At 70.7% G+C, this 53883-nt stretch carries 60 protein-coding genes, 8 pseudogenes and 1 other annotated feature (2 of these 69 only partly in view); of the genes and pseudogenes, 36 read left to right on the plus strand and 32 right to left on the minus strand.

Annotated elements, in window-relative coordinates:
* From modA to FU792_RS12805, 6 genes are all read left to right on the plus strand, one after another.
* On the plus strand, positions 1–725 hold the 3' portion of the coding sequence (gene modA / locus FU792_RS12785) for a molybdate ABC transporter substrate-binding protein (RefSeq protein WP_022925144.1). It extends 124 nt beyond the left edge of the window; 725 of the gene's 849 nt are visible here — the last part of the coding sequence; its start codon lies beyond the left edge, outside the window; its stop codon occupies positions 723–725.
* Positions 726–754: 29 nt separating this feature from the next.
* Positions 755–1549 carry an ABC transporter permease gene (locus FU792_RS12790; protein WP_022925143.1) on the plus strand — a complete coding sequence of 265 codons (795 nt, stop codon included), beginning with the start codon at positions 755–757 and terminating at the stop codon, positions 1547–1549.
* Positions 1546–1851 (plus strand): hypothetical protein, encoded by a 306-nt coding sequence (locus tag FU792_RS18060; RefSeq protein ID WP_238705988.1) that lies wholly within the window; start codon positions 1546–1548, stop codon positions 1849–1851. Before FU792_RS12790 ends, FU792_RS18060 begins: the two co-directional genes overlap by 4 nt.
* Positions 1746–2741 (plus strand): ATP-binding cassette domain-containing protein, encoded by a 996-nt coding sequence (locus FU792_RS12795; RefSeq protein WP_238705989.1) that lies wholly within the window; start codon positions 1746–1748, stop codon positions 2739–2741. The genes FU792_RS18060 and FU792_RS12795 overlap by 106 nt, the downstream gene beginning before the upstream one ends.
* Before the next feature lie 82 nt (positions 2742–2823).
* Positions 2824–4014 (plus strand): acyl-CoA dehydrogenase family protein, encoded by a 1191-nt coding sequence (locus FU792_RS12800; RefSeq protein WP_022925141.1) that lies wholly within the window; start codon positions 2824–2826, stop codon positions 4012–4014.
* 64 nt (positions 4015–4078) lie between these two features.
* Positions 4079–4867, plus strand: coding sequence for an SDR family NAD(P)-dependent oxidoreductase (locus tag FU792_RS12805; protein WP_022925140.1), 789 nt, complete (start codon positions 4079–4081; stop codon positions 4865–4867).
* A 27-nt stretch (positions 4868–4894) separates the two neighbouring features.
* On the opposite strand, the gene FU792_RS12810 is transcribed toward FU792_RS12805, so the two are convergent.
* The 8 genes from FU792_RS12810 to FU792_RS12845 all read right to left on the minus strand — a co-directional run bounded on the left by FU792_RS12810 (position 4895) and on the right by FU792_RS12845 (position 8766).
* Positions 4895–5314 (minus strand): DoxX family protein, encoded by a 420-nt coding sequence (locus FU792_RS12810; protein WP_022925139.1) that lies wholly within the window; start codon positions 5312–5314, stop codon positions 4895–4897.
* Between the two features lie 275 nt (positions 5315–5589).
* The gene (locus tag FU792_RS12815; protein WP_022925138.1) at positions 5590–6012 is read right to left on the minus strand and encodes a hypothetical protein; all 423 of its coding nucleotides are present in this window, start codon (positions 6010–6012) and stop codon (positions 5590–5592) included.
* Positions 6013–6037: 25 nt separating this feature from the next.
* Positions 6038–6253 carry a hypervirulence associated TUDOR domain-containing protein gene (locus FU792_RS12820; RefSeq protein WP_022925137.1) on the minus strand — a complete coding sequence of 72 codons (216 nt, stop codon included), beginning with the start codon at positions 6251–6253 and terminating at the stop codon, positions 6038–6040.
* A gap of 45 nt (positions 6254–6298) precedes the next feature.
* Positions 6299–6691 (minus strand): PH domain-containing protein, encoded by a 393-nt coding sequence (locus FU792_RS12825; RefSeq protein ID WP_022925136.1) that lies wholly within the window; start codon positions 6689–6691, stop codon positions 6299–6301.
* Positions 6688–7599, minus strand: coding sequence for an alpha/beta hydrolase (locus FU792_RS12830; RefSeq protein WP_022925135.1), 912 nt, complete (start codon positions 7597–7599; stop codon positions 6688–6690). The genes FU792_RS12825 and FU792_RS12830 overlap by 4 nt, the downstream gene beginning before the upstream one ends.
* 31 nt (positions 7600–7630) lie before the next feature.
* Positions 7631–7849, minus strand: coding sequence for a hypothetical protein (locus FU792_RS12835; RefSeq protein ID WP_022925134.1), 219 nt, complete (start codon positions 7847–7849; stop codon positions 7631–7633).
* 159 nt (positions 7850–8008) lie between these two features.
* A complete protein-coding gene (locus tag FU792_RS12840; protein ID WP_022925133.1) occupies positions 8009–8368 on the minus strand; it encodes a VOC family protein in 360 nt (119 codons plus the stop codon).
* A gap of 173 nt (positions 8369–8541) precedes the next feature.
* Positions 8542–8766 carry a hypothetical protein gene (locus FU792_RS12845; protein ID WP_022925132.1) on the minus strand — a complete coding sequence of 75 codons (225 nt, stop codon included), beginning with the start codon at positions 8764–8766 and terminating at the stop codon, positions 8542–8544.
* Between the two features lie 148 nt (positions 8767–8914).
* Between FU792_RS12845 and FU792_RS12850 the strand changes: the two genes are divergently transcribed.
* From FU792_RS12850 to FU792_RS12860, 3 genes and pseudogenes are all read left to right on the plus strand, one after another.
* Positions 8915–9268 (plus strand): hypothetical protein, encoded by a 354-nt coding sequence (locus tag FU792_RS12850; protein WP_022925131.1) that lies wholly within the window; start codon positions 8915–8917, stop codon positions 9266–9268.
* A 507-nt stretch (positions 9269–9775) separates the two neighbouring features.
* Positions 9776–10550 (plus strand): annotated as a pseudogene (locus FU792_RS12855) (transposase); the annotation flags it as partial.
* 138 nt (positions 10551–10688) lie between these two features.
* Positions 10689–11264 (plus strand): hypothetical protein, encoded by a 576-nt coding sequence (locus FU792_RS12860; protein ID WP_022925130.1) that lies wholly within the window; start codon positions 10689–10691, stop codon positions 11262–11264.
* 192 nt (positions 11265–11456) lie between these two features.
* Here the strand turns inward: FU792_RS12860 and FU792_RS12865 are convergent, their stop codons facing one another.
* Complete coding sequence (locus FU792_RS12865; protein ID WP_022925129.1) at positions 11457–11987, minus strand: hypothetical protein; 531 nt, start codon at positions 11985–11987, stop codon at positions 11457–11459.
* 237 nt (positions 11988–12224) lie between these two features.
* Between FU792_RS12865 and FU792_RS18575 the strand changes: the two are divergent.
* Positions 12225–12410: pseudogene (locus FU792_RS18575) on the plus strand (phosphatase PAP2 family protein); the annotation flags it as partial.
* A gap of 46 nt (positions 12411–12456) precedes the next feature.
* Here the strand turns inward: FU792_RS18575 and FU792_RS12875 are convergent.
* The 5 genes and pseudogenes from FU792_RS12875 to FU792_RS18085 form a co-directional block, all read right to left on the minus strand.
* On the minus strand, positions 12457–13338 hold the full coding sequence (locus tag FU792_RS12875) for a manganese catalase (RefSeq protein ID WP_022925126.1): 882 nt from the start codon (positions 13336–13338) through the stop codon (positions 12457–12459).
* 208 nt (positions 13339–13546) lie between these two features.
* A complete protein-coding gene (locus FU792_RS18070; RefSeq protein WP_237740027.1) occupies positions 13547–13921 on the minus strand; it encodes a carbohydrate ABC transporter permease in 375 nt (124 codons plus the stop codon).
* A gap of 223 nt (positions 13922–14144) precedes the next feature.
* Positions 14145–14729 carry an ABC transporter substrate-binding protein gene (locus FU792_RS18075; RefSeq protein ID WP_052327838.1) on the minus strand — a complete coding sequence of 195 codons (585 nt, stop codon included), beginning with the start codon at positions 14727–14729 and terminating at the stop codon, positions 14145–14147.
* Between the two features lie 364 nt (positions 14730–15093).
* Positions 15094–15378: pseudogene (locus FU792_RS18080) on the minus strand (aminotransferase class V-fold PLP-dependent enzyme); the annotation flags it as partial.
* Positions 15375–16724, minus strand: a complete 1350-nt coding sequence (locus FU792_RS18085) for an aminoglycoside 6-adenylyltransferase (RefSeq protein WP_238705990.1) — start codon at positions 16722–16724, stop codon at positions 15375–15377. The gene FU792_RS18085 and the pseudogene FU792_RS18080, both read right to left, overlap by 4 nt.
* 244 nt (positions 16725–16968) lie before the next feature.
* Between FU792_RS18085 and FU792_RS12895 the strand changes: the two genes are divergently transcribed.
* Together FU792_RS12895 and FU792_RS12900 are read left to right on the plus strand one after the other, a co-directional pair.
* Complete coding sequence (locus FU792_RS12895; RefSeq protein WP_022925125.1) at positions 16969–18420, plus strand: DUF2252 domain-containing protein; 1452 nt, start codon at positions 16969–16971, stop codon at positions 18418–18420.
* A gap of 25 nt (positions 18421–18445) precedes the next feature.
* Positions 18446–19909 (plus strand): protein adenylyltransferase SelO, encoded by a 1464-nt coding sequence (locus tag FU792_RS12900; RefSeq protein WP_028131035.1) that lies wholly within the window; start codon positions 18446–18448, stop codon positions 19907–19909.
* 55 nt (positions 19910–19964) lie between these two features.
* Here FU792_RS12900 and FU792_RS12905 read toward each other — a convergent pair whose 3' ends face one another.
* Both FU792_RS12905 and FU792_RS12910 read right to left on the minus strand, forming a co-directional pair.
* The gene (locus tag FU792_RS12905; protein WP_237740026.1) at positions 19965–20408 is read right to left on the minus strand and encodes a VOC family protein; all 444 of its coding nucleotides are present in this window, start codon (positions 20406–20408) and stop codon (positions 19965–19967) included.
* Between the two features lie 79 nt (positions 20409–20487).
* On the minus strand, positions 20488–21264 hold the full coding sequence (locus tag FU792_RS12910; protein WP_022925122.1) for an SDR family oxidoreductase: 777 nt from the start codon (positions 21262–21264) through the stop codon (positions 20488–20490).
* Positions 21265–21650: 386 nt separating this feature from the next.
* Here FU792_RS12910 and FU792_RS19310 point away from each other — a divergent pair, with 386 nt between their 5' ends.
* Positions 21651–21842 (plus strand): hypothetical protein, encoded by a 192-nt coding sequence (locus tag FU792_RS19310; protein ID WP_420876832.1) that lies wholly within the window; start codon positions 21651–21653, stop codon positions 21840–21842.
* The gene (locus tag FU792_RS19315) at positions 21839–22126 is read left to right on the plus strand and encodes a MarR family winged helix-turn-helix transcriptional regulator (protein ID WP_420876833.1); all 288 of its coding nucleotides are present in this window, start codon (positions 21839–21841) and stop codon (positions 22124–22126) included. Before FU792_RS19310 ends, FU792_RS19315 begins: the two co-directional genes overlap by 4 nt.
* Before the next feature lie 143 nt (positions 22127–22269).
* Here FU792_RS19315 and FU792_RS19320 read toward each other — a convergent pair.
* From FU792_RS19320 to FU792_RS12935, 3 genes and pseudogenes are all read right to left on the minus strand, one after another.
* A pseudogene (locus tag FU792_RS19320) lies at positions 22270–22434 on the minus strand (IS256 family transposase); the annotation flags it as partial.
* 71 nt (positions 22435–22505) lie between these two features.
* Entirely contained in the window at positions 22506–23126 is a 621-nt protein-coding gene (locus FU792_RS12930) for a response regulator transcription factor (RefSeq protein ID WP_022925119.1), read from the minus strand.
* Complete coding sequence (locus FU792_RS12935; RefSeq protein WP_022925118.1) at positions 23123–24319, minus strand: sensor histidine kinase; 1197 nt, start codon at positions 24317–24319, stop codon at positions 23123–23125. The genes FU792_RS12930 and FU792_RS12935 overlap by 4 nt, the downstream gene beginning before the upstream one ends.
* Before the next feature lie 150 nt (positions 24320–24469).
* Here FU792_RS12935 and FU792_RS12940 point away from each other — a divergent pair, with 150 nt between their 5' ends.
* Positions 24470–25561, plus strand: a complete 1092-nt coding sequence (locus FU792_RS12940) for an ABC transporter permease (RefSeq protein ID WP_028131033.1) — start codon at positions 24470–24472, stop codon at positions 25559–25561.
* A pseudogene (locus tag FU792_RS12945) lies at positions 25558–26272 on the plus strand (ABC transporter ATP-binding protein). The gene FU792_RS12940 and the pseudogene FU792_RS12945 overlap by 4 nt, the downstream one beginning before the upstream one ends.
* Positions 26273–26815: 543 nt before the next feature.
* Here the strand turns inward: FU792_RS12945 and FU792_RS12950 are convergent.
* From FU792_RS12950 to FU792_RS12970, 5 genes are all read right to left on the minus strand, one after another.
* Entirely contained in the window at positions 26816–27073 is a 258-nt protein-coding gene (locus tag FU792_RS12950; RefSeq protein ID WP_022925115.1) for a Txe/YoeB family addiction module toxin, read from the minus strand.
* A gap of 5 nt (positions 27074–27078) precedes the next feature.
* The gene (locus FU792_RS12955; RefSeq protein WP_420329312.1) at positions 27079–27348 is read right to left on the minus strand and encodes a type II toxin-antitoxin system Phd/YefM family antitoxin; all 270 of its coding nucleotides are present in this window, start codon (positions 27346–27348) and stop codon (positions 27079–27081) included.
* A gap of 201 nt (positions 27349–27549) precedes the next feature.
* The gene (locus FU792_RS12960; RefSeq protein WP_022925113.1) at positions 27550–28401 is read right to left on the minus strand and encodes a DUF2382 domain-containing protein; all 852 of its coding nucleotides are present in this window, start codon (positions 28399–28401) and stop codon (positions 27550–27552) included.
* A gap of 852 nt (positions 28402–29253) precedes the next feature.
* Positions 29254–29976 carry a TetR/AcrR family transcriptional regulator gene (locus tag FU792_RS12965; RefSeq protein ID WP_028131031.1) on the minus strand — a complete coding sequence of 241 codons (723 nt, stop codon included), beginning with the start codon at positions 29974–29976 and terminating at the stop codon, positions 29254–29256.
* A gap of 66 nt (positions 29977–30042) precedes the next feature.
* Positions 30043–30303 carry a DUF4235 domain-containing protein gene (locus tag FU792_RS12970; RefSeq protein WP_237141367.1) on the minus strand — a complete coding sequence of 87 codons (261 nt, stop codon included), beginning with the start codon at positions 30301–30303 and terminating at the stop codon, positions 30043–30045.
* A gap of 180 nt (positions 30304–30483) precedes the next feature.
* Here FU792_RS12970 and FU792_RS12975 point away from each other — a divergent pair, with 180 nt between their 5' ends.
* The 5 genes from FU792_RS12975 to FU792_RS12995 are packed head-to-tail and all read left to right on the plus strand — an operon-like array spanning position 30484 to position 33240.
* Complete coding sequence (locus FU792_RS12975) at positions 30484–30774, plus strand: hypothetical protein (RefSeq protein ID WP_022925110.1); 291 nt, start codon at positions 30484–30486, stop codon at positions 30772–30774.
* On the plus strand, positions 30749–31192 hold the full coding sequence (locus FU792_RS12980) for a phage holin family protein (protein WP_168714909.1): 444 nt from the start codon (positions 30749–30751) through the stop codon (positions 31190–31192). Before FU792_RS12975 ends, FU792_RS12980 begins: the two co-directional genes overlap by 26 nt.
* Positions 31173–31502 carry a DUF3618 domain-containing protein gene (locus FU792_RS12985; protein WP_022925108.1) on the plus strand — a complete coding sequence of 110 codons (330 nt, stop codon included), beginning with the start codon at positions 31173–31175 and terminating at the stop codon, positions 31500–31502. The genes FU792_RS12980 and FU792_RS12985 overlap by 20 nt, the downstream gene beginning before the upstream one ends.
* A complete protein-coding gene (locus FU792_RS12990) occupies positions 31499–32578 on the plus strand; it encodes a YihY/virulence factor BrkB family protein (protein ID WP_022925107.1) in 1080 nt (359 codons plus the stop codon). The genes FU792_RS12985 and FU792_RS12990 overlap by 4 nt, the downstream gene beginning before the upstream one ends.
* Before the next feature lie 47 nt (positions 32579–32625).
* The gene (locus FU792_RS12995) at positions 32626–33240 is read left to right on the plus strand and encodes a ZIP family metal transporter (RefSeq protein WP_022925106.1); all 615 of its coding nucleotides are present in this window, start codon (positions 32626–32628) and stop codon (positions 33238–33240) included.
* On the opposite strand, the gene FU792_RS13000 is transcribed toward FU792_RS12995, so the two are convergent.
* A protein-coding gene (locus FU792_RS13000; protein WP_420329326.1) for an IS3 family transposase occupies positions 33180–34477 on the minus strand; the annotation gives its coding sequence in 2 pieces (ribosomal slippage) (positions 33180–34189 and positions 34189–34477; 1299 coding nt in all). The genes FU792_RS12995 and FU792_RS13000 overlap by 61 nt on opposite strands.
* Positions 34068–34196 (minus strand) — a sequence feature (AL1L pseudoknot). It overlaps the preceding gene by 129 nt.
* A 66-nt stretch (positions 34478–34543) precedes the next feature.
* On the opposite strand from FU792_RS13000, the gene FU792_RS13005 reads away from it, so the two are divergent.
* Both FU792_RS13005 and FU792_RS13010 read left to right on the plus strand, forming a co-directional pair.
* Positions 34544–34777, plus strand: coding sequence for a ZIP family metal transporter (locus FU792_RS13005; protein WP_022926306.1), 234 nt, complete (start codon positions 34544–34546; stop codon positions 34775–34777).
* 540 nt (positions 34778–35317) lie between these two features.
* A complete protein-coding gene (locus tag FU792_RS13010) occupies positions 35318–35635 on the plus strand; it encodes a hypothetical protein (protein ID WP_028131271.1) in 318 nt (105 codons plus the stop codon).
* A gap of 24 nt (positions 35636–35659) precedes the next feature.
* Here the strand turns inward: FU792_RS13010 and FU792_RS13015 are convergent, their stop codons facing one another.
* Positions 35660–36577 (minus strand): F510_1955 family glycosylhydrolase, encoded by a 918-nt coding sequence (locus FU792_RS13015; protein ID WP_022926305.1) that lies wholly within the window; start codon positions 36575–36577, stop codon positions 35660–35662.
* A 147-nt stretch (positions 36578–36724) separates the two neighbouring features.
* On the opposite strand from FU792_RS13015, the gene FU792_RS18090 reads away from it, so the two are divergent.
* From FU792_RS18090 to FU792_RS13060, 11 genes are all read left to right on the plus strand, one after another.
* On the plus strand, positions 36725–37075 hold the full coding sequence (locus FU792_RS18090; protein WP_084485263.1) for a heavy-metal-associated domain-containing protein: 351 nt from the start codon (positions 36725–36727) through the stop codon (positions 37073–37075).
* A gap of 263 nt (positions 37076–37338) precedes the next feature.
* Positions 37339–37683, plus strand: a complete 345-nt coding sequence (locus FU792_RS13025) for an NADH-quinone oxidoreductase subunit A (RefSeq protein WP_022926303.1) — start codon at positions 37339–37341, stop codon at positions 37681–37683.
* On the plus strand, positions 37674–38687 hold the full coding sequence (locus FU792_RS17185; protein ID WP_202980379.1) for an ICP22 family protein: 1014 nt from the start codon (positions 37674–37676) through the stop codon (positions 38685–38687). Before FU792_RS13025 ends, FU792_RS17185 begins: the two co-directional genes overlap by 10 nt.
* Entirely contained in the window at positions 38666–38938 is a 273-nt protein-coding gene (locus FU792_RS17385; protein ID WP_202980380.1) for a hypothetical protein, read from the plus strand. Before FU792_RS17185 ends, FU792_RS17385 begins: the two co-directional genes overlap by 22 nt.
* Before the next feature lie 60 nt (positions 38939–38998).
* Positions 38999–39904 (plus strand): complex I subunit 1 family protein, encoded by a 906-nt coding sequence (locus FU792_RS13035; RefSeq protein WP_238706094.1) that lies wholly within the window; start codon positions 38999–39001, stop codon positions 39902–39904.
* Positions 39892–40470 carry an NADH-quinone oxidoreductase subunit J gene (locus FU792_RS13040; RefSeq protein ID WP_022926300.1) on the plus strand — a complete coding sequence of 193 codons (579 nt, stop codon included), beginning with the start codon at positions 39892–39894 and terminating at the stop codon, positions 40468–40470. Before FU792_RS13035 ends, FU792_RS13040 begins: the two co-directional genes overlap by 13 nt.
* Positions 40467–40769 (plus strand): NADH-quinone oxidoreductase subunit NuoK, encoded by a 303-nt coding sequence (locus FU792_RS13045; protein WP_022926299.1) that lies wholly within the window; start codon positions 40467–40469, stop codon positions 40767–40769. The genes FU792_RS13040 and FU792_RS13045 overlap by 4 nt, the downstream gene beginning before the upstream one ends.
* Positions 40766–42703: a proton-conducting transporter transmembrane domain-containing protein gene (locus tag FU792_RS13050; protein WP_022926298.1), complete on the plus strand. Its 1938-nt coding sequence runs from the start codon at positions 40766–40768 to the stop codon at positions 42701–42703. Before FU792_RS13045 ends, FU792_RS13050 begins: the two co-directional genes overlap by 4 nt.
* Positions 42700–43722 carry a complex I subunit 4 family protein gene (locus FU792_RS18580; RefSeq protein ID WP_275100705.1) on the plus strand — a complete coding sequence of 341 codons (1023 nt, stop codon included), beginning with the start codon at positions 42700–42702 and terminating at the stop codon, positions 43720–43722. Before FU792_RS13050 ends, FU792_RS18580 begins: the two co-directional genes overlap by 4 nt.
* A 5-nt stretch (positions 43723–43727) precedes the next feature.
* Positions 43728–44195, plus strand: a complete 468-nt coding sequence (locus tag FU792_RS18585) for a proton-conducting transporter transmembrane domain-containing protein (RefSeq protein WP_275100783.1) — start codon at positions 43728–43730, stop codon at positions 44193–44195.
* 15 nt (positions 44196–44210) lie between these two features.
* Positions 44211–45611 carry an NADH-quinone oxidoreductase subunit N gene (locus FU792_RS13060; protein ID WP_202804776.1) on the plus strand — a complete coding sequence of 467 codons (1401 nt, stop codon included), beginning with the start codon at positions 44211–44213 and terminating at the stop codon, positions 45609–45611.
* A gap of 282 nt (positions 45612–45893) precedes the next feature.
* Here FU792_RS13060 and FU792_RS18095 read toward each other — a convergent pair whose 3' ends face one another.
* Positions 45894–46748 carry a C40 family peptidase gene (locus tag FU792_RS18095; RefSeq protein ID WP_238705992.1) on the minus strand — a complete coding sequence of 285 codons (855 nt, stop codon included), beginning with the start codon at positions 46746–46748 and terminating at the stop codon, positions 45894–45896.
* 1084 nt (positions 46749–47832) lie between these two features.
* Between FU792_RS18095 and FU792_RS13070 the strand changes: the two genes are divergently transcribed.
* Complete coding sequence (locus FU792_RS13070; protein ID WP_237740074.1) at positions 47833–48402, plus strand: DUF305 domain-containing protein; 570 nt, start codon at positions 47833–47835, stop codon at positions 48400–48402.
* 79 nt (positions 48403–48481) lie between these two features.
* On the opposite strand, the pseudogene FU792_RS13075 reads toward FU792_RS13070, so the two are convergent.
* A pseudogene (locus FU792_RS13075) lies at positions 48482–50796 on the minus strand (heavy metal translocating P-type ATPase).
* A pseudogene (locus FU792_RS13080) lies at positions 50786–51079 on the minus strand (heavy-metal-associated domain-containing protein); the annotation flags it as partial. The pseudogenes FU792_RS13080 and FU792_RS13075, both read right to left, overlap by 11 nt.
* A 22-nt stretch (positions 51080–51101) precedes the next feature.
* Here FU792_RS13080 and FU792_RS13085 point away from each other — a divergent pair.
* A pseudogene (locus FU792_RS13085) lies at positions 51102–51566 on the plus strand (DUF6414 family protein); the annotation flags it as partial.
* Here the strand turns inward: FU792_RS13085 and FU792_RS17395 are convergent.
* The 3 genes from FU792_RS17395 to FU792_RS13100 form a co-directional block, all read right to left on the minus strand.
* Complete coding sequence (locus FU792_RS17395) at positions 51563–51844, minus strand: integrase core domain-containing protein (protein WP_022926321.1); 282 nt, start codon at positions 51842–51844, stop codon at positions 51563–51565. The pseudogene FU792_RS13085 and the gene FU792_RS17395 sit on opposite strands and share 4 nt — an antisense overlap.
* A gap of 5 nt (positions 51845–51849) precedes the next feature.
* Positions 51850–52995 (minus strand): IS110 family RNA-guided transposase, encoded by a 1146-nt coding sequence (locus FU792_RS13095; RefSeq protein ID WP_149814815.1) that lies wholly within the window; start codon positions 52993–52995, stop codon positions 51850–51852.
* A gap of 324 nt (positions 52996–53319) precedes the next feature.
* Positions 53320–53883: the 3' portion of an IS3 family transposase gene (locus tag FU792_RS13100; protein WP_149814581.1), read on the minus strand. 438 nt of this gene lie beyond the right edge of the window; the window shows 564 of its 1002 coding nt (coding positions 439–1002); its start codon lies beyond the right edge, outside the window — the gene reads right to left on this strand; it ends in the stop codon at positions 53320–53322.

Genomic DNA, 53883 nt, shown 5'->3' on the forward strand with positions numbered 1-53883 from the left:
CGCTCGGCGCCTGCGCAGCGGGCCAGGACAGCGCGGGCCAACCGGCCGAGGCACTGACGCTGACCGTGCTCGCGGCGGCCTCGCTGACCGACGTGCTGGAGCCGATCGCCGACGGCTTCGAGGGCGATCATCCGGGCGTCGACGTGGAGCTGAGCTTCGCCGCGAGCTCCACCGTGGTCCAGCAGGTCAACGAGGGCGCCGGGGCCGATGTCGTCGCCCTGGCCGGGGAGTCCTCGCTCGAGCCGCTGGCCGACGAGCACCGTCACGGGGACGTCGCGATCTTCGCCACCAACCAGCTCGAGATCGCCGTGCCGGTGGACAACCCCGGCGCCGTGGAGAGCCTCGACGACCTCGCCCAGGACGGGCTCACCGTGGTGGCCTGCGCCGAGCAGGTGCCGTGCGGGCAGGCGGCCGCCACCCTGCTCGAGGAGCAGGACATCACCGTGCAGATCGCCTCCTACGAGCCGGACGTGCGGGCCACGCTCACCAAGGTCGAGCTCGGCGAGGCCGACGCCGGGCTGGTCTACCGCACCGACGTCGCCGCCGCGGCTGACCGGGTGCGAGGCGTCGCGATCCCCGAGGAGCGCAACGTCGTCAACCACTACCCCGCCGTGGCCGTCTCGGAGCAGGAGCTGGCCCGGTCCTTCGTCGACCACCTCCTCTCGGACACCTCCCAACGGACCCTCACCGACGCGGGCTTCGGCGCGGCCCCGACCGACCCGTGACACCGGGGATGACCCGACATCCGCGCACGGTGGTCGCGGACCGCCCGGCCGGGCGTGGGTCGGGCTGGTCGCTGCGCATACCCGCCGGCATCGGCCTCGCCTTCATCCTGCTGCCGCTGGTCGCGCTGCTCCTGCGCACCGACTGGGCGGGCCTGACCACCCACCTCTCGGCGCCGGTCGTCGGTCAGTCGCTGCGCCTGTCCGCCGTGACGACGAGCGTCACGATGGTGCTGGTATGGCTGCTGGGCACACCGCTCGCCTGGCTGCTGGCCCGCTCCGACAGCCGCCTCACCGCCTGGGCCCGCGCGCTGGTCACCGTGCCCCTGGTACTGCCGCCGGTCGTCGGTGGCGTGGCGCTGCTGCTCGCCTGGGGGCGGCGCGGGGTGCTGGGCGGCCCGCTCGAGTCGTGGTTCGGGATCGGCGTGCCGTTCACGACCGTCGCCGTGGTCATGGCCGAGCTCTTCGTCGCCCTCCCGTTCTACGTCGTCTCCGTCGAGGGCGCGATGCGCGGCCTGGACCGCCGCTACGACCAGGTCGCGGCGACGCTCGGCGCCGGTCCGGTGCGCACCTTCCTCACCGTCGCCGTCCCCATGGTGCTGCCCGGCATCGCCGCCGGCTCAGCGCTGGCGTGGGCACGTGCGCTCGGCGAGTTCGGCGCGACGATCACCTTCGCCGGCAGCTTCCCGGGGCGCACGCAGACCGCACCGCTCGGGGTGTACGCCGCGCTCGAGCAGGACCCGCAGGCCGCCATCGCGCTGTCGGTGGTCATGCTGACGGTCAGCGTCCTGGTGCTGGGCGCGCTGCGCAGCCGGTGGTTGCGGTGAGCGCCGACGCCGGGGTGCGCACCGGCATACCCGCGCTGGTGCTCGACGCCCGGGTGGTGGTGGACCGGGGCGACTTCGTGCTCGACGCAGAGCTGCGCGCGCCGCACGGCGTGACCGCGCTGCTCGGGCCCAACGGGTCGGGCAAGACCACCGCGCTCCTCGGGCTCGCGGGGCTGGTCGGTCTGACGACGGGCACGTGCGCCTCGGGCCGCAGGAGTGGGCCGGCGCCGGTCGCGGCCGGGCGCCGGAGCGGCGCAGCGTCGGGCTCGTGCTCGCCGAGCCGATGCTCTTCCCGCACCTGACGCTGCTGGACAACGTGGCCTTCGGTCCCCGCTCACGAGGTATGCCGCGGGCCCAGGCCCGCGAGCGTGCCCGGGAGGAGCTGGACCGGGTCGGCCTGGCGGACCTGGCGGGCCGAGGTCCGGGCCAGGTGTCCGGCGGGCAGGCCCAGCGCGCGGCCCTGGCTCGCGCGCTCGCGACCGATCCCGAGCTGCTGCTGCTCGACGAGCCGCTGTCGGCGCTCGATCCCGAGACCCGGTCGCGGACCCGCGCCGACCTGGCCCACCGGCTGCGCGACTACCCCGGGGTGACGGTGCTGACGACGCACGACCCGCTCGACGCGCTGACCCTCGCGGACCAGCTCGTCTTCCTCGAGGCCGGCCGGGTCACCCAGACCGGGACACCGGGCGAGGTGGTCGCCCGGCCGCGGACGGCATACGTCGCCTCGCTCGTCGGTCTCAACCTGCTCTCCGGGACGCTGGTGCGCGAACGGCGTGACGCGTCCGTCGCCCGGACGATGGAGGTGTCGTACCGGGCCGGCACAGGTACAGCCACCGACACGGGTGACGGTGGCTGGGCGGTCGCGCTCGCCGGGCATCAGGGCGGAGCGGCGCGGCTCGTCCTGGCCGAGCCGCCGGACGGCGCCGGCGAGGGCGACCGGGTCTGGGCGACGGTCAACCCGGAGGCCGTGGCGCTCTTCACCGACCGCCCGACGACCTCGGCCCGCAACCTGTGGCGGCTCACGGTCGAGGCGGTCACCGTCACCGGCCAACGGGCGCGCATCCACCTCGCCGGTGAGGTGCCGCTCGTGGCCGAGGTGACGATCGGCGCCGTCGCCGCGCTGGGCATCACCACCGGGCGGGAGCTGTGGGCCGGCGTGAAGGCGACCGAGGTCCACACCTACCCCGCCTGAGCCCGCCTGCCCCCGACCCGACACCGACCTCGCGGTCGGTCGGTTAGGTGGTGACGCGACGTCCAGGGCTAGCGTGCCGGGTATGCCGCCCGCCGCCCGCGCGACACCCGTCTCCGGCCCCGCGCCCGTTGCCCGCGTCCTGCCCACCGAGGAGGCCGCCGACCTGCTCGCGCTGGTCCGCGAGATCACCGACGAGCAGCTGCTGCCCCAGGTCGACGAGGCCGAGGCGGCCGCCCGCTTCCCGCGGGAGGTCTTCGCGATGCTGGGCCAGGCCGGGCTGCTCTCCCTCCCCTACGCCGAGGAGTTCGGCGGCGGCGCCCAGCCCTACGAGGTCTACCTCCAGGCGGTCGAGGAGATCGCGCGCGGCTGGATGTCGATCGCGGTCGGCGTCTCGGTGCACTCGCTCACCGCCTTCCCCATGGCCACCTTCGGCACGGCCGAGCAGCAGGAGCAGTGGCTGCACGGCATGCTCTCCGGCGGCCAGCTCGGCGCGTACTGCCTGTCCGAGCCGCAGGCCGGCTCCGACGTGGCCTCGATCCGGACCCGCGCCGTGCGCGACGGCGACCACTACGTCCTCACCGGCACCAAGTCGTGGATCAGCCACGCCGGTCACGCCGACTACTACACGGTCTTCGCGCGGACCTCCGACGACGGCAGCCGCGGCCTGTCCTGCTTCCACGTCCCCGCCGACGCCGAGGGCCTGACCTTCGCCCAGCCCGAGCGCAAGATGGGCCTGCACTGCGACACCGTGCGTGAGGTCCTCTTCGACGGCGTGCGCGTCCCCGCTTCGCACCGCATCGGTGAGGAGGGTCAGGGTATGCCGATCGCGCTCGCCGCCCTCGACGCCGGCCGCCTCGGGATCGCCGCCGCGGCCGCCGGCCTGGCGCAGCGGGCGCTCGAGGTCGCGACCGACTACGCCCAGGAGCGCGAGCAGTTCGGCCGGCCCGTCGCGAGCAACCAGGGCCTCGCCTTCCTCCTCGCCGACATGGCCGCAGCCGTGGGGTCGGCGCGGGCGAGCTATCTGCACGCCGCCCGGCTCAAGGACGCCGAGCAGCCGCACAGCCAGGAGTGCTCGATCGCGAAGCTCGTCGCCACCGATGCGGCGATGAAGGTCACGACCGACGCGGTGCAGGTGCTGGGCGGCTACGGCTACACCACCGACTTCCCGGTCGAGCGGCTCATGCGCGAGGCCAAGGTGACCCAGATCTTCGAGGGCACCAACCAGATCCAACGAGTCGTCATCTCCCGCCACCTGCTGACCGACAGCCGCTGAGCGGCTCCCGCCCGACCGGAACCTCCGCCACACTGGACGCACCGCGCCCCCGAAAGGACCGAGCATGCAGATCACCGACAGCACCGTCGCCCTCGTCACCGGAGCCGCCAGCGGGCTCGGCGAGCAGAGCGCCCGCCGGCTGCTCGACGCCGGGGCGCGCGTCCTGCTCGTCGACCTGCCCGGTGGTCGCGGGGAGGAGCTGGCCGGTGAGCTCTCCGGGGAGCACGGCGAGGGGCGCGTCGCCTTCGCGCCCGCCGACGTGCGCGACGCCGACCAGGTGGCCGCTGCCGTCCGGGCCGCGACCGACCTCGGCGAGCTGCGGATCGTCGTCAACTGCGCCGGCGTCGCCACGCCGGGCCGCATCCTGTCGCGCCGCGGCGTCCATGACCTCGACGCCTACCGCACCGTCGTCGAGATCAACCTCGTCGGCACCTTCAACGTGCTGCGCCTCGCGGCGGAGGCGATGGTCGCCAACGAGCCCGACCTGGCCGAGCACGGCGATCGCGGCGTCATCGTCATGACCGCCAGCGTGGCGGCCTTCGACGGCCAGATCGGGCAGGCGGCCTACGCCAGCTCCAAGGCCGGCGTCGCCGGGCTCACCCTGCCCGCCGCCCGCGACCTCGCGGACAAGGGCATCCGGGTCATGACCATCGCCCCCGGCGTCTTCGAGACGCCGATGATGGCTGGCCTCGGCGACGACGTGAAGGACTCGCTCGAGGCGATGGTCCCGCACCCCTCCCGGCTCGGGAAGCCCGAAGAGTATGCCGCCCTCGTCGCCCACATCGTGGACAACCCGATGCTCAACGGCGAGGTCATCCGCCTCGACGGCGCCCTGCGCATGCCCCCGCGCTGAGGTCGCAGCCCGGCCCGGGCATACCCGTCAGCTGTTCTTGCGCCCCTCCCTCCACGTCTTCCACGCCTCGGTCGACCACAGCGCCCAGGCGACGAGCACCGGCTGGAAGAACAACCGGGTGAGCCGCGCCTGGTCGGTGTCGAGGCCGAAGCCGTCCTTGCCCTCGACGTACTGGGCGATGTTGCCTGGGAAGATCGCGACGAAGAAGGCCCCGGTGGCCCACCCGACCGGCACCTTCCACCGCGGCAGCGCCACGAGCGCCGCCCCGAGCCCGACCTCGGCCACGCCAGAGAGCACCACGACGAGGTCGGGGTCGACGGGCACCCACGAGGGCACCTGCGCCTGGAACTCCTCGCGTGCCACCGTGAGGTGCGAGACCCCGGTGAAGATCAGCGTGCCGCCCAGGGCGAGCCGGCCGACGGTCCGCGCGATGCTCCCGATGCTCATGCAGTGAGCGTATGCGGACCCACCGACAGGCGCGCCCCCGGACCCCACCGCCTGACTGCGGATGTCCGGCCACGGCCAGAGATCCACGGTCACCCGGCCGGGCCGCAGCGCCACCGACCGTGAAAGTCAGCCCATGGCAGGAGAACCACGGTCACCGAGCTGGCCCGGCGCGTCACCGACCGGGGAAGTCCGCCCATGGCAGGAGAACCACGGTCACCCGGCCGGCCCGTAGCGCCACCGACCGGGGAAGTCCGCCCATGGCAGGAGAACCACGGTCACCCGGCGCCCACGTGCCAGCGCCGCAGCCGGTCCAGCTCTCCCGGCGGCACGGCGAGCAGCGTGATGAGCCGCCCGTCGCGGTGGACCGCCTGGACCCGCCAGGCCCGCTCCCCCGGCTGGTCGGTGCGCAGGTCGAGGATGTCGGCTCGGGTCAGCCGCTCCACCTCACGCCCCGCGGTCACGACCAGCGCGTCCTGCTCCAGCCGGGTGCCGCTGCGCTCGCGCCGGCTCGCCCAGACGAGGAACACGCCATACCCGAGCCACAGCAGCGCCAGCACGACCTCGACGACCCGCCAGGGCCAGGCGAGGGCGAGCGCGGCGACCGCGCTGAGCACCACCGCCACCCCAATGGCGGCGCGCATCGCGGGCAGCCAGCGCGGCTGCATGAGCCACTCCCGCGCCGGCCCGGGGGCGCTCACGCGCCTGCAGAGGTATGCCGCCGGCTCACTCCGCGCGCTCGACCTCGCTGCGCAGCTTGAGCACCGTGGTGCCGTCGTCCTGCTCGATGACGTAGGCGGGGTCGTCGTCGCTGCCGTTGCGGGTGACGGTGTTGCCCTTGGTGGTCCGGCTGACCTTGTCGTGGTGCACCTCGGTGACTGTGCCCTCGGCGTGCGAGTCGCCCCACTCCCAGCGCACCGTCGTGCCTGTCCTGATCGCCATGACCACTCCTCTCGTCGGGGCTCCCAGTGTGCCCCGGCGGTCGCCTCAGCGCCCCTTGAGCGCGCGCCGCACCTGGCGCACGTCGGCGGCCGGCACGCCGGGCAGCTCGACCGCTCCCCCGGCCGCGAGCGTCGCCACGGCCCCACCCCGGCGGTGGTCCTCCTCGACGCCCTTGATCGCGGCGGCGGGCACCTCGGTGGCACGCACCCCGTTGTGCACCACGAGCCCGTCGGCCGAGGCGGTCGTGCTGCCGCCGGAGCGGAGGTAGGCGCAGACCACCACGACCAGCACCGCCAATCGCAGCACCAGGCCGAGCACGTCGTCGCCGACGGAGACCTCGCCACCGACGTAACGCGCGATCGTGAACCCGATGACCAGCACGAAGGCGAGCAGCAGCGCCCAGGACAGCGCCTTGGGCCGGTGCCGGGTCCAGGTCATCGGGCCGCCCCCTCCGCCCCCAGGTGCCGCGCCAGGAAGGCCACCGACGCGTCCAGGATCGGCCCGATCGGCCGCCCCACGAAGCAGTGGTCGGCGCCCTCGACGACCGACAGCTCCGCCTCGACCCCGGCATCCCGCAGCGCGTCGTGGATCTGGTGGGCGTCGGCGAGCGGCACGACCTGGTCGTCGGTCCCGTGCACGACGAGCGTCGGCGGCGCGGCAGCGCTGACCTGCGACACCGGCAGCAGCGCGTCGACGATCGCCGGGTCGGCACCCTGCCCGTCCCACCCGGCGAGGAAGTCGCGGAACTGCTCGTTCGGGGCATACCAGGAGACGAGCGCGTCGGGCACCGGCTGCGGCCCGCCGACCCCGACCGAGCCGACAAGATCGACCCCGTCCACCACCTCACCAGCGGCAGCTCGCGGCGGCACGAAGGACGCCAGGCACGCGAGGTGACCGCCCGCCGACTCGCCCCACAGCCCCAGGCGCGAGGCGTCGACGCCGAGAGTGTCGGCATACCGCACGAGGTAGCGCACCGCCGCGTGCACGTCGTGGACGCACGCGGGGAAGACCGCCTCGCACAGGTGCCGGTAGTCGATGGTCGCGACCGCCATCCCCGCGGCGACGACCTTCTCGAAGAGCGACTGCTGCGGCCACCACAGCGGGAGGTAGCGCCGGTCGCCCTCGTTCCACCCGCCGCCGTGGATCCAGACCACCAGCGGCGGCCGCTCGACGCCCTCGGGGACGTGCAGGTCGAGCGTGAGGTAGCGGTAGCCGTAGAGGATCGCGTAGGTCAGCCCGGTCCAGCTGCGCGCGCCGGCGACGTGCTGGCCGGTGAGTGGCGGCAGGTGCGTCGGGGGCGCGGGGTCGCCCTCGCCCTCCTCCGGGCGCAGGTCGCGGATGTCCATGACGACAGGGTATGCGCGGTCTCGCCCGCCCTCAGCCGAGCACCTGGCCAGCGGCATGCTTGGCGGCGTAGACGTCGCTGACGACCCGCCCGTCGAGCCAGTCGGTGAGGCGACCCGCCTCGGCGGCGAGCGCGCCGGTGGCGGGGCCGAAGGCGCGCCGGTAGCGCTGCACCAGGTGCGCGTAGCCCTCCTCCGCGCGCAGGTCGGGCTCGACGTCGCCGAGCCAGCGCCCGGGCGTGGATCTCGACACGGGCGGCGAGCGCCAGGTCGACGGTGGAGGCGTCGGTGGCGTGCAGCGCGGCGATTCCGCGCGCGCAGGCTAGGGCGTCGGCATACCGGTCCCGGGTGGAGCCCGTGGCGGACGGTGATCCGGCGCCGCCGCTCCTCGTCCCCGAGGTGGGTCACCGACTCACCAGCAGAGGCAGAACGGGTGGCCCGCGGGGTCGGCACACACCTGGAAGCCGTGCTCGGCGTCGGGCTTGTCGGCCGCCTGGAGCAGCGTCGCTCCAGCGGCCATGGCCTCGTCGTGCGCAGGGCCGAGCGCAGGGACAACGAGGTCGAGGTGGACCTGCTGCGGCAGGCCGTCGGGCCACTGTGGCGGCTGGTGGTCCGGGGTGAGCTGGACGCAGACGGGTTCGTCGTCGCCGACGCGGACCGACCACCAGTCGTCCTCCTCGTGGTCGACGGTGCCGCCCAGCAGGGTGGCCCAGAACGTGGCCTCGGCCTCCGGGTCCGCCGCGTCGAAGACGACCCGCATGGTGATGTCCATGGCGCCAGTCTGCGACCGCAAGTCGTGCACGTCGAGATCCAGGCGCGGGGGTGGTGCGCCGGTGGACAGCGGGACATTGACGGCCTCGGTAAACAGGTGTGCCCTGCCAGGTCAGGCCTGGCAGGGCACACTCGAGCGGGCCCCGAGGCGTCGCCTCGGTGCCCGACGTGGCGTCAGAGGACGGTCGTCGACTCCTCGAGCTTGAGGGCGACCCCAAGCGCGAAGAAGGTCGGCGCCCACTCCCCGACGAAGAGGCCCCACCGGTCGGCCTGGGCCTTGCTGTCGTCGGCCTTGCCGCGCGAGATGAAGTGGCTCACGAAGGACAGGCCGATCGAGGCGAAGCCGGCGACGTAAAAGTGGTCCGAGCGGACGCCGTAGGACGAGAGGGTACTGAGCATGGTGCTTCTCCTTGGGTAGGGGTCGCGGGGTTGGGAGCCTCCATCGTCACCCGGGGTGTGGCGGGGCGCAGCGTGAGACGGCTGGCACTGGTCTGCCCGTGGAGCGCTCCGTCGGGCGAGGCGCATCGGGCGGTCCTACCGTGCAGCGATGAGCTATCCGCTGACCAAGGCCATGGCGCTGGGCACCGCGGGGTATGCCGTCTTCGCCGCCCTCCGCCCCCGTCACCTCTCTCACGCGCTGGAAGAGAGCGGCGAAGCCGCCCGTGCGACGGACCGGCTCGCGTGGACGTATGCCGTGCGCGACCTGAGCACCTCGGCGCTGGCCTTCGTGCCCGGTATGGCGCCCGTCGCCGCCGTATTGCGCATCAGTGGGGACGTGGGTGACGCGGCGATCCTGAGCTCCACCGGGCCGGAGTCGGCGCGCGGCAAGCTTGCGGGCGTGCCGCTGGCATGGGGTGCCCTGAATACTGCGGCGTTGCTGCTAGACCGTCGAGGTCGCTGACTCTCGTTGCACACCCGTCTCTGCCTAGGTGCTGGAGCGGCGCGGGGAAATCGTCCAGCAACCTGTTGACAAAGACTTCCCACTGCCACGCGCTGACCTGCACAAACAGCCCAATAAGAGACGTCCGGACCGTTTCGTACATCATAAGTGCATCCTGGCTGGCGCCTCATGACTCGTCTTGGCCACCGCGCATGCCGCTCTCCTGCGGGAGGAGAGTCTCACGACACGGCGAGGCGACATGGCGGACAGCGGTCCAAGTCGGCCCCGGCACACTCGCCTCCGCTACACGCTCAGACCGCTCGCCCTTCCCGCGCCGTCCACGTGGGCGGCCGTCGCGGCTTCGATGTCCACTTGGAGCCGGCGGTCGATGCATCCCCCACGCCGATCAGCGCCCCCAGGTGTGTACCGCCAAGTACTCACCAGAGGAGATCTCACCGATGACCCTTTCCCAGTCTGCCGTGTCCGACCTGCTGGATGCACTTCGCGCCGGTGACGGCGTGGATGGTGGCCCTGGGCGGGACGGGGATCTCCAAGTCCGAGGTGTCGCGGATCTGCGCCGGTCTGGATGAGTCCGTGGGGGCGTTCCGCACCCGCCGCCTGGATCACGCCCGCTTCTCCTACGTCTACCTCGACGCGACGTACCTGCACGTGCGCACCGAGGCCGCGATGACCGTGTCCAAGGCGGTGGTCATCGCGACCGGTGTCACCGAGCACGGCCGCCGGGAGATCCTGGGCCTGGACGTCGGCGACAGTTGGGGGTACTTCCCGCTTGCGGGGGCGGACGAGGTCTTCTGGCGGGCGTTCCTGGCCGGCCTGCGCAAGCGCGGCCTGGGCGGTGTGCAGCTGGTCATCTCCGACCAGCACGCCGGCCTCGTCGCCGCGGTCTTCCGGACCATCTTCGCCCAGCCCGACCTGGCCTCCATGGCCAAGCAGCCGGACGTGGTCCGCGACAACCTCGCGAGCCGGTGCCCCAAGACCGGCCCGCTGATGGACGCCACGTCCGAGGTCCTCGCGTTCGCGACCTTCCCGCGCGAGCACTGGCGCACGATCTGGTCCACCAACCCCCTCGAGCGGCTCAACAAGGAGATTAAAGGCCGCTCCCGCGTCGTCGGGATCTTCCTCGGGCGTGGCCGCCGTCATCCGCCTGATCGGGGCCGTTCTGGCCGACACCCACGACGAGTGGCAGGTCGACGAACGCCGCTACCTCTCCGAAGGCTCCATGGCCAAGCTCTACCCCAACAGCGATACTGAGACCGTCGCCCTCCTAGAAGGCGACCGGTAGGCAACGAGCATCACCCCAAAGCCCACCACTCAGCAGGGCTCAGCCGCGGGCGACCTCTCCTTCAGCGGCTACGACTGGCTGCGCCGCACCTGGCCGGGTGCACCGCACTACAACGGCCAGTGGTCCGGCGACAACGTCGTGCTCAACGGCGACGGGACGGTGACGCTGCGGCTCACCAACGCGGGTGGGTCACCGGTGGCGGCCGAGCTGCTGTCGACGCGCACCGGTTGGGGCTACGGCAGCTACTCGCTCGACTTCCGGGCCGACTTCGACGTGGTCTCCCAGTCGGTGGTGTGGGGCAACCTCTTCACCTACGACTCGACCCAGCCGTGGGACGCGAGTCACAACGAGATCGACGCCGGCGAGATCTCGGCCTGGGGCGTCCCGGGCATCGCCCCGCGGCTGACGGCCGGCTACTGGCTGCCGGGACCGGCCAACGTGCTCAGCCACAACGAGTCCCTACCCACGGGCCTGCGGGTCTTCCGGTCGACGATGACGTGGGGGCCGGGCTCGGTGTCCTTCGCCACGTATGCCGGTGCCACCGCCGCGACCACGCTCATCGCCTCCTCCCGCGTGGACAGCTCGGCCCTGCCGGTCCCGGCCGCCGAGCGCGTGCACGTCAACCTGTGGGTGTCCTCGGCCAACGAGGACGACGAGACCGCGACAGCGCTCTTCGAGGTCACCGTCACCGGCTTCGGGTTCACCCCGGCCTGAGCGCTGGCCGGCCCGTCCGGGCGCGGTGGCGCCCGGTAGGTGCTCGAAGGGCTGGGTCCGTGTGCGGTGGTGGCCCTTGAGGGGCCACGACCGCACACAGGCCAGGGACGACGACGTCCGAGGTGGGTGAAACCATCTCGACCGGGCGAACCAGGGCGGACCGGACCGGGCACGACCGGTGCCGGCCGTCGCTCAGCCTGCGGCCGGGCTGTCTGCCCCGAACGCCTCGCGGGTGAGCCGGCGGTGGGCGGCGACGACGTCGTCCAGCTGCCGGTAGGCGCGCTCCTCCAGACTCCTGAACTCCTCGGCGTCCAGACCCAGGCTTTCGGCATGGACGGTCAGCGAGCGCCACAGCCCGGACTTGCCGCTGATGCCCGACTGGACCAGCTCGAGCTCCAGGAGGGGCGTTAGCGGTGAGCGACGCCGGAGGCGGCCGTTCGTCTTGAGCCGCCCGGCCAGCTCCCCGGTCCGGGCCAGCAGCAGCTTGGCGCCGCTGCGCTCCAGGCCCAACGACCTGATGACCTCCACGAGCCGGCTGCGGTCCTCGCTCACCTCCTGCAGCAGCTGGGCGATCTCCCCGGCGACCGGCAGGTCACCGTAGTTCTGGTGCATCATCGTGAGCCGCTGCACCATCCCCGTGGCACCCGTCAGGTGATCCTCCAGGTAGATCTGCAGCAGCTCCCGCTCGGGCGGGTCCTCCGCCCGCCGTCCTGACGACGTCATGATCGCCCTCCTTGTCGCGCTGGGTCCCGCGGGCTGACGTCACGCCCACGGCCGGACCGACTCTCTCCCCGCTGTGTCCTCACCCCTCGACCCTAGGCAGCCGGCCGGGCCTGGCAACCCGAGTCGCCACCCTCCACGTGGTGGGACAGCACGGTCTCCGGCGATCGGGTCCCCGCGCTGCTCGACGCGTCGCTCGTCCTCGACTGGCTGGGCGCGGGGGTCGTCGGCGTCCACGTCATACCCCTCGGGGCGGCCACCCTCGCCGTCGTGGCGCTGCTGCTGTACCCGGCGTTCTCGGTGCGGGTCGTGGGCGTCGTCACCGTCACCCTCATGGCCCTGAGCCGCACCTACCTGCACGCCCACTGGCTGTCCGACACCGTGGGCGGCGTCCTGATCGGGAGCGCCGTGGCGCTCCTGCTCGCCGCCGCCTTCTGGGGGCCGATCGCGCAGGAGCGCCACGACGGGAGCGTCACTCCTTGTGCAGCACGTCCTGGACCCGGGCGGCCCCCTTCTCGACGGGGTTGGGCGCGTCAGTGGTCCCGAACAGGCGGGCGTCGGGCCGGGTCGGCTCCGGCATCGGGGCGCTGGTCGTCGGCCCCTCGTGGTAGCTGAAGGTGCCGTTCCCGTCCGGGGTCGGCCCCTGCGCCCACGGCCCGTCGGCGGCGGCCGCCCCGTCGGAGAAGTTGAGGTACTGGTAGGACACGTCGGTGTGCTCCTTCTTCTGCGGGAAGTTGCTGGGCACCGGCAGCTGCTCCAGCCCGTCCTCCTTGAGCTGCTCGATCGCCCGCAGCCACTGGTTCTGGTGCATGGTGTCCCGCGCCAGCAGGAAGCCGAGCATGTCCCGCACGCCCTTGTCCTCGGTCATGTGGTAGAGCCGGGCGACCTGGACGCGGCCCTGCATCTCGGCGTTGGCGTTGGCGTGGAAGTCGGCCATGAGGTTGCCGCTCGCGGTGACGTATGCCGCCGACCACGGGTTACCGTTGGAGTCCACCGGGCGGGCGCCGGCGCCCGCGACGATCGCGTGCTGCACGTCGGTGCCTCCGACGATCGCGGCCACGGCGGGGTCGTCCTGGACGGCGTCGTCGGTGACGCCCAGGGGTGCGTCCTCGAGCAGCTGGGCGATCATCGTGGCCAGCATCTCGACGTGCCCGAACTCCTCGGCACCGATCCCGAACAGCAGGTCTCGGTACTTGCCCGGGATGTGGGCGTTCCACGACTGGAAGCCGTACTGCATGGCCACGGTGATCTCGCCGTACTGGCCCCCGAGCACCTCCTGCAGCTTCCGGGCGAAGACGGCGTCCGGCTTGTCGGGGGTGGACGAGAACTGGAGCTCTTGGCGGTGAAAGAACATGGGCGTCTCCTTCGAGGGAAGCCGCCCGGCTCGGGCGCAGACGGCATCGGGATCCCGAAGCGCTCTGCCTGACCTCGGGTCGGACGCCGAGGGGCGCCGCTGCTCCCAACCTAGGGCGCCCCCGGGGGACGGCAACTCCAACGGCCACCACGGTTCCTAGTCACCGAGGACACGCCGGCTCTGGCCGACCGCTCGGCCGAGGCGACCCTCAGCCCTTGGAGCCGGTGGTGGCGATGCCCTCGACGAAGTGCCGCTGGCCGATGAAGAACAGGATCATGGGCAGCGTCGTGATGACGCTGGCGGTGACGATGATCTCCCAGTGCCACTCGCCGCCGAACCCGTACCGGTCGAGCAGCGCCTTCAGGCCTCGGGGGACGGTGAAGTTGGCCGAGTCGCGCAGATAGATGAGCGGACGCATGAGGTCGGTCCAGGTCGCCTGGAACTCGAAGAGCAGGGTCACGATGAGGGCCGGCTTGCACAGGGGCAGCGCGATCCGGGTGAACATCGTCCAGTGCCCCGCGCCGTCGACCTTGGCCGCGTCGAAGAGCTCGCGCGGCAGGCCGAGGAAGAACTGCCGCAGCACCGGAGGCGTATGCCAGCGGCTCGCCGTCTCCGCCCCGGACGGTGTCGAAGGCCATGGGTGCGTCGGGCGAGACCTCATTGAGCACGTTGACGTACCACTGCTCCATCGGCATCGCCCCGAGCTTGCCGGAGGCGAACTGGCTGCCTGAGCCGAAGAAGTCGGCGGAGTCGCGGAACGCCTTGACCTCCCCGAAGCCACCCTGGGCGTCGTAGATGCCGACCGCCTACTCCAGCGCCTCCAGCACCACCGGGTCGTCGAGCTGGGCGGTGCGGCCGTCCTCGGACAGCAGGTCGGCCCCGCCGACCTTCGCCCACAGCCGCAGGAACTCCGGCAGCTTGCTGTCGTAGCCGATGACGTCGATGTTGCCGCCGCCGCTCTCGTGCAGCTGCTCGTTCGCCTGCGCGAGGGCCTCGCGGTCCGAGCCGTCGACGTCCTCGACGCTCAGCCCCGCCTCGTCCAGGAGCTCCTGGTTGGTCATGGTGAGCTGCACCGTGTTGAACTCCGGTATGCCATAGACCTCGCCGTCGAAGGTGACCTGGGACAGGGCGCTCTCGACGAACACCGACGTGTCGACCTCCTCGGCCTCCATGCAGTCCGTGAGCGGCATGATGGCGCCGCGGGAGGCCAGCGTGCCGACCTGGGTACGGTCGACCCTGATGAGCCCCGGCTCCTCGCCCGCAGCCACCGAGGACAGGAACCGCTGCATGTCCAGACCACCCTCGGTGAGCTGCACGTCGTCCTCGGGGACGGCCTCCTCCGCCAGGTCGTAGCGCACCTGGCCGATCTCGTCGTCGAGGCCGAAGCCCATGATGGTCAGGGCACCGGAGGCCGTCTCCTCGGCGAAGTCGGTGCCCTCCTGCGGCGCCTGCGTCTGCGCGGTGGCGCACGCCCCCCCACGTCGTTGAGCACGGTGACGCCGGGTATGGCGCGGAGGGCCTCGGCGGAGGCGGTGGCGTGGTGGCACAGCCGCTCGACCAGCTCGGCGACCCCGTCGCGACCGAGGCACCGGAGCACCGCCCACACGGGGACCGCGCGGCCACGCCGGGACAGCTCGGGCACCTTGTCCAGCGGCTGACACACCTCGTCGCGCAGCAGGTAGGCACCCTGGACCCCATGGCCGCCTGGAGCGCTGCGGGGTCGCGCACGATGCACAGGCCGCTGTCGCAGGGCACGTTGAGGGTCTTGTGGGCATCGGTCGCCCACGAGTCGGCGCTCCCGTGTCCGCGCACAAGATGCCGGTATGCCGGTGACGCGGCAGCCCACAGCCCGAAGGCGCCGTCGACGTGCACCCAGGCGTCGTGCCGGTGCGCGGTGGCGACGGTCTCCTCGAAGGGGTCGCTGGCGCCGGAGTGGATGTTGCCCGCCTGCAGGGACACCAGGACCGGTCCGGGCCCTCCGTCGGCCAGGGCCTGCTCGAGCGCGTCGGTCCGCACCCGTCCCCGGTCGTCGACGGTCACCGTCTCGGGGGCACCGAGCCGAGGTAGTGCAGCGCGACGTCGACGGTGTCGTGCCGCTCTTCGCCGACGAGGACCCGGACGCGCGGTCCTCCGGCCAGCCCCTGCCGGGTGACGTCCCACCCCGCGCGGCGGAGCACGGCGTCGCGCCCGGCGGCGAGCGCGGTGAAGTTGGCCATGGTGGCGCCGGTCATGAAGCCGACGGCGCTCTGCGCGGGGAGGCCCAGCAGTTCGAACAACCAGGCACCGGCGATGTCCTCGACCGCGCTCTGGGCCGGCGTGACCGTGCGCAGCCCGGTGTTCTGGTCCCAGGCGCTGACCAACCAGTCCGCCGCCATCGCGGCGGGGTGCGTGCCCCCGACGACGGACCCGAAGAAGCGGCCCGAGGCCGTGGCGGTCAGCCCGGCGTCGCTGGCCTCCGCGAGCAGTGCGACGGCCTCCTCCGGTGGGCAGCCCCGCTGCGGCAGCTCTGGGCCGAGCGCGGCGACGACCTCCTCGATGGAAGCCTGCGGGGGCACCGGCCGCTCCCCCAGCGAGCCCAGCCAGTCGAGGGCGTGCTCGTGCGCCACCTCCAGCGCCCGGGAGTAGGAGCTCATCTCCGGAGTGTGCTCCTGCCACGCTCCCACCGACAAGCAGGTGCTCAGGTGTGGGCGTGCTGGTCCAGCAGCTGTCGGATCGCCCGGGTGATGGCCGGGTCGGTGTCGTGGTGGGTCGGCCTGCTCGATGCGGCGGGTCGACTCGAAGCGGTCGGGGTGGTCGAGCCGCGAGGCGGGGTCGAGGCGCACGAGCGCGAGGACGCGGTCCACGGCATACACCTGGGTGAAGCGCATCGCGGTCAGGCGCTCCCCGCGCAGCTCGCGGTGGAGCCCGACGCAGAGGTTGGTGAGCGCCTCGTTGACGTGGAAGTCGACGGTGTCGAGGGCGGTCGGGCTCGGCGGCGGCTCGCTCATCGGGAGCTCGCGGCCGTCGCGGGACCAGACCAGCCGGGCGCCGACGACGGGCAGTGCGGCGAGCTCGTCGGGGGTGAACACGGCGTACTCGACGAAGAGCCCGTCCTCGAACAGCGCCTTGCGGCCGTTCGGGTCGTTGGCGAAGCTGAACGCGACTCGGCCGCCGAAGCCGGCGAGCCAGCCCGGGTCCTGCAGGTAGCGCTGCTTGGCCGTGGCGCTGTCGACGACGACGAAGACGTCGATGTCGGAGTGCTCGTCGAAACGGTGCGTCTCTTCCCCCGCCGACCCCAGGCCGAGGACGGCTTGCACGTGGTCGTCCGCGGCCAGGTGGGCTGCGAGGTCGTCCAGCCGCAGCAGGGTGGGGTGCAGGGGTCGAGCGAGAAGTCCCGGTCGCGACATGTCGTCGTCCTTTCGCTGAAGGTCGACGTGTCAGCCCGTATGGGGTGCTCCCACCGGGGTCGCGACATGGTCAGCGTAGTGTCGCCCCCCGTTCAGCGCACGACCTCCCTCCGCCCCGGCCGGGTGTTGCACCAACGGCGCCGACACGCGAGGGGGAGGTCGTGCCAGACGACCACGCCCACGCTGCGCCCGACCCGCCGGCGGCCTGCGGGCCCCGGCACGCCGTGGCGGGACACCCGCTCCCGTGACCCCCGTGGACACCGGCCACCGCGTGCTCGCCACTGCCGACAGCACGGCATACGCCTCCATCCACAAGCGGCCCACCTCGCGGGCGGAGCGCTACGCCATGGGCAAGGCGCTGCGCAAGGAGGTCCCGCGCAAGAGCCTGGGTGACTGGACTCCTCGGGCGGGGCGGCCGGACCCGGTGGCGCTGATCCAGGAGTCGCACGAGGGGTGGCGCAGCGAGCTGGTCCCGGTGCGCGTGGGTCGGATGGTCACCAACCCCTACGGCTTCCTGCGGGGCACCGCCGTGGTCATGGCCGACGACGTCGCGCACCTGCCGGCGACCGGGATCATGCCGGTGATCGGCGGAGACGCGCACTTCGGCAACTTCGGGTTCTACGCCTCCCCCGAGGGCGAACTCGTGATCGACCTCAACGACTTCGACGAGGCCCACCCCGGGTGCTGGGAGTGGGACCTGCGCCGCCTCGTTGCCAGCGTCCACGTCGCCGGGCGCGCGAACGGGCTGTCCGAGAAGCAGTGCGAGGCCGCCGTGCGGGCCTGCGTCGCGGCATACCGCGGCGAGCTGAGGTTCCTCGCCGAGCAGCCGCTCCTCATACGCTCCTACAACCGGCTCGACGTGAACCGCCTGCACGAGACCGCGACCGAGAAGACCTTGCGCAAGGAGATCCACCGGTCGGCCAAGCGCGCCCGCAAGCGCACGAGTGATCGCGCGCTCCCGAAGTTCACGACCGAGCGGGCCGGGCGACGGGCGATCGTCGAGGACCCGCCCACGATCACCCGGGTCAGCGACCAGGAGCGGGACGCCCTGGCCGAGGCGCTCGACGGCTACCTCCTGACCCTCGCGCCGCACTGGCGCCGGGTGGTCGGCGGCTACACCCTGGTCGACATCGCGCACAAGGTGGTCGGGGTCGGCAGCGTGGGGCTGCGCGCCTACGTCGCGCTGCTGGAGGGCAGCACCCCCGACGACGTGCTGTTCCTCCAGCTCAAGCAGGCCCGACGCTCGGTCATCGCCCGCCACGTGCACGGCGACTCCGCCCTGCACGAGCACCAGGGCCAGCGGGTGGTCGAGTACCAGCAGGCGCTGCAGACGGTCAGCGACCCGCTGCTGGGGTGGGCGACCGTCGGCGACGACTACACCTACTACGTGCGACAGTTCCGCAACAGCAAGGGCACCATCCCCCTGGACGCGATCGACGCGCCGGCGCTGGCCGACTACGCCGGCATCGTCGGTCACCTCCTGGCCAGGGGCCACGCCCGCACCAGCGGGGCGTCCATGATCGCGGGGTATGTCGGGGGCTCGGACAAGGTGGACGTCGCCCTGAGCCGGTTCGCCCGGCTGTATGCCGACCAGACCGAGGCCGACCACGAGCAGCTGCTGGCCGCGGTCACCCGCGGCGAGCTCCCCGTCCAGGAGGGCGCGCTGGACGGCGCGAGCTCTGCGTTCCGCCCCTGAGGGGTCTCTCGCCTACGCTCGATGGATGAGTGTCGTGCCCCGGCAAACCGTGTCCTTCGACCACCAGTTCGCCCGTGAGCTGGGGGAGCTCGCCGTGCCGTGGCAGGCCGACGACACCCCGGACCCCCGGCTCCTGGTGCTCAACGAATCGCTGGCTGCCGAGCTGGACCTCGACCCGTCCTGGCTGCGCAGTCCCGAGGGTCTGCGCCTGCTGACGGGTCACCTCGTCCCCGACGGCGCCACCCCGGTGGCACAGGCCTACGCCGGGCACCAGTTCGGCGGCTACTCCCCCCGCCTCGGCGACGGCCGCGCCCTCCTGCTCGGCGAGGTCGACGACACGGCGGGGCGGAAGGTCGACATCGCCCTCAAGGGCTCCGGTCGCACGCCCTTCGCCCGGGGCGGTGACGGCCTGGCGGCGGTCGGTCCGATGCTGCGCGAGTACGTCATCAGCGAGGCGATGCACGCCCTGGGCGTGCCGACCACACGGTCGCTGGCCGTGGTGGGCACCGGACGTCCGGTGCAGCGCGAGACGCTGCTGCCCGGAGCGGTGCTCACGCGGGTGGCCTCCAGCCACCTGCGCGTCGGCACCTTCCAGTACGCCCGAGCCACCGGCGACACCGATCTCCTGCGCCGCCTCGCCGACCACGCGATCAGCCGCCACCACCCCGAGGCCGCCGCGGCTCAGAGCCCCTACCTCGCGCTCTTCGAGGCGGTCGTCGCCGGCCAGGCGCAGCTCGTCGCCCGGTGGATGCTCGTCGGGTTCGTCCACGGCGTGATGAACACGGACAACATGACGATCTCCGGGGAGACCATCGACTACGGACCGTGCGCCTTCATGGAGGCCGTCGACCCGGCGGCGGTCTACAGCTCGATCGACACCGGCGGACGGTATGCCTACGGCAACCAGCCCGGCGTCGCCCAGTGGAACCTCGCTCGCCTCGCCGAGGCGCTGCTCCCCCTCCTGCACACCGAGGAGGAGCAGGCGGTCGATCTGGCGATGGGCTCCCTCGGCACGTTCTCCGCGCAGTTCGCGTCGGCCTGGTCGAGCGGCATGAGGGCCAAGCTGGGGCTGGCGGACTCGGTGAGCGCCGAGGTCGTCGAGCCCCTGGTCGCCGAGTTGCTGAGCCTGCTGCAGGACAACCATGTCGACCACACCTCCTTCTACCGCCGCCTCGGCGACGCGGTCCGCGGCGACGTCGAGCCGGCCCGCAGCCTCTTCGTGGATCTGGCGGGTTTCGACGCCTGGGCCGGGCGGTGGCTCGCTCTCGGTCCGCGCTCCGAGCTGATGGACCGGGTCAACCCCGTCTACATCCCCCGCAACCACCTGGTCGAGGAAGCTCTCGCAGCCGGCAGCGACGGCGACCTCGAGCCGATGGTCCGGCTCCTGGGCGCCGTCACCGACCCCTACCGGGAGCGCCCCGGCCTCGAGCGGTATGCCGAGCCTGCACCGGCGGACTTCGGTCGCTACCGGACGTACTGCGGGACCTGACTCACCGCATACCGGGCCCGCAGGACCGAAGGCGGCTATCGGCAGATGGAGAGCATCACTGTTCCCAGGAAGCGCCCGGGAGGTATGTCCCGATGCTCCACTCGTGGCCCTCTGGGTCGAGGACCCGCGCACGTCGGGTCCCCCACTCGGTCTCCTCGGGAGCGAACACCTGGGTGCCACCCGCCTGCAGCGCTCGGGCATACCACTCGTCGACCTGGCTCGGGTCGGAGAGCCAGAGGTACAGGCCACCGCCCGTGCTGCGACCCAGGAGACGGGGGACGTCGTAGTCGTCGTCAGCACTGGCGACCATCAGCACCACGTCTCCCCAGCGCACCTCCGCGTGGAGCACCGCACCGCCGTCGCCGTCCTGACGCGCGACGACGCTGAACCCCACCTGCTCCAGCCATCTCAGCCCGGCCTGGGCGTCCGAGTAGCTGAGATACGCGTGCAGTGCTGGATCACCGTCCACGAGCCCGATCATGGCGCTGCCGCACGCCACCGTCAGTGCCTGATCAGGTCGACACAGGCCCGCTGATCATTGGAAGGACTGCGGCGCTGAGTGCTGCCGGCCCCCCCGGTCACCCCTGCAGCAGCGACTGCGCCCCGTCGACCCACACCTCGGTTCCGCTGATGTGGCCGGCCGCGTCCGAGGCGAGGAAGGTCACCAGCTCGGCCACCTGCTGCGCCGCGCCCGGGGTCCCTGCGGTGAGCGGGATCTCCCCTTGCGGGAACTCGACCGGGATCTTCACGTCCTCGTTCGCCGCCCGCGTGTTGTCGTCGATCTCGGTGTCGATCGCCCCGGGGCACACCACGTTGAGGCGGATGCCGCGCGGCCCGAGCTCGACGGCCAGCATCTTGGTCATGGCGACCTGGCCTGCCTTGCTGGCGGAGTATGCCGTGGCGCCGGAGTTCGAGAAGACGCGGGTGCCGTTGATCGAGGAGACCACGACGACCGAGCCGCCACCGTCGGCCAGGTGCGGCACCGCGTGCTTGACGGTGAGGAACGTCCCGACCAGGTTGATGTCGATCGTGGACCGGAAGTCCTCGACCTCGAGGTCCTCGATGCCTGCCCAGGTGCCGTTCACCCCCGCGTTGGCGACGACGACGTCGAGCCTGCCGAAGCGCTCGATGGTCTCCGACACCATCCGCCGCGCGTCGTCCTCGTCGCTGACGTCCCCGGTCACCACGAGGGTCTGAACGCCGCCGGCCTCGAGGTCGGCCGCGACCGCCTCCAGCTCCTCCCGGGTGCGACTGACCAGGGTCACGTCCGCTCCCTGCGCAGCCAGTGCCCGTGCACTCGCCTCACCGATGCCGGACCCCGCACCAGTCACCAGTGCGACCTTGCCCTTCAGCATGCTGTGCTCCTCTCCTGCCGTCGCTCGTGATGAGACGGCCCGACCCAACCTACGAGGTGGGCCAGGGATCGGCAGTGCTCCGACATCACCGAGTTCGAGCACCGAGAAGTCATGCAGTGTCGCTGAGTCCTGCCGCCCTTCGCGCTGCCCGCGCTTCCGCGACCTTCGCAGCTCGGGCCCGCTCCATGCGAATCTGAGGGTCCTGGCGAGGATCCAGGCGGGGCGGGCCGAAGAAGATCAGCAACGTGTACTTGACCCTCCAGGTGAAGCGATACCACAGCGACAGGCCGTCACGCTCGAACCGTGCACTCATGGAGTCTCCATATTATTAGTGGACGAAGAGTTCGTATGCAGTGTAACGGCGCTCGTCGGCTACGGTGTCACGCATGACGCCCGCTCAGCAGCCGACTCCCGAGCCGACGCGTCAGGATCAGCTTGAGCTAGATCAGCAGGTCTGCTTCGCCCTGGCCGTGGCCTCTCGCAACGTCATCGCGCTCTACCGGCCGTTCCTCGACCCCCTGGGCATCACGCACCCGCAGTACCTGGTCATGCTCGCGCTGTGGGAGAAACGCCAGTGAGCCTGGGACGACTGAGCCGACGCCTCCGCCTGGAGCCGGCCACCGTGTCACCGTTGCTCAAACGACTTCAAGCGCGAGGTCTGATCACACGCGAGCGCCGGCCCGAAGACGAGCGTGCGTTGGACATCTGCCTCACCCCCCGGGGTCGCGACATGCGAGCAGAAGCCGAACGCATACCCCCAGGGATCCTCGCCACGCTCGAGATGAGTCTCGAGGAGCTTGAAAACCTACGTGACGTGCTCCACCGCCTGATTGACGCCACCACCGGGGCTGCGGCGGACTGACACGGGCTCGCTCACCCCGGCGCTTGCACACGATTGCGGGACCCCACGCTGGTCGCCGAGGCCAAGAGGTTCACGAATCTGTTGACAAGACACCCGTGCTCAACAGGCTGACCGGGACTGCCACCAGACCGGGGGCAGCCCCTCGCGGTGATCGACTTGAGCAGCCCGTCCGGGCCGGTCAGGTCCTCACCGCGGGCCCGGGCGGCCTTGACCAGCTCCCGGACCGCGGCCTGCTCGGCCTCGCTGCGCGAGGCCATCTTCTTCACCTTCTTGGTCATCGAGCTCACGCTCGTGATCTTCTCGGTCATCGCATGACCTTCCCCGCCAGCCGTGCCGGCGTGTCAGGCCAGAAACACCATTCAGCGGACAGTCCCTGCCTTCACCGCAGTAGGCCGGAGTCGCGTGCAGAAGCGACGGCGGCGGTGCGGGAGGAGACGCCGAGCTTGGTGTAGATGTGCACGAGGTGTGATTTCACGGTCGCGTCGCTGATATGCAGTCGTGCCGCGATGTCGTTGTTCGTCGCGCCGTCTGCGACGAGTCGCAGCACTTCGGTCTCGCGGGCGCTGAGGTTGGGTTGCGGGGAACGCATCCGGGCGAGCAGTCGTCCCGCGATCGCGGGGGCGAGGGCGGTCTCGCCTGCGGCTGCGGCGCGGATTGCAGCGATGAGCTCCTCGAGTGGGGCGTCTTTGAGGAGGTAGCCGCTGGCTCCGGCTTCGACGGCGCCGAGGATGTCGCTGTCGGTGTCGTAGTTCGTGAGCACCAGCACGGCAGGCGGATGGTTGAGTGCGCGGATGCGGCGGGTCGCGTCGGCTCCGGTCTGGTCGGTGCCGAACTGCAAGTCCATGAGCACCACGTCCGGTACCAGATCGCTCGCGAGGGCGACGACATCGTCAGGGGTTGCCGCTTCCCCGATCACGTCGAGGTCGGGGTCGCCTGAGAGCATCGCCCGCAAGCCCGTGCGGACGACGGGGTGGTCATCGGCAAGCACGATCCGGATCACGATGCCGCCTCGCTTCCGGTGAGAAGCGGCAGTCGCGCGGTGACCGTGGTGCCCTGTTGAGGGGCCGAGGCAATGGTGAGGGTGCCGTCGAGTTGTTCGAGGCGCTCACGCATGGCGTGCAACCCGAAGGAGTCAGCCTCGTGCGAGTCGGCGACCGCGGAGGACACCTCAAAGCCGCGGCCGTCATCGCGGACCACCAGAGATACCGTGGCGTTGTCTCGGGTGAGTTCGGCGGTGATGCGGGTGGCATTCGCGTGGCGGATCGTGTTCGAAAGCGCGCCCTGAAAGATTCGCAGCAGCGCGATCTGGGTTCCCATCGGCAAGTCGAGTTCCTCGGCACTCACCTCGACAGGGATGGACGCGCGGTCGGACTGTTCCTGACCGAGGCGGTGCAGGGCGGGGGCGAGTCCGTCGCCGAGGCGGGTCGGGGTGAGCTCGCGGATGATCTGCCTCGTGTCCGCGAGGCTGTCGGCCGCGGTCTCACGGGCGAGCCGCACGTACCCGGCACCGGGTTCGGGGGTGTCGCGTTCAGCGGCACGCAACAGCATCTGGATCGAGGACAGGCCCTGGGCGACGGTGTCATGAATTTCACGAGCGAGCCGGGCGCGCTCCGCCAGTGCGCCCTGTTCGCGTTCGGTCTGGGCGAGTTGCTGCCGAGTGCGGATCAGCTCGGCAACGAGCCGTTCGCGCTCTTCGGCTTCACCCCGAAGCGCACGGTAGGCGAGCCCGATCAGTAGGGCGACGCCGGCGCCCACCAGTGGGCCGATCACCCCGCCGACGCTGAACCCGAGATGGAGGCCGAGGGCGAGGATCGCGAACGCGGTCGTGACCACGATCGCCGCGACCCCTCCACGTCCGGGCAGGACGTGGAGGTAGAGGAAGAACAGCGGGAAGACGAGGTACGCCCCATCGGGGCTCAGCCACATCAGCACCGCCCACAACAGCGTGAGCGCGGCGATCCAGCCGACGGCGTCACCGCGCCGGGAGACTCCTGACTCGCCTTGTGTCCGCGCCGCCCATGCACCGGCGAGATACACCGCGACGAACGCGATCCCCATGACCAGTGTCCATGTCGCAGCCGGCGAGGAGACGACGTATGCGCGCACAACCGTGAAGCCCGCGAGCCCGATCAGGAGGGTGTGCAGGCCGAACCGGAGACCGGTGAACACCGGGGCGAGGGTCGAATGCGACATGACGCTCCAAGCCTATGCGAGCGGTGTTGCCCGGCCATCAACCGAAAGTTTGACCGTGAATCCCGTGGTTTGGGCGATGTCCGGCCCTGCCTGCGCGAAGGAGGGTTGAAGGGTAGCTCGGGCAGAGTGCGCGAGCGGAAAGGCATCATCGTGTTCGTCGCGTGGAGAGAGTTGCGGTTCGCCCGCGGCCGGTTTCTCCTCATCGGGGCCGTCGTCGCCCTGATCACCCTGCTCGTCGGCTTCCTCTCCGGCCTCACCGGGGGTCTGGCCGCACAGAACATCTCCTCAGTGCTGCAGTTGCCCGGGGACCGGCTCGTGCTGCAGCAGCCCGAGAACGGCGACCCTAGCTACGCAACCTCCTCCCTCGACGAGAAAAAAGTCACGGCATGGGAACAGGCGGACGGGGTCGAGTCGGTGACACCCATCGGGATCGTCCAATCGCGGGCCTCGGCCAGCGGCACCGACGACCCGACCGGGGTTGCGCTCTACGGGCTGCCGCAGCATGCCCCCGGTACCCAGTCGAACCCCCTGTTCGACCTCGCCCCGGTTCACGACGACCAGGTCGGTGTCTCCTCCGGGGCCGCCGATGGTCTCGGCGTCGAGACTGGTGACACGATCTCGATCACCGGCACTGATTTCACCGTCAGCGTCGTCGGCGATGATCTTTGGTACAGCCACACCCCGGTCATCGCCTTGACCCCGGAGGCGTGGAGCGAGGCAAGTAAGCGCGTCGGCGGCACAGGCGAAGCGACGGTGCTCGCCGTCACCGGAAACGCAGAATGGGAGACCATAGGTGCAGCAACCGGCACGGTCGCCGAAACACCGCTGGCGAGCTTGACCGCCCTGGAAGCGTTCCGATCCGAGATCGGGTCGCTCGGGCTGATGATCGCGATGCTGTTCGGGATCTCCGCCCTCGTCGTAGGCGCGTTCTTCACGGTCTGGACGATGCAGCGTGCCAGCGACATGGCCGTGCTCAAAGCCCTCGGTGCGACCACCGGGTCGCTCGTGCGCGACTCACTCGGCCAGGCGTCCATCGTTCTGGTCGCCGGGATCGGTGTCGGCCTCGCCGCCGTGATCGGGCTCGGCACCCTCGCGGGGCAGGCGCTCCCGTTCATCATCAGCCCGATCACCACTCTCGCCCCAGCCGTCGTGATGGCGGTCCTCGGCCTCGCAGGAGCCGCGTTCGCGCTGCGCTCCGTCACCAAAGCCGACCCCCTCACCGCCCTTGGGAGCAACCGATGATCCAACTACAGAACGTCACCCTCACCTTCCCCGACGGGGAGAACCGCATCACCGCCGTTGACAACGTCACCCTCCGCGGGACCAACGGCACCGTCACCGGCATCACCGGCCCCTCCGGGTCGGGCAAGTCCAGCATCCTCGCCGTCGCCGCGACCCTTCTTCGCCCCGACTCTGGCGGAGTTCTCATCGGCAATAGCAGCGACATGACCGACGCCGCCCAGCTCTCGAAGCACGAGGCCACGCAACTGCGCCGTGAGCGCATCGGCATCGTGTTCCAGCAGTCCAACCTGCTGCCCGCGCTCACGGCGCGCGAGCAGTTGCAGGTCATGGCCAGGCTCGGGCGGCACCAGCCGGAACAGGCGAGCGAAGATCGACGCCCGTGCAGACGAACTCCTCGACGCCGTCGGCCTCACCGAGCACGCAGGCAAGCGCACGCACCAGCTCTCCGGCGGGGAACGGCAACGGGTCGCGATCGCCCGCGGCCTCGTCCACGAACCCGAAGTCCTCCTCGTTGATGAGCCGACCAGCGCCCTGGATCAAGAACGCGGAGCAAAGATCATGGAACTCATCTCCCGCCTCACCCGCGAACGCGACACCGCCACCCTGCTCGTCACCCACGACCTCGGGCACCGCGACACCCTGGATGATCTCGCCACGGTCGTCGACGGGCGTATCACTACCCCCATCGCTGGGCGCGCGCCTACACGCTGAACTGGACCGCTGAGCAGTGAGAAAATAGGAATATCGGGAAGTTGGGGACCACTGCACGGGCCGGTGACACCCGCATGTCGACCTGTAAGCTAATGAAAAGATGTGCGGTGTCGCCACTGCAGGCTCGAGCCCCTGCCCTCGCCCCGTCGCGCGTGCAGCATACGTGCATCGTTAACTAAAATGGGGCAGCACCCTCGCACTGTACTGGGTCACGAAATCGCAGCTCAGAGATGCCCGACTGCCGGGCTCACCTGTTTTTCGAACCGAAGACCGAGGTAGAGACCTCAAAGCCCAAATCGCCTGCGACACAGGCGATCTCAGAGCTGGCGAAGGGGCGCGAACCCTCAACCGCCTCTTGACAAGACTCCCAGCCATAGCGCGCTGACCTGCGCACATCGTCCAAATAGAGGCGTTTCGACGGTGTCGTGCATCATACGTGCATCAGGAGAGGACCGTCTTGGCTCCTCGTGGCCGCTATGCCACCCAGAGGTCGTCCCCCTCGAGCAGGCGGTCGGTACATCAACGTCGTGCCGCTGGTAGCGCCTATCCGTAGTGGTAGCGGCAGGCGGCGATGCGGATCTCGTGCGCGGCGATCTTGTAGATGAGTCGGTGCTCGTCGGTGATCCGCCGTGACCAGTAGTCGGCGACGTCGTGCTTGAGCGCTTCGGGTTTGCCGATCTCCGCATGGCCGTTGCGCTGGATGTCCTTCAGGAGCAGGTTGATGCGTTTGAGGACTTTGTGGTCCTGCGACTGCCACCAGAGGTAGTCCTCCCAGGCGTGCTCGTCCCAGACCAGCAGCACCCCGGTCAGTCCGCCTCGATCAGCTCGTGCGTCTGCCCACCGCCAGCCTCGAGGCGCTCCATGGCGTCGAGCAGCCGTCGGGCGTTGGCGGGTGAGCGCATGAGGTATGCCGTCTCGCGCAACGACTCGTAGTCCGCCAGCGAGACGATGACGACCGGCTCGTGGCCGGCGCGCGTGACGACGACCTCCTCGCGGTCGGTGACTCCGTCGAGAACCTCTGCATAACGGGACAGGCAGCCCGGCGTGCTTCTGGACTCGGTGATGCAGCCGCGGATTGCCTACTTCATGTCCGGAAGCGCAGCTGGTTCTGCTGTCCTGGACGACCTGACCTCGAACGTGCAGTTCTCAATCCGCCCATCCGCGAATGAGCCTGGTGAGAGCATCAGGGCGGCCCGGCGGTGTGCCGCCTCATGCCCAGGAACGCACGCGTCAGCCCCACCCCGAGTGGGATAGGGCCGACGCGGGTGGGGTGTGGGTCAGTGGTTGCGGTGCTGGTCGGGCAGGTCGGTGTCGATCTGCTCCTTGCGGACCTCGTCGCTGACCTGCTGCTCCTCGGTGACGGTGTCGGTGTCGAGACGGACCTCTTCGACGGGAACGGTCTCCTTGTCGACGACGACCTGGTCCTCGGTGAGGGTGACTTCCTGCTCGTCCTCGGCGAGGTCGGCCCCGGACAGGCGGTCCCGGTCCTGCTTGTCGAGAGGCTCGCGTTCGATGCGGACCTCCTCACGCTGGACGGGGACGGTCTTGGTGACGTGCTCGGTGACGACATACTTGCGCAGGCGGGCCTTGCCGGTGGTGACCTTCTCGGTGCCGACGTTCAGCTGCTCCTCGGAGCGGACCATGCTGGCGTCCGAGTCGGTGTCGTAGGTGCCGCGCCCAGTGCCGTCGGCGCCTGCGGCGGTATCCGTCCTGTCGGTCATGCCCGTTCCGGTGTCGGTTCGACTGGTGGTGCCGGTGCGGGTGTCTTCCTGGTCGCGGGTGGCTGGTGCGCCGTTGTTCGCGTTCTTCTGGCCGTCCCGGCCGCCGTAGTAGGAGAACAGCTCGCGCTCTTCCTCCACGGAGATGTGACCGTCTTCCTCGACCCGGGGGGCGTCCTTGACCTGGTCCTTGGTGTACGGCACCCGGACCTCCTGGTCCTGCACGGTGGCACCCTGCAGGGGCACGAAGGACTCCGAGGTGCCGAAGAGCCCGGTCTTGACCGTCACCCATGCGGGCTCACCGGTCGAGTCCTCCAGGTAGACCTGGCCGACCTTGCCGACCTTCTCACCATCCTGGTCGACGACCACGCCGTCGTTGTGCAGGGACTGGATCTGTTCCTCGTTCATCATGCCGGGGACCTCCTGTGATGGTGGCCGGTGCCCTGATGCACCGTCCGTTTACACCATAAACGTAAGCGTCTCGACGATGACCCCGCAACCCAGACGGGCACCGTGCCACCGCTCGGCTCGAGGACGACGTGAACCACCGCATGGCGGTTGGCGGCGGCCTAGGACCCTGCCACCGCGATCCGCTCGCAGGGGGCTGCTCGTGGGCCAGTGACCTCCTGGCGGCCCACGCCTTGCGCACGACCGCCCAGTCGCCGGCCCGGACAGCGAACGACTCGGCCCACGGCATCGCCGGTCCCGTCGTCGGGCCGGCCTGGCAGGCACCGGACATCGACGAACACGAGCACTTCAGCACCAGCGTTCATTGCCACGTCGCAGGCATGCATCACCGAGGACCGGAAGACAGCCCTGGGAGCTCGTCGCAGGTCCCTGCCGGAGACGATGAAGGTCTCCCACCGGTCGGACCGTATCGGCAGCTTGTTGCGGTTCAGCTCTCGATCCGCGACCGCGAGGGTGACATGCACGTCGGGGGGCCACGTGCTCGCGGACAGTCCGTCGACCTGGGCCAACAGCGCCCGATGCTCGCCTCGGACCACCGTCACGACCGCGACCCGCGGACGCGCCGGCCGGACTGATGGGACGAACTCACTGCACGCGACGACCATCAGCCCTCCTACCCTTGCCTGGCACAGCCGAATCAACGAACTGTTTACGCTGTAAACATCGACAGGTTAGACCCCAACCTCGGCGGTGGTAAAGACCCGAGGCATCGAGGTGGGTTCAGGGCGTACAGACGGCCGCCTGACCCGCGGGTGGCCCGATGCGCCCATCGCGGGCACCCCAGCCGGACCGGGGCTAGCGCGAGACGGTGTTCTCGATGCGGTTGAGCAGGCTCTCGAGGCCGGTCTCGAACTCGGCCTCGCTGTGGTCCTGGCTGAGGCGGTCGCGCATCCGCACCACGTGCGGCGCCTGCCCGAGGTCGACATCTTCCCTCGTGTCTTGCTCTGGGATGTCGGCGCTGCCCTCGTTCATCGGTTCGTCCACGGCGGCAACATTCTCGACCTGGGTGGAAACCTCCAAGAGCAGGGACCCGACGAGGAAGCTGGTGAAGGCCTTGTAGGTGTCCACCGCTTGGTCGTCGCTGAAGCCTCGCTCGCACAGGGTGGCCAGGAGGTGCTCGACCATGGCGATGTCGCGCAAGGGCGGTCGCAGCCAGGGCGCCGCTGGGTGCCGCGAGACCACCAGGGGGAACGCCGTGGGGTTGGCCAGGGCCATCTGGCGGATCTCGTGCGCGACGTGCTGCAGGTATTCCTGCCAGCTGGTGGTCTGCGCGGCCTCCACACGCTCGATGAGCCCGTCCAGGAGGCTTTCCACGACCGCCTCCAGCAGATCCTCTCGCCCGGAGACGTACCGGTACAGGGCCATCGCCTCAACCCCGAGGTCGCGGCCCAGGCTGCGCATGGTCATCTGGTCCACACCATGAGCCTCGATACTGGCCAGGCCAGCTTCGACAATGCGCTGACGGCTGAGGCGTGGCGGCCGCGTGGACCGCGCCTCGTCCGGCTCCTCTGGGCTCATCAGCACGCCTCCTGGAAGTCCACCCTGACACACGCCCCGCGTGTCGGCTCGTCGTCCCCGTCGCGGTCAACTCGCGACTGACTCGGGCAGGCGGCCCTTGCGCTTGGCGAACGCCTGCGTGGACTTGTGGTTGATGCTGACCCGCACCAGCTGCACGATCGCCCCCGAGACCAGCGCGAAAGCCATGGCCTCACCCCAGTCCACCTCCGGGTCCTCAGGGTTGCTCGGGGAGTTGCTACCGGTGACGAACTTCCACGTGGTCTCGATGACGTTCTTGGCCATCACCCCACCACCGATCGCCGCCGCCGTCGTCGCCAGACTCCACATCTTGTCGCCCACTAGAACTCACCACTTCCTGGTCTTGGCCCGGACCCCCGAGGCCACGCTTGCACGGCTTCCGATGACGCCGTACGTTTACACTGTATTCGCATGCTGGGCACCACAGCAAGGCGACGCGGCCCCAGTCCGGGGTCCGCGCGACACCCCCTCTGCAGTCAGGAGCAGACGATGAGCAAGATCATGATGGCGACCGCCTTCGGGGCCGGGTACGTCCTGGGCGCCAGGGCGGGCCGGGAGAGGTACGAGCAGCTCAGCGCCAAGGCTCAGGAGCTGTGGGGGCACCCCAAGGTTCAGGAGCAGGCGGACAAGGCCAAGCAGCAGGCCGGGAGGGTGACCGAGCAGGCCAAGGGCCGGCTGAGCAACGCCCAGGACGGCGACCGGGACAGCACGGATGACCCGTGGGAGGTCGACACCGACACCGCCCTTGCGGGTGATGAGCAGGAGGGGCCTCGTGGCTGAGCGATTCACTCCGGACACCGATCATGCGTCCACGGGCGAGCTCATCGCGCGGATGAGCGAGCAGACGAGCACCCTCATCCGGGACGAGATGCGCCTGGCGCAGGCTGAGCTGAGCGCCAAAGCCAAGGACGCGGGCGTGGGCATCGGCATGTTCGGCGCCGGTGGCCTGCTCGCCTTCTTCGGCATCGCCGCCCTGATCACGACGGCCATCCTGGCCCTCGCCCTGGTGCTGCCCCCGTGGGCCGCCGCCGGCATCGTGACACTGCTGCTGTTCGCGGCGGCGGCGGTGGTGTCGCTGGTGGGCAAGAAGCGCGTGCAGGAGGCCACCCCGGCCGCGCCCGAACGTGCCGTGGACAACGTCAAGCAGGACATCGAGCAGGTCAAGGGGCAGCCCAGTCATGAGCGCCACACCGCATGAGAACCCCGACAGCGACAACACCCAGGACGAGGCCAGCAGCGACCCGGCACAGATCGAGGCCGACATCGCCCGGCACCGGCAGGAGCTCGGCGACACCGTCGACGAGCTCACCGAACGCCTGGACGTGAAGAAGCAAGCCCGGGACAAGGTCCAGTCGATCAAGACCCGCGCCGACGCCGGGCTGGGTGAGGTTAAGACCAGGTTGAACAGTGATGACCACCGGGACGTGCTCAGCGTGCTGGCCCCCGCGCTCGGTGCCGTGGCCGCAGTGGTGCTGATCATCGGGGTCGCCCGGCGGGTGCGGCGGTGAGCTCCAGGGCAGCAGAACGCAGGGCCGCGCAGGCGGACGCCCCGGAGCCCGAGCGGGAGGACAAGCCGGACACGCCCGCGGAGATGACCGGGCCGGCGTGGAAGTACACCGCGGTCAAGGCGTTCCGGGAGTTCCTGGACGATGAGTGCACCGACCTCGCGGCCGCGCTGACCTACTACGCCGTGTTGGCCATCTTCCCGGCGCTCATCGCGATCTTCTCGCTGCTGGGGCTGGTCGGGCAGAGCCAGCAGGTGGTCAGCGCGGTGATGCCCGTGCTGAGCAGCGTGCTGGGCGAGTCCGGGTCCTCGACCCTCGAGCCGGTGGTGCAGTCGTTGGCCACCTCCCCGGGTGCCGGGCTCGCCCTGGTCATCGGTCTGGCGACCGCGCTGTGGTCGGCCTCGGGCTACGTCACCGCGTTCAGCCGGGCGATGAACCGGGTCTATGAGATCGAGGAGGGTCGGCCGGTGTGGAAGCTGCGCCCGGTCATGCTCCTGATCACCCTGGTCATGGTGCTCATGGTGGTGCTCATCGCCCTCATGCTCATCGTGTCCGGTCCGGTGGCGACGGCGCTCGGCGAGGCGATCGGCCTGGGGTCGACCGTGGTCACCGTGTGGCAGGTCGCCAAGTGGCCAGTCGTGCTGGTCCTGGTCATGCTGCTCGTGGCGCTGCTGTACTACAGCACGCCTAACGTGAAGCAGCCGAAGTTCCGGTGGCTGAGCATCGGGGCCGCGTTCGCGATCCTGGTCTGGGTCCTCATCTCGGTCGCGTTCGGCTTCTACATCGCCAACTTCTCCAGCTACGGCGCGACCTACGGCTCGTTCGCCGGGGTGATCATCTTCCTGCTCTACCTGTGGATCACCAACCTCGCGCTGCTGCTCGGGGCGGAGGTCGACGCCGAGCTGGAGCGCTCACGCCAGCTCATCGCCGGCATCGAGGCCGAGGAGGACATCCAGCTGCCTCCCCGCGACGACGCAAAGATCGTCGCGAGCGAGGAGAAGGAGCAGGCGGACCAGGACAAGGCCCGCGCGCTGCGCCGCAGCGGCGGGGACACCACCGACCCCGACCAGACCCGCTGATATCCGTGCTCAGGTGAGGTAGCGCAAGGGAGGGGAGGACGTGAGTCGTGACGCAGGCAGTGACTTTCGGTCTGCTCGGGTCCAGCGCGCTCGTGCTGGGTGCCGTGGTCGGGGGACGGTTCCAGATCCCCAAGCGGGTGCTGGCCGCGATGCTGGCCTTCGCCTCCGGGGCGCTCATCACGGCGCTGGCGTTCGAGCTCTTCGAGGACGCGCACGAGCAGGGCGGCCTGTGGCGAGCCGGACTAGGCCTGATCGTGGGGGCGGTGGTCTTCACCCTCCTCAGCGCGTGGCTGGACTGGGCCGCCGCCGCCGGAACGGGTGATGACACCGACCGCGGCAGCGACAAGCTGGACAAGCAAGCTGCCACGGAAGGACAACGTGCCGCGGCACCCTCAGTGAAAGGGGCTGCCGGGATGGCGCTGCTCGCCGCGGTCACCCTCGACGGCGTACCCGAGAATGTCGCTCTGGGCGTGTCCCTGGGCGAAGGGACAGGTGGCCTGGCGCTGCTCGGTGCGATCTTCGTATCGAACTTCCCAGAGGCCCTCGTGGGCAGCGCCTCCATGCGCGCCCAAGGGCGAACACATACTGAACCGCCCCGGGTTCAGTGGAGAGTCGTGTGTGCTTCGTCGGCGGTCGCCGTCGAAGGGTTGGGGGCAGCGTAGTGGTCGTGTTCGTACGCTGCGGGTGCGAGGTAGTCGCACCATGAGTGCGGGCGGGTCGTGTTGTACCAGTCGACCCACCGAAGGACTTCGAGCTCGACGTGCTCGAGCGTTTTCCAGGGGCCGCGCCGTCGGATGAGTTCGGTCTTGAAGACGCGGTTGAGCGCCTCGGCGGCGGCATTGTCGTAGCTGTCGCCCTTGGATCCGACGGAGGCGACGATGCCGAGTTCTTCGAGGCGCTCGGTGTACCGGATGGCTCGGTATTGCACGCCGCGGTCGGCGTGGTGGACCAGGCCGGTCAGGTCCCGTCCGTCGCGGTGGCGCTGCCAGATCGCGTGCTCCAGGGCGTCCAGGGCCAGGTCGGTGTGCAGCGAGGCAGCCACGCGCCAGCCGACGATCCGGCGGGAGAACAGGTCCATCACGAACGCGACGTAGACGAACCCGGCCCAGGTCGGCACGTAGGTGATGTCGGCCACCCACCGGTCATCCGGTGCCGCGGCGGTGAAGTCCCGGTTGAGCTGGTCGGCCGGGTGGCCGTCCTTGGCCGGCACCGTGGTCCGGGGCGCCTTGTGGTCGCCGGCGACCGCGCCGACCAGGCCCAGGGCCTTCATCCGCCTGGCCACGGTGCACCGCGCCACCGGTGGATAGGTGCGCCCGGTGGGGTTCCCGTGCTCGTCCAGGACCTGTTGCCGGTTGAGCACCTTCCACATCTTCTTCACCCCGTACACCTCGTAGTTCGCGTCGTTGGTCGACTGGATCCGCTCATCGAGGGCCGCGTCGGCCAGTGCCCGGTTCGAGGGGGCACGCGACGTGGCTGCGTAGTAGGTGCTCGGGGCGATCTTCGCGCCGGCCTCGGACAGGACCGTGCAGATCGGCTCGACCCCGAAGGACTCCTTGTGCTCGTCGATGTAGGCGATCAACGACTCGTGGGGCGGTCGAGCTCCGCCGCGAAAAAAGCTGAGGCCGACCGCAGGATCGCGTTCGCCCGGCGCAACTCCCGGTTCTCCTTCTCCAGCTGCACCAGCCGCTCCTGTGGATCGGTCGCGGTCGCAGTCGACCCGGCCGCCGGTGCGGGCCCGCGGAACCAGTTCCGCAACGTGGCACCCGGGATGCCCAGCTGCTCACCCACCTGGGCGCAAGCACGCTTCACCGGCAACCCCGGACTCTCCCGGATCGTCTCGTTCACCGCGCGGATCGCACGCTCACGCAGCTCGTCGCTGTATTTCCTCGGTGCAGGCATGACTCCACTCTCCCGTAGAGATCAAGACCCTCCACCAAACCCGGGACGGTTCATACCTTCGTCCTGGTGACCTGGACCATCTGTGCGTTGTTGCTCACGGCCGCTGTCGTCCTGGGTGCGGGTCCGCTGGCCAGCGCCACACCCGAGACCATCTCCTTGCCCCTCGCCTTCGCCGCCGGCGCGGTCCTCGCCTCCTTGGCTGACACGCTGATGCCCGAAGCATACGAAGAAGGAGGTCCCACGGTGGCCCTCGCGACCGCAGCCGGCTTCGTCCTGTCATATCTCCTGGCGACCCTCTGACCGAACACGCGCCACGCACTCTGGACCCGAAAGCACTTGAGTGGCTGAACGCGACGGGGCTGCTGCAGATGCCGGCGGAACTGTGATGCTGACGGATGCGCAGCGCGCCCAACCGCCGCAGCTGGGCGCCGAGCGGAGCAATCACACCTGCTCCCCACCCGTCGAGCGCGCAGCATACGTGCATCAGTGACTCGGATGACCACAGCACCCTCAACCTGCCCTGCACCACAAAACCGCAGGTCAGTGGCTCTGCGCAGGCCGACTTACCTGTTTTCTGAACAGCAGACTGAAATGGAGACGGCAGATCTCAGATCGCCTGCGGTTATAAGCGATTTCAGAGCTGGCGAAGGGACTCGAACCCTCAACCACCTGTTTACAAGACTCACAGCCATAGCGCGCTGACCAGCGCACATCCCCAAAACAGAGGCGTTTCGACGGTGTCGTGCATCATACGTGCATCAGGAGAGGCCCGTCTTGGCTCCTCGTGGCCGCTGTGCCACCCACGCCTCCCCTCGAGCAGGCGGTCGGTACTTCAACGCCATGCCGCTGGCAGCGCCTATCCATTGTGGTAGCGGCCACCTATGGCTCGCCCTCCGGGGTGATGACTTCCTGCTCTACCTGTGGATCAGCAACCTCGCGCTGCGGCTCGGTGCAGAGGTCGACGCCGAGCTCGAGCGGTCCCGCCAGCTCATCGCCGGCATCGAGGCCGAGGAGGATGTCCAGCTGCCCCCGCGAGACGACGCCAAGATCCGCACGAACGAGGAGAAGGAGCTGGAGGACCGGGACAGGGCCCGCACCCTGCGCCGCAGCGGCGGGGACACCACCGACCCGACCAGGAACACTGACGTCCGGAGGTAGGCTCAACGGGACGCGCTACCCCAATTACGGCACTTGCACGAATGTGGATCCGAAGTCGAGGCTCTTCAGCAAACCGTTCTGGGTCGCGACAAGGATCTCCGTCTTGCCGCTGGGGAGGAGGTGCGCACCGAGGGCCTGCACTTCCACCGAGAGCGGCGAACCAGCCTCCCAAGACTGCCCCGCGTCATGGCTGAGGAGCACCCTGTTCGCCGCCGTCGTCGCGACGATGGTCTCCTCGTCCACCCAGTCGACGAGCACGACGCTCTCCGGAGGATCTAGCGGGGCCCAGGTCGCGAGGTCATCGGTGGATTGCAGCAGACCTTGCTCGGTGGTGGCGAGCACGGCACCGGTGGCTCTGTTCACGGCAAGATCCACGGGTGGCGCCGGGATCGACGCTTCGTCCCAACGGGTGCCGTCTGCGCTGGCGCGTAGCGTTCCGTCGAAGCCCAGAACGCCCGCAGGTCCTACCGCCAGCACCTGGAAGTCGCTCTCGCCCCCTCGCGACAACGTCTGCCATGTCTGGCCCCGGTCTGTCGAGGCGATGAGACCGACGGGCTGGGGCAGGTCGGTGTCGAATCCTGGGTGACCGGAGGCGAACCACGTGCCGTCCGGAGCGATGGCGAAACCCATGAGGTCCACGACGTCCCCCCGTCCGTACCAGCCGCCGTCGCGGCGCTCGAACGCGCCCTCGTGGGTGGCCATGACGACACTCTGCGTGATGGGGTCGCGCGCGACTCCGTGGATGTGGGTGATGGGTTGATCCAGGACCCCGGCTTTCTGGCCCGCCGTTCCGCCAGAGGCACCTGACTGCTCAGAGGCAGGCGTGATGTCAGAGGAGCAGGCCGACAGCACCAACGATGCAGCTAAAGCGATCGTGGCCGACTTCGCGGTCCCGAGGTGCTTCTTTGTCGTTCTCGAGAGTGTTCTGATGGCGGTCTCCACGTGAGACTTAAGAGCGGGCGTCCGCGGACCACGTGTGCAGCCAGTTCTGTCCGAACCCATACCACGTTAGGGTATCATCGGCGCCACACGACTTTGCAGCACGCCACGAGCAGAACCATCACCCTCACCCCGACGGAGGATGACCTCATGTGTACATCTCGGACACAGTCGACACAGGTCGGCGAGCGGCCCACCACCGCTGAAGCGACATCGTGCGACTGCTGCGCCACCGAGGCAGGGAGCGCGACCGGGTCGGCCGAGAGATCACTAGCGCTGGTGCAGACCACCTACCTCGTGACCGGACTGACCTGTCATCACTGCGCTACCTCGGTCACCGAGGAGTTGGAGGCACTGGATGAGGTCTCAGCAGTCCGGGTGGACGTTGTCCCGGGAGGCGAGTCTTCGGTCCGGGTCGCGAGCACAGAGGCACTTGGCACCGAGCGCGTCCGTACCGCCCTGTCCGCTGCCGGCGACTACGCCGTCAGTGGCAGGCGCTGAGCCGTTCTCCCAAGGAGGCCGAGACCTTGCCCGGGTCTGCGGCCGGTCTCGGCCTCATCCGCCGGGGCAGAAGGCATGAGGCGCGCCCGGCGCTATGACCGTCGCCGTCCGACCGAAGGGTGGACGCCCCCTCTTCGGTCTGCGACAGCCGCACGTGACCCACTCAGGTCTGGTGATGTCCATCTGTCGGGCAGTGTCGATGCGGCAGGACCGCGGCAGACGGACGACACAAGAACACCTTCGAACGGCTTCTAGGGAAGTTCATGTATCTGGGTCTCATAGGCGTGGCCATCAGTTGCCTGGTGGCGTTGGCGGGGATGTTCGCGCTGCACCGGGCCACCGCGGTGGCCGCCGACCCGCTGCACACGCTGCCGTTCGAGTCCGGCTGGGTCCCCCAGCAGCACGCCTTGTCCCGCTACCACGTGCGGTGGTACCTCGCGTCGCTCGTCTTCCTCGCCTTCGACGTCGAGATGCTGTTCATGTACCCCTGGGCCGTCGTCGTGGCCCAGGTCGGGTGGTCCGCCGTGGTCGAGATGTTCCTTTTCCTCGGGGCCCTGCTCGTCGCGGTCGTCTGGGCCTGGCGCGAGGGGGCGTTCCGGTGGGTCTGAGGGAGGTCCTGGCTCGGTCAGCGGCCCGGCACGCGCACGTCCTCGTCGTCGAGGTGCCCGGGTGGGACGGGCTCCGCATGGCGACCGAGCGGGCTGTGCTCGAGCGGGGGTGGCGGCTCGCGTGCTCGCCGGCGGACGCGGACGTGCTCGTGGTGTGCGGGACCCCGGGGCCCCGGCTGGCCGAGGCGGTGGACCTCGTGTGGGAGCAGCTGCCGGGCCCCCGGGTACGGATCGTCGTGCTTAACCGCTCCGAGCTGACAGACGCCCTCCCCGGCGCGCACGCGGGGCTACTCGACGACGACCACCACCGGCGCGACGCCCGCGACCGCCCCGGGGCACCGAACCTGCTGGCCAGCCGGGAGGCGGAGGACGAGCCCAGCGGGCACGAGGGCCACTCCGACCACGCCGACCACGGCGCGAAGGAGGGTTCGGACGAACCCAGCGGGCACGAGGGCCACTCCGACCACGCCGACTACGGCGCGAACGAGGGTTCGGACGAACCCAGCGGGGACGAGGACCACGGAAATCACGCGGACCACGGCGGCCACGACATGGAGATGTCCCCCGACGGCATCCCCCTGGCGGAGGGCGGCGAGGACCGGGACGGGCTGGAGATGGACGTCCTGGCGGTCCGGCTCGGCCCGGTGCTGCCGCACTGGCCGGCAGGTCTGGTGCTCCACTGCTCCCTCCAGGGTGACGTCCTCACCGGCGCCCGCGCGGAGCTCCTCGGTGCGGAATGCGAGGGCGGGGATGCGGCCGACCCGCGGACCCGGGCGCTGGACCGGGTAGTGTCCCGTGCTGGCGCTCGCCGGCTGGGACGACGCCCGCCGAGCGCGCACGGCGGATCCGCGACGTACCGCCGACCGGCGACGCCCGCCCCGCCGTCGACCGCCCGACCGCCGCCGCCGACCACCCGACTGCCTCTCCCGGGCTGGCGCGGCTGCGGCGACGGGTGCGCCGCTCCCGGATGCTGCGCTGGTCGTTGCGAGGGCTGGGCCCGCTGACCGCCGACGACGTCCGCCGTCTCGGGCTCCCGGAAGGTGCCGTGGGCGACGCCTACGACCGGCTGCTGCACCTGCTGGACGACGTCGACGAGCCGGCGCCGCCCGGAGGTCGCCGGGCTGTGCCGGTCGACGCCGTGGTGGACCCGGTCGTCGGTCTCGACCTCGCGGCCGCGCGGCTGGTGCTGGCCGGTCTCGACCTCGGCACGCTGAGCGCGGCACCGGCACCGCGTCCGGAGGCGACCCGTGGGTGAGCCGCTGCTGACCTCGCTCCCCGCGGCGGCGGGCCCGGCGGTCGTCATCGTGGCGCCGGCCTGGGCTGTCGCCGTCGTCGCCGTGCTCGGAGCCCTGGCCCTGGCCGCAGCCGCTCTCGACGGGGTGCTGTCCGCGCGCTCCGCGTCGGCGGGTGGTGCCGTGGGCGCAGCCGGCCCCTCGGTGAGGCGTCCCGGTTGCTGCGGCAGCGTCGACGCACCACGGTGCAGGCCGACACCCTGCTCTGGCGCACCGGCGGGGCGGGGCTGCTCGTCGCGGCGGCCCTCATGCTCGCCGTGGTGCCGCTGGGGCGGTGGACGGTCGCCGACCTGGCGGTGGGCGTCGTGTGGTTCAACGCCATGGACGTCATGGTCTGGGCCCTGGTGTGGCTGGTCGGCTGGGGCGCCAACTCGGCGCACGCGCTGGTCGGCGGCTACCGGTTCCTGGCCCACGGCCTGGGCTACGAGCTGCCGCTGATGTTCGCCCTCGTCGCCCCGGCGATCGCCGCGGGCAGCCTGAACGTGGGCGCCGTCGCCGCCGCCCAGGACGGGCTGTGGTTCGCGGCCTGGATGCCGGTCGCGTTCCTCGTCTACCTGCTGGGCGTGGCGGGCTTCTCGGTGTGGGGCCCGTTCGCCCCGGCGCTGGGCACCGACGTCGCCGGTGGTGTGCGGGCCGAGCTGTCGGGGGTGGACCGTCTGGTGCTCGAGACGGGGCGGTACGCCCTGCTCGCGGCCGGCGCGGCCTTCGCCGTGCCGATGTTCCTCGGCGGCGGGGCGGGGCCGCTGCTCCCCGACTGGGCCTGGACGCTGGTCAAGACGCTGGCCGTGCTGGCGCTGCTGGTCTGGGCGCGTCGGCGGCTCCCCGCCCTGCGCCCCGACCTGTTCATGGAGATCGGCTGGCTCGTGCTGCTCCCCGCGGCGCTGGTGCAGGACCTGCTCGTCGCCGTCGTCACGGTATGGAGGTCCTGACCGTGCTCGTCGACATCGCCTTCGTGGCGCTCGGGGTCCTGGCGGTCCTCAGCGGCGCCGCCGTCTTCGTCGTGGACTCGATGGCCCGCGCCACCTACGCCCTCGCCGTGTCCTTCGTCGCGGTCGGTGCGCAGGTGCTCTTCCTGCAGCAGAGCTACGTCGGCGTGGTGATCATCCTCATGATGGTCATGGAGATGGCGGTCATGGCCGTCTACATGGTGATGTTCATGGGGATGAACCCGGCCCTCATGCCGATGAGCATGGTCCACAGCAACCGGACCGCCGTCGCCACCGCGGTCCTCACCTTCCTCCTCCTGGCGGCCGGCATCCTCGTGGTGGACTGGCCCGCCCGCCGGGGCAGCCCTCCACCGGACGTCACGGAGGCGCTCGGCGAGGCCCTCATGGGCCCGCAGATGCTCGTCATGGCCGTCATCAGCCCGGTCATGGTGGCCACCATCGTGGCCGGGGTGGTGCTGGCCGCGCCGCGCACGCGCTACGACCGGTTCGGCGACGACCTGCGGCAGCGGCCCCCGGACGACCCGCAGCCCGGAGGAGTGGGCCGATGACCCTCGAGGCGGCGCTGCTCCTCAGCGCGGCGATCTTCTCCGTCGGGCTCTACGGCGCGATCTCCCAGCAGGTGGTGGTCATGGTCATGATGGGCCTGGAGCTGATGATCAACGGCGTCATCCTGGCGGCGGCCGCGTGCTGGTGGTTCCTGGCCCCCGGCCCCACCGGGCAGGTCCTGCTCATGGTCGTCATCGCGGCGATGACCCTCGAGATGGCCATGGGGTTCGCCGTCGCCGTGCTGCTGCACCGGGCCCGGCAGACCGACATGACGGACATGGCGACGGACCTGTCCCGATGAGCGACGGCAGCGCCCAGACCGCCCTGTGGCTCCTCGTCCTGCTCCCCGCGCTCGTCGGGGCGTTCCTGGTGGTCGCGCGCCCGGAGCGGGTCGCCGTGCCCGTCTCCCTGCTCACCGCGGCGCTGACCGCCGTCCTGGCTCTCCTCGTGGCGCTCAGCGGGCCGCAGGTGTCGGTGCCGTTCATGGCCGGCACCGACCTCGCCCTCGGCGTCGACGCCCTGTCGGCGCTGGTCGTCCCGACCGTCGCGGTCGTCACCCTGCTCGTGCTGGTCTTCTCGGCCGGCGAGATCGGGCGGTCGCGGGCGCGCTTCCACGGGCTCATGCTGCTCTTCGCCTCGGGCGCCCTGCTGACCGCCACCGCGCAGACCCTGCCGGGGCTCCTCCTGGCCTGGGAGGTCATGGGCGCCACGTCGTTCGCGCTCATCGGCTTCTGGTGGCACGAGCAGCACCGGGTGTCCGCCGGCACGACGGCGTTCCTCGTGACCCGGGCCGCGGACGTCGGCCTCTACCTGGCCGCCGGGGCGGCCCTCGCCGGGGGCGGTGGGTTGGTGCTCGCCGACCTGCCCGCCGCGAGCGAGGGGTGGCGGCACGTGCTGGCGGCCGGGGTGCTCGTGGCCGCCCTCGGCAAGGCCGCCCAGCTGCCGTTCTCGTTCTGGCTGTCCCGGGCGATGGAGGGCCCCAGCCCGGTCAGCGCGCTGCTGCACTCGGCCGCCATGGTGGCCATGGGCGGCTACCTGCTGCTGCGCACCGAGCCACTGCTCGCCGCCACGGGGTGGGCCGGGCCGACCGCCGCCTGGGTCGGAGCCACGACCGCGCTGCTGCTGGGCGCCGTGGCGCTGGCCCAGCAGGACCTCAAGCAGCTCCTGGCGGCCTCCACCGCGGCCCAGCTGGGCTTCGTCGTCATGGGCGCGGGGCTGGGCGCCGTCGGCGGTGGGGCGGCGCACCTCGTGGCGCACGCCTCGACCAAGGCGCTGCTCTTCCTCGCCGCCGGGGCCTGGCTGAGCGCCCTGGGCACCAAGCAGCTGACCGGGCTGCGCGGTGCCGCCCGGCGCTGGCCGCTGCTGGGCGTGGCGAGCACCGTGGGGGCCCTCTCGCTCGCCGGCGTGGCTCCCCTGGCCCTGTGGGCGACCAAGGACGCGGTGCTGGCCGTGGCGCTGGCCCGGTCGCCGTGGCTGTATGCCGTGGGCCTGGCCGCGGCAGCCCTGTCCGCCGCCTACTCGGGCCGGATCCTGCTCACCGTCTGGGCACGGGTGCCCGCGGCGGACCGTGCACAGGTGGCGCAGCATCTCGACGAGGAGCAGGAGGGCACCCGCCACGTCGACAGGCTGGCGACCCTGCCGCTGCTGCCGCTCGCTCTCGGCGCGCTGACCCTGGGCCTGCTCGCGCTGCCCCCGGTGGGTGACGTCCTCGCCCGGTCCCTCGGGGAGCAGCCCGTGCACCCCGGTCTGGCGGAGATGGGGGCGTCGGCGGCCCTCGCCCTCGCGGTGCTCGCGCTCGTCCGGTGGCGTCCAGCCCCCCGCCCCGGGTGGGCGCGGCACTGGCTGGGTCTGGAGACGGCCGTCCGGGCCGTGGTCGTCGGCCCCACGCTGGCGCTGGCCCGGGCCCTGGCGTCCTTCGACGACCGGGTGCTCGACCGTGCCGTGGGGGCGGCCGCGGCCGGTGCCGTCGGCGTGGCACGCAGGGCGGCCACGTTCGACGACCGGGTGCTCGACGGCGCCGTCGGGTCCGGCTCCCGCGCGACCTCGCGGCTCGCCCGGGTCGTCGCCTGGGCCGAGGAGCGAGGGGTCGACGGCGCGGTCGAGGGACTCGCCGCCCGCGTCCGCCGGCTCGGCCAGGTGGCGCGGCGCCCGCAGAGCGGACATCTGCACCACTACTACGTCCAGGCCGTCGCGGTCCTCGCGGTCGGCGTCCTGCTCCTGCTCTCGGTGAGGTGACCGTGCTCAGTCTGATCATCGTCCTGCCCCTGCTCGCCGCGGTGGCCCTGGTCGCGGTCCCGCGGCTGGGTGACGGCGCCGCGAGATGGGTCTGGGTCGCGGTCACGGCCGTCGACCTGGCACTCGTGGCCGCCCTGTGGCTGGCCTACGAGCCACCGGGGCCGGGCCGGCTGGCCTTCGAGGAGCAGGTGCCGTGGATCCCGGGGGTCGACAGCAGCTACCACGTAGGGGTCGACGGGCTCTCGCTGCCGCTCATGGCGATGACGACGGCGGTGTTCCTGGCCTGTGCCGTCTTCGCCCTCCGCGACGAGGACCGGCCCCGGACCCGGGCCGCGCTCTTCCTCTTCCTACAGAGCGTCAGCCTGGGCCTGTTCGCCGCCGCCGACCTCATCCTGTTCTTCCTTTTCTTCGACCTGTCCATCGTCGGGATGTACTTCGTCATCGCCGGGTGGGGCCATGGTGACCGCGGCCGCTCGGCGATGAAGTTCTTCCTCTACACCTTCCTGGGCTCGCTGGCCCTGCTCGCCGGCTTCATCGGGCTCTACGTCGCGGCCGAGCCGCACACCTTCGACATGGTCGAGCTGGCCCGGCAGACCCCGCTCGACGGGTCGCCCACGGCCGGGGGCCTGGTGCTCGCGGCCATCCTGCTGGGGCTGGCCGTCAAGACGCCGACGGTGCCGTTCCACACCTGGCTGCCCCCCGCGCACACCGACGCCCCCGCGGTCGGTTCGGCCGTCCTGGCCGGGGTGCTGCTCAAGATGGGCACCTACGGCTTCGTCCGGATCGCGATGCCGATGCTCCCCGAGGCCTGGCGCGCCTGGGCCTGGGTGGTCGTCGTGGTCGGCGTCGTCTCGGTCGTCTACGGCGCCCTCGTCGCGCTCGCCCAGACCGACCTCAAGCGGATGATCGCCTACACCTCGGTCAACCACATGGGGTACGTCGTCCTGGCCGTCGGTGCCGCCGGGATCGTCGCCGAGGGCAGCGAGCAGGCGCGGTCGGTGCGGTCACCGGCGCCGTGACCCAGATGGTGAGCCACGGCATCGTCACCGCCGCCCTGTTCCTCATGGCGGGGGTGGTCTGGGACCGCGCCGGCACCTACAACCTGGGCTCCTTCGGCGGGCTGGCCGGCACCGCACCGCGCCTGGCCACGCTCTTCGCCGTCGGTGCGTTCGCCTCGCTCGGGCTGCCCGGCCTGTCCGGCTTCATCGCCGAGTTCCAGATCTTCGCCGGCAGCATCGCAGTCGCGCCGGTGACGGCGGTCGCGCTGGTCGGCATCCTCATCACCGCGGCGCTGTTCCTGCGGGCGCTGCAACGTCTCTTCACCGGACCGACCCGTGGCGCCTCGCGGGGCTTCGGCGACCTGCGTCCCGCCGAGCTCTGGGCGGTCGCGCCGCTGCTCGCCCTCTCGCTGCTCATCGGGGTGCTGCCCCGCCCGCTGCTCGGGGTGGTCGAGCCCGCCGCGGAGGTCGTCGTGCAGCTCGTCGGGAGGTAGGCGGCGGTGGACTCCATGGCGATGCGACCGGCCCTGCTCCTGCCGGAGATCGTGCTCTTCCTCGGCGCCCTCGCCGCCCTGCTGGGCGGGTCGTTCCTGCCCCGCACGCGGCAGTGGGTCACCCGGGTCGTCGCCGCAGCCGCCCTGGTGCTCGCCGCTGCGATGGCCGCCGTCGCCCTGGCCGGCCCGACGGCGGTGGCCATGGAGGGCAGCTTCACCGTGGACCCGACCACCGGGGTGGCCCGCCTCGTCGCCACCCTGGGCGCCCTGGTGGTGCTGGCGCTGGCGGCGGACGAGATCGATGGCAGCCCGCGGGAGAGCGAGACCTACGCGCTGCTGCTCCTGTCCACGACCGGCACGCTGGTCCTCGCCGGTGCCGACGACCTGCTCGTCGTCGCCGTCGGGTTCCTGCTGACCAGCGTCCCCCTCTACGGGCTCATCGGGATCACCGGGACCGCCGTGGCGGCCGAGGCGGCGATGAAGACCTACCTGCTCGGTGCCCTCTTCGGCATCCTGCTGCTGGCCGGGGTCACGCTGCTCTACGGCGTGTCCGGCACGACGTCGTACGCCGGGCTGGCCGACCCGCTCGCCGCCGCGCCTCGGGCGGTGGTCGCCGCCGGTGTTGTGGGGATCCTGGGCGGGTTGCTGTTCAAGGCCGGTGGCGTCCCCGCGCACTTCTGGGTCCCCGACGCCGCGCAGGGTGCCGGCGGTGCCGTCGCGGCCTTCCTGACCACCGTGCCGAAGATCGGGGCGGTGCTCGCCGCATACCGGCTCGTCGCCGCCCTGCCCGACACCCTGGCGTGGCCGCTGCTCGTGGCTGTGCTGGCCGTCGCCAGCATGACGGTGGGCAACCTCGCCGCCTACACCCAGACCGACCCGCGGCGCCTGCTCGGCTGGTCCACCGTCAGCCAGGTGGGCTACCTGCTCGTGCCCGTCACGGTGGCGGGCCGCAGCGACCTGGCGCTGCCGTCCCTGCTGCTCTACCTCGCCGGCTACACGGTCACCAACCTGGCGGCCTTCGCCGTCACCACCGCGTTCCCGCGGCGCCGCGAGCTGTCCGCCTACCGCGGGGTGGGCAGGCGCTACCCGTGGCTCGCCGCGGCGCTGGTCGTGGCGCTGCTCGGGCTGGTCGGGACCCCGCCCACCGCGGTCTTCGTCGGCAAGCTCACCACCACGGCCGCCGCCTGGGACGCCGGCGACGCGTGGCTCGCCGTGCTCGTGCTGCTCAACACCCTGGCCAGCCTCTTCTACTACCTGCGGTGGATCGCCCCGCTCTACGCCCGCCCGACGGCCGAGCACCCGGAGGACGGCGATCCGCCCGCCCCCTGGTCACGGTGGACCGCCGTCGCGACCGCCAACCTGAGCGTCCTGGTCGGTGTCGCGGCCGGGGTCCTGTGGGCCGTTGCCACCGCCTGATGTGCGGCCACACCGCGCCCAGCCTGTGCATCGCGGTCCGGACCTTCCCGCGCCTGCAGATCTGGCATAGATCGGGTCCATCACTCCCCTGGCTCGACCTCGTGGCCGGGGCCGCGTCTGAGCCAGGACCGTCCTTGTCACGAGGGGACCGGTCCCACGGTAGTCAGCCCGGGCCGTGCGCGCGCGTCGGCCTGCCCGGGTATGACGACGCCCCGGTCCGCACACGGGGTGCGGCCGGGGCTGTCGTCGGGGCGGGAGCGTGCTCGCCGCGGCGGGCTGGGGTCAGCCGACGCGGCCGTAGCCGGAGACGCCGCTGAAGACGGGCCGGTAGCCGGAGTAGTTCCCCGGGGTCGGCGAGTCGTACATCATGCCGTCGCCGGCGTAGATGCCGATGTGGTAGGCCGGGTAGCCGTAGAACACCAGGTCGCCGGGCTGCGGGTTGCTCACCGGCGTGGCGAAGGCCTGCTGCTGGGCCGCGGTGCGCGGCAGGCTGATGCCCACCTGGGCGAAGACGTAGCTCGTGAATCCGGAGCAGTCGAACCCGGCCGGCGTGCTGCCGCCCCACTGGTAGGGGATGCCGGTCAGACCGGCGGCCACGCCCAGCACACCACCGGTGGGGGCCGGGGCGGCGGGCTCGGGCTCCGGCTCGGCCTCGACGGCCGGCTCGGTCTCGACGACGGGCTCGGGCTGGGCCTGACGCTCGTTGTCGCGGCTGGCGGTGGTCTCCTCGCGGGCGGCGACCTGCTCGCTCGCCTGCTCGGTGGCCGGAGCGGCCTGCTCGGTGGCCGGGGCGGCCTGCTCGGTCTGCTCGACCGGCGCCGGCTCCTCCTCGACGACCGGGGTGTAGGCGGAGAAGCCGCCGACGCCGAAGGAGGCCAGGTCGACGTCCTCGGGCGCGGCCACGGCCTCGGCCGGGCGGTCCACGGTCACGGTGCGGTCGGCGTTCACGTCGACCCCCAGCCGCGGCAGGCCCTCACCGCGGTCCTGGGACAGGTCCGGGGCGGCGTTGGCGCTCAGGGTCGCGCCGGCCAGCAGCCCGGTCGAGGTGGCCGCGACGGCCGCCGTGCGGGTGAGAGCGGTGCTGGTCGTGCTGAGGCGACCGGGCCGGCGGTGGCGGCCGGTGATGCGCTGCGTCATGTAGATCCTCCAGTGCCTGCGGGGTGAGCTGTCGGGCTTCGGGCTGGAGTGCCCCTGGACCGGGTTGGCCGGTCCGTCGCCCCGAAGAGCCGCAGGGGCGGCTCCAGAGGTGGTTCCCCCGCTCCTGTCAAAGCGGTGTCGTACGTGCCACGGCCCCGATCGACGCGCGGACAGGACTAGGCAGTCGCGCTCGGGGGTCCCCCAGGGAGGAGGACTCTGCGAGGTTACACAGGGGGGCCGCCAAATGTCACGATCAGGTAACGACCGCGTCAAGACCCTGCCAGCGACGAACGTCGCTGCCGCGTTCTGACCTGGGCATTTGCTGTACCTAGGGCTCGTTCGCTCAGTGAACCAGTGAGAGACCTCACACCGACAACTACCTCGAGGGGCCGAATCAAACATTCGATCGCCCTGCCCCGCACCGGGCAGTCAGACCTCGCTTGCTCCGGCGACCGGATCCGGTAACCACCCCACCAAACCCGCCCACGGCATCTCGTACTCTGGCAGGGTGCAGCCTCGCCCCGCCTCCGCCCCGGCGCCACGGCAGTCTGCACCGACCCGTTCCTGGTCACGAACACTCTTCATGCGCGTGCTGGCCCTTGTGGGGCTCCTGGTGACCCTTTCCTTCATGCGCGGTGTCGACGTCAGCGACCGATCGCCGACCCTGGCACCTGGCGCAGACGGACCACTCAGCGCGACCAGCCACACGCTCGCCCTCGGCGACCACGGTCAGGTCGACAGCCATGGCGGGCCATCACGAGCCCACCATCAGCAGGGCCACGGCACGGAGCACACGCACTGGGCGACGACCTGCCTCGCGGTCCTCTGCGCGGCGGCCGTGGTGGTCGCCCCTTTCCTGGCACGCCGGGGACATCCGCGCTGGACGCGGGGGCGCCCACCGCAGGCGCGCACGCCGGAGGTGCCACCCCTTCTTCCGCCCCACGGGGCGGTATCGATCCATCAGCTCTGCGTCATGAGGGTCTAGGAGGCCACGCGCCGGGACTCTCCCCGGCACCGTCCTACCTCGTGAACCACCTTCGACGAAAGCAGAGCAGCAGTGAACCGCACCACCCGAATGTTGAGCATGCCCGCCATGGCCCTCGCGGCCCTCTTCACCATCTCCGCGTGCACCACGGAGACCGCGCAGGACCCGTCCTCATCGGCCGCGTCCGAGGAGCACAACGACGCCGACGTCCAGTTCGCTACCGAGATGATCCCCCACCACCAACAGGCGGTCGAGATGTCCGACATGGCCCTGGAGCAAGGCGGCACCGAGGTCAGGGAGCTCGCCGAGCGGATCCAGGCGGCCCAGGCACCCGAGATCGAGACCATGACCGAGTGGCTGCAGGCCTGGGGCGAGGACGTGCCCGAGACGGACGGCCACGGCAGCATGGAAGGCATGGACCACTCGCAGATGGAGGGCATGATGTCGCCCGAGGACATGGAGGACCTGGGCGGCGCGCAGGGCTCCCAGTTCGACACCATGTGGCTGGAGATGATGATCGAGCACCACGACGGGGCCATCACCATGGCTCAGACCCAGGTCGCTGACGGCCTCGACCCCGAGGCCGTCGCACTGGCCGAGGACATCGCCGAGAGCCAGGAAGCAGAGATCGAGGAGATGGAGGCCCTCCTCCAGGGGTCGAACGGCTGAGCCCAGGCCCGTGCTGCTGCTGCCCGCTCTCGCGGGCAGCAGCAGGGCGGCAGGGCACGGACCACGTCGCGGAGCGCGGTCAGGCGGTTGCGCGTGCGGAGGTGTCGCTGGTGGGAGCAGTGTGGTCGTCGGCCTCGGCCTGGAAGGCTCGTAGCCTCAGGCTGTTGGAGACCACGAACACCGACGAGAGCGCCATCGCGGCGCCGGCCAGCATCGGGTTCAAGAGCCCGAACGCGGCCAGCGGGATCGCGGCGGTGTTGTAGGCGAAGGCCCAGAACAGGTTGGTCTTGATCGTGCGCAGGGTGCGCCGCGCGAGCCGGATCGCGTCGGCGGCGGCGCGCAGGTCGCCGCGCACCAGGGTGATGTCGGCGGCCTCGATCGCGACGTCGGTGCCCGTGCCCATGGCCAGTCCGAGGTCGGCCTGGGCCAGGGCGGGGGCGTCGTTCACACCGTCACCGACCATCGCGACGACCTTGCCCTCGTCCTGGAGGCGGGCGACGACGTCGACCTTGTCCTTCGGCAGCACCTCGGCGATCACTTCGGTGATGCCGACCTCGGCGGCGACCTGCTCGGCCACGGCCTGGTTGTCCCCGGTCAGCAGCACCGGCGTCAAGCCCAGGTCTGTGAACTGACGGATGGCGTCGGCGGAGGTGGGCTTGATCTGGTCGGAGACCACCAGCACGCCACGTGCGGCGCCGTCCCAGCCGACCACGATGGCCGTCTTGCCCTCGGCCTCGGCAGCCTGCTTGGCGCTCTTGAGGTGCTCGTCGAGGTGCTGGGACCAGTCCGCCAGCAGCGACTCCCGACCGGCGAGCACGGCGCGGCCGTCGACGACGCCCTGCACCCCCTTGCCCTCGATGTTCTCGAATGACTCCGGGGCGGGCAGATCTCCGACCTCGGCGGTAGCGGCGGCGGCGATGGCCTGGGCGATGGGGTGCTCGGAGTAGTCCTCCAACCCGCCCGCCAGGCGCAGCAGCTCGGCCCGATCGGTACCGGCGGCGGTGATCACGTCGGTCAGCATCATCTTGCCGGTGGTGACGGTGCCGGTCTTGTCCAGCACGATCGTGTCCACCCGCTTGGTGGACTCCAGCACCTCGGGACCCTTGATGAGCACGCCCATCTGCGCGCCGCGGCCGGTGCCGACCAGCAGCGCGGTCGGCGTCGCGAGTCCGAGCGCGCAGGGGCACGCGATGATCAGCACCGCCACGGCGGCGGTGAACCCGGCGGATACCGGGAAGCCGGCCCCGATCCAGGCGCCGAGGGAGGCGACGGCGATCGCGATCGCGATGGGCACGAACACCCCGGACACCCGGTCGGCCAGGCGTTGGATCTCGGCCTTGCCGGACTGGGCGTCCTCTACGAGCTTGGCCATCTGCGCAAGCTGGGTGTCGGACCCGACGCGGGTGGCGCGGACGACGAGGCGTCCGCCGGCGTTTACGGTCGCGCCGGTGACGTTGTCGCCTTCACCGACCTCGACCGGCACGGACTCGCCAGTGAGCATGGACGCGTCGATCGCGGAGCTGCCAAGGTGATGGTGCCGTCGGTGGCGATCTTCTCACCCGGTCGGACGACGAAGTGGTCCCCGACGCTCAGATCCTCGATGGAGATCCGCTCCTCCTTCCCGTCGCGGAGGACGGAGACCTCCTTCGCGCCGAGTTCGAGCAGCGCGCGTAGGGCTGCTCCGGCGCGGCGCTTGGAGCGCTTCTCGAAGTAGCGGCCCAGCAGGATGAAGGTGACCACTCCCGCGGCGACCTCCAGGTAGATGTGGCCGAGGCCGTCGGAGCGGGAGATGGTGAGCTCGAACGGGTGGACCACGCCGCGGTCGCCGGCGGTGCCGAAGAACAGCGCAATGATCGACCAGATCATCGCCGCGCTCGTGCCCACGGAGATGAGCGTGTCCATCGTCGCGGCGCCGTGCTTGAGGTTCATCCAGGCGGCCTTGTGGAACGGCCACCCTGCCCAGATCACCACGGGTGCGGCCAGGGCCAGGGAGGCGAAGCCCCAATAGTCGAACTGCAGTGCCGGGATCATCGCCATCGCGATCACCGGGATCGCGAGCACGGCTGAGCCGATGAGTCGCTGGCGCAGGGTGCGCAGCTCGGCGTCCTCACGGGACTCACCCTCGTTTTCATCGCCGGGCGCGGCGGCGCCCTTGGGGGTGGGGAGCTCGGCGGTGTAGCCGGTCTTCTCGACTTCCGCGATCAGCAGCTGCGCGTCATAGCCTGCCGGGGCGGTGACGCTGGCCTTCTCGGTGGCGTAGTTCACGCTCGCGGTGATGCCGTCGAGCTTGTTCAGCTTCTTCTCGATCCGGTTCGCGCACGACGCGCAGGTCATGCCGCCGATCTGCAGTTCGACGCCGGCCAGGTTGGTGCCGGTGGATTGGTCAGTGCTCATGGTCCTCTCCTTCCTCGTGCTTGCCCTGCCCGTCGCCGGTGCTCGTCGAGCCGCCATCACTGCCGCCGCTGCTCGCGCCGCCGGTATCGATCACCAGCGGCGCGGTGTGCACCTGCCCGTCGACCTGGAAGTCCAGGAACAGCAGGTAGCGGCCAGGCGTGGGGGCGATGGCCTCGAACACGATGTCCGGTCCCGACGTCTGCCCGGCGGCAGGTGCGTCGCCGTGGGGGTGGACGTGCAGATAGGCCAAGTCCCCATCGCGTAGCGCGACCAGGTGCCCAAACCATGACGTCGCGCGCCTCCAGCGCCTGATCGATGCCGCAACGCAGCGAGCGGACGAGCTTGACTGGATACACGTCGCCGGACCTGACATCGCCTCAGACCTGGAACGAGCCGTCATCGGGTCGTTCGTCCAATGGGAGTGCGACGTCTACATCCCTGACACGGTGAAGGCACTACAGTCACAGGGGGGTCTGGCAGACGCCCTGGAAACCCTTGACCGTCTCGCCCCGTTTGCCGAAGCTCTAGGCCTCGACACCGAGAGCGACATGCCGTCCAGTGGCCAACTTGACGCCTTCAGGTCCTTGAGCAAGAACATCACTGTCCCGCTTGTGGTCGTAGGCGATGACTATGACGGCGACAGTGACTGGAAGGTGGCGGGGACGCTCAGGACAGAGTTCCTCGCCGACGCCGAGGCTTTGGACGGGCCCTCCATAGTTGTCGGAAAGGTCAGGAATGAATCGCCCCGGGTTTCGTGGAGGCTCGGTTAGTTGGATCCGACCTCGGTGAGGACCGGGTTTGTACGGTAGTGCTCACTGGGCAGGGTTGCCCAGTGGTTGGTCTCGAACTCGACGGGTGGGACGAGTCCGATCTCGCCGTGAAGTCGTCGGTGGTTGAACCAGTCGACGTACTCGGCGACCGCGACCTCGACGTCGACGACCGACTTCCAGCCGCCCTTCGGTCGCATGACGGGGTTGCGGATGCACTCGGCCTTGAACAGCGAGTTGAGCGCCTCGGCCATCGCGTTGATGCTCCTATAGATCGTCAAGTCGATCAGGCGACCATCTCGAGTTCCTCGTCTCGGTTGTGGGCGGTGGTATCGGGTGCTGGGAGGAGGCGGAAGAGTTCGCGTGCGAGGTAGCGCTTGAGGCAGCGGATGATCTCTCGTTTGGACAGGCCTTCGGCGGTGCGACGGGCCACGTAGTCGATGGTTGGTTGGTGCCATCGCATGCGGACGATGATGACTCGGTAGAGCGCGGCGTTGGCCTGGCGGTTCCCGCCCCTGTAGAGGCGGTGTCTGTTGTTGGTCTTGCCGGACCCGGCGGGAATCGGGCACGCGCCGCACATCTTGGCGAACGCGGCCTCGGACTTGATCCGGTCCGTGTTGTCGCCGGCCGTGATCAGCATCTGGGCGGCGGTGTCGTAGCCGACACCGACGGCCTCGACGAGGCGCGGCGCGGCGGCTGCGGTGAGGGCCTTCAGCGAGGCGGCGTGGGCTTTGGCCTCCTCGTGCAGGCTCAGCCACCGCCTCGCCATCGAGGACAGCACGTGCCGCATCGCCGCGTCGGGCTCGGTGGGTAGGACGACTGTTGGTGCGCCGCGCCGCACCGGCGGTAGCGGGGTCGGGCCCTCCAAGGCGGCGCAGGCGAGGACGAGCTGGTGATCGGTCAGCTTCTCCAACTCGGTCCGCAACGCCTCGCTCCCGGTCGCCAGAGTCGCCTTGAGCGTGATCATCGCGGTCGTGCGCGCCTGAACGGCGCCGTCGTAGGCGATCTTGACCAACCTGATCGTCTCGACCTCGCCGTCAGCGGTCTTCGGTGTGGACAGGCCGTGCCCGGCCAGGAGTTGGCGTGCGGCGTGCTCGGCGTCGAGGGTGTCGTTCTTTCCCGCCAATCGCCGTTCCACGGCTCGCGCCGGGCGGGCGATTTCGTGGACCTCGTGGCCCTGGCGGCGTAGGTAGCGGGCCAGGCCGACACCGTAGGACCCGGTGCCCTCGACACCGAATGCGACCAGGCGACCCTCAGGGCCGATGAAGGCAACACAGAAGGCGACAAGCTCCTCGAAGCCGGCAAGGGTGGCGGGCACGACGAGGTCGCCGAGTCGGCCGCCCAGGCCGTCGATCGCGACGGCGACGTGGTTGTCCTTGTGTGTGTCGACGCCGACGATGACATCGTCGCGGCGAAGTTGCATGCTGGGCATCGGGCTATGGGTTCCTCTCTCGCATTCTCCGGGCGCGGTGTCCATGGCTCAGCTGGCCGGAGTGGGCGGACAGGACTGCGATGAGACCCTGGTCGAGTCAGGCTCCTATCAGGTCACTGCCCACCCGGCCAGCAGCCAGGTGCACGCCACCACCCAGGGCCGACACGTCAACGCAAGGGCACCCAGCGGGGCCGGTCGTAACAAGGGTCAGACCCCAGGCGGTGGCGCAGACACGATCCTCGCAGTCATACGAGTCGCCCTTGGACCCGACCGAGGCGACGGCCTCGGCCTCGGAAGGTGTCAAGGCGGGTGAGACAGTTTCCGTCAGGCGGTCTGTATGAGGGCCTCCTGTGAGGGTTGGTTGATCCACGCCGCGGTGGGCAGGTTCGGCGCTTGGGGTCGGCGGTGGCCGAAGCGTTCGGGGTGGGCGGCGTAGGCCGCGTCCAGGGTGGCCTGGCGTTGGGCGCGGACCTGGGTGGCGGTGCCGTAGTGGACGCTGGCGGGGGTGTGCAGCCCGATCCCGGAGTGGCGGTGCTCGTGGTTGTAGTAGGCGAAGAACTGCTCCGCGAACGCGCCGGCGTCGGCCAGCGACCCGAAATGCTCGGGGAAGATCGGGGCGTACTTGAGGGTCTTGAACGCCGCCTCGCTGTAGGGGTTGTCGTTCGAGACGTGCGGTCGGGAGTGGGACCGGGCCACGCCCAGGTCCACCAGCAGCTGGGCGACCGGTTTGGAGGTCATCGAGGTGCCCCGGTCGGCGTGGAGTGCGTCCGGGACCCCGTGGATGCCCATCGCCTGCTCGAGCAGGTTCTTGGCGATGTCGGCGTCCTCGCGGGCGGCGATCGTCCAGGCCACGACGAACCGGGAGAAGATGTCGAGCACGACGTACAG

Origin of the sequence: Serinicoccus marinus DSM 15273 (assembly GCF_008386315.1) — a bacterium.
Taxonomy (GTDB): Bacteria; Actinomycetota; Actinomycetes; order Actinomycetales; family Dermatophilaceae; genus Ornithinicoccus; species Ornithinicoccus marinus.

What these genes read in the sequence shown, in the direction of transcription:
- FU792_RS12800 (WP_022925141.1), top strand. Translation starts at nt 2,824, where the DNA reads ATGCCGCCCGCCGCCCGCGCGACACCCGTCTCCGGCCCCGCGCCCGTT.
- FU792_RS12805 (WP_022925140.1), top strand. Translation starts at nt 4,079, where the DNA reads ATGCAGATCACCGACAGCACCGTCGCCCTCGTCACCGGAGCCGCCAGC.
- FU792_RS12810 (WP_022925139.1), bottom strand. Translation starts at nt 5,314, where the DNA reads ATGAGCATCGGGAGCATCGCGCGGACCGTCGGCCGGCTCGCCCTGGGC.
- FU792_RS12820 (WP_022925137.1), bottom strand. Translation starts at nt 6,253, where the DNA reads ATGGCGATCAGGACAGGCACGACGGTGCGCTGGGAGTGGGGCGACTCG.
- FU792_RS12825 (WP_022925136.1), bottom strand. Translation starts at nt 6,691, where the DNA reads ATGACCTGGACCCGGCACCGGCCCAAGGCGCTGTCCTGGGCGCTGCTG.
- FU792_RS12830 (WP_022925135.1), bottom strand. Translation starts at nt 7,599, where the DNA reads ATGGACATCCGCGACCTGCGCCCGGAGGAGGGCGAGGGCGACCCCGCG.
- FU792_RS12840 (WP_022925133.1), bottom strand. Translation starts at nt 8,368, where the DNA reads ATGGACATCACCATGCGGGTCGTCTTCGACGCGGCGGACCCGGAGGCC.
- FU792_RS12845 (WP_022925132.1), bottom strand. Translation starts at nt 8,766, where the DNA reads ATGCTCAGTACCCTCTCGTCCTACGGCGTCCGCTCGGACCACTTTTAC.
- FU792_RS12850 (WP_022925131.1), top strand. Translation starts at nt 8,915, where the DNA reads ATGAGCTATCCGCTGACCAAGGCCATGGCGCTGGGCACCGCGGGGTAT.
- FU792_RS12865 (WP_022925129.1), bottom strand. Translation starts at nt 11,987, where the DNA reads ATGACGTCGTCAGGACGGCGGGCGGAGGACCCGCCCGAGCGGGAGCTG.
- FU792_RS12875 (WP_022925126.1), bottom strand. Translation starts at nt 13,338, where the DNA reads ATGTTCTTTCACCGCCAAGAGCTCCAGTTCTCGTCCACCCCCGACAAG.
- FU792_RS18075 (WP_052327838.1), bottom strand. Translation starts at nt 14,729, where the DNA reads ATGGGCTTCGGCCTCGACGACGAGATCGGCCAGGTGCGCTACGACCTG.
- FU792_RS18085 (WP_238705990.1), bottom strand. Translation starts at nt 16,724, where the DNA reads ATGTCGCGACCGGGACTTCTCGCTCGACCCCTGCACCCCACCCTGCTG.
- FU792_RS12900 (WP_028131035.1), top strand. Translation starts at nt 18,446, where the DNA reads ATGAGTGTCGTGCCCCGGCAAACCGTGTCCTTCGACCACCAGTTCGCC.
- FU792_RS12910 (WP_022925122.1), bottom strand. Translation starts at nt 21,264, where the DNA reads ATGCTGAAGGGCAAGGTCGCACTGGTGACTGGTGCGGGGTCCGGCATC.
- FU792_RS19310 (WP_420876832.1), top strand. Translation starts at nt 21,651, where the DNA reads ATGACGCCCGCTCAGCAGCCGACTCCCGAGCCGACGCGTCAGGATCAG.
- FU792_RS12935 (WP_022925118.1), bottom strand. Translation starts at nt 24,319, where the DNA reads ATGTCGCATTCGACCCTCGCCCCGGTGTTCACCGGTCTCCGGTTCGGC.
- FU792_RS12960 (WP_022925113.1), bottom strand. Translation starts at nt 28,401, where the DNA reads ATGATGAACGAGGAACAGATCCAGTCCCTGCACAACGACGGCGTGGTC.
- FU792_RS12965 (WP_028131031.1), bottom strand. Translation starts at nt 29,976, where the DNA reads ATGAGCCCAGAGGAGCCGGACGAGGCGCGGTCCACGCGGCCGCCACGC.
- FU792_RS12970 (WP_237141367.1), bottom strand. Translation starts at nt 30,303, where the DNA reads ATGTGGAGTCTGGCGACGACGGCGGCGGCGATCGGTGGTGGGGTGATG.
- FU792_RS12975 (WP_022925110.1), top strand. Translation starts at nt 30,484, where the DNA reads ATGAGCAAGATCATGATGGCGACCGCCTTCGGGGCCGGGTACGTCCTG.
- FU792_RS12980 (WP_168714909.1), top strand. Translation starts at nt 30,749, where the DNA reads ATGAGCAGGAGGGGCCTCGTGGCTGAGCGATTCACTCCGGACACCGAT.
- FU792_RS12985 (WP_022925108.1), top strand. Translation starts at nt 31,173, where the DNA reads ATGAGCGCCACACCGCATGAGAACCCCGACAGCGACAACACCCAGGAC.
- FU792_RS13010 (WP_028131271.1), top strand. Translation starts at nt 35,318, where the DNA reads ATGCCGCTGGCAGCGCCTATCCATTGTGGTAGCGGCCACCTATGGCTC.
- FU792_RS18090 (WP_084485263.1), top strand. Translation starts at nt 36,725, where the DNA reads ATGTGTACATCTCGGACACAGTCGACACAGGTCGGCGAGCGGCCCACC.
- FU792_RS13025 (WP_022926303.1), top strand. Translation starts at nt 37,339, where the DNA reads ATGTATCTGGGTCTCATAGGCGTGGCCATCAGTTGCCTGGTGGCGTTG.
- FU792_RS13040 (WP_022926300.1), top strand. Translation starts at nt 39,892, where the DNA reads ATGGAGGTCCTGACCGTGCTCGTCGACATCGCCTTCGTGGCGCTCGGG.
- FU792_RS13045 (WP_022926299.1), top strand. Translation starts at nt 40,467, where the DNA reads ATGACCCTCGAGGCGGCGCTGCTCCTCAGCGCGGCGATCTTCTCCGTC.
- FU792_RS13050 (WP_022926298.1), top strand. Translation starts at nt 40,766, where the DNA reads ATGAGCGACGGCAGCGCCCAGACCGCCCTGTGGCTCCTCGTCCTGCTC.
- FU792_RS18585 (WP_275100783.1), top strand. Translation starts at nt 43,728, where the DNA reads ATGGTGAGCCACGGCATCGTCACCGCCGCCCTGTTCCTCATGGCGGGG.
- FU792_RS13060 (WP_202804776.1), top strand. Translation starts at nt 44,211, where the DNA reads ATGGCGATGCGACCGGCCCTGCTCCTGCCGGAGATCGTGCTCTTCCTC.
- FU792_RS18095 (WP_238705992.1), bottom strand. Translation starts at nt 46,748, where the DNA reads ATGACGCAGCGCATCACCGGCCGCCACCGCCGGCCCGGTCGCCTCAGC.
- FU792_RS13070 (WP_237740074.1), top strand. Translation starts at nt 47,833, where the DNA reads ATGCCCGCCATGGCCCTCGCGGCCCTCTTCACCATCTCCGCGTGCACC.
- FU792_RS13095 (WP_149814815.1), bottom strand. Translation starts at nt 52,995, where the DNA reads ATGCCCAGCATGCAACTTCGCCGCGACGATGTCATCGTCGGCGTCGAC.